The organism is Streptomyces sp. NPDC001002 (genome assembly GCF_053599215.1).
Map to the genome: position 1 here is coordinate 1 of NZ_JBSFLV010000012.1, position 57671 is coordinate 57671.

Consider the following 57671-nt stretch of genomic DNA (forward strand, 5'->3'; position numbering starts at 1 on the left):
GAGGGCGGGGCGTTGCGGCTGCTCGGGCTGCATCCCGATCAGCCGCAACCGCAGTCGGCCTCGCTCGTGCGCGGCCCCGTACCGCCCGCCTGGTGGCACCCCGCAGGCGAGCGGTACGCGGCCGAACGGTTCCCGTCTACCAGATCGCCTCGACCCACTCCGGGTGGTCGATGAACGGGTTCCGGTTGTGCTGGTACGTGTCGTAGATGACCTGGTTGCGCTTCTCCTCGAACGCGCTGGGCGGGTCCGCCTCGTTCCACGCCTTGAGGACGGAGAGCTTGCCCATGTACGGGTTGCTGCCGTTGCCCACCTTCTCGTTGGGCTCCAGGTTCGCCCAGCCGTCGTCGCCCTCGTAGCGGACGGTCATGTAGAGGATCATGCGGGCCACGTCGCCCCGGTCCGCCGCGCGCGGCGCGAAGGAGTCCGAGTCGACGGTGGAGCCGCCGCCGTTGGTGACCGCGCTGCCGCCGTTGTCGAAGTCCAGGTTGCCGCGGATGCTGTTGACCTGGACGTCGGCCGGACGCAGGTGGTGCAGGTCCGTGCCGGGGCCGATCGCCTCACCGAAGTCGCCGTGCGACTTGGCCCACGTGTGCTCGCGGTTCCAGTCGCCGACGTCACCGCCGTTGAGGGACTTGGCGCGCGAGACACCGCTGTACAGCAGGATCACGTTGTTGCTGTTGTTCGGATCCTGGTCGGTGGCCTTCAACGCGTCCCAGACCGCGGAGTACGAGATCTTCGTCTGACTGCTGATGATCGTGTGCAGCGCGGACTTGAGAGAGGTGCCCGTCTTGCCGACCGCGTTCTTGTAGTACGTCGTGTCGTACGCCGTGGTGGTGGCCGCGGCCGGGGTCGCGGTCAGCGCGGGGACGCTGAAACCGACCAGGACGGCTGCCGTCGTCAGGGCCACTGTCTTCCAGCGGCGGATGCGTGTCGCCAGCATAAAGGGGGTCCCATCTACGCGGGTTGAATGGAGGCGGCAGACGGGAGCGTGACATGGGCATGCAGCCCTGTAAATGACTTCGACATGTCGATCAGATGACCGGAACCGGCAATTTGCCCTTTGTCTACGCGAGTTGACGTACCAAAACGGCCCCCGACCGGGAGGTCAGGGGCCGTTGAGAGGCCAATAGGCGGCCTTGGGGCGCGCTTTGCTCAGTCAGTCACTCAGCTGACGTCCGACGGGTCCAGACGGTAGATCGTCGACGTGTTCGTCTGAGTGGAGGAGGCGGAGCCGGACGAGGATGTCGACGACGAGTCCGACGTACCGCTACCGCTCTTGCTGTACTCGCTCTCCTTCACCGCCGTCGCGTTCTTCTCCACCCAGCTGGTGATCTCCTGGTTCAGGCTGCTGTTGCCGCCCATGCCGCCGCCACCGAGCTGGATGTAGTGCAACTCGCCCTTCTTCACCAGTTCCTTGAGCTTGGCGAGGGTCATCGCCTTGTCGGAGCCGGTGAAGCCCCACATGGAGATGACGGGCTTGCCCGTGCTGAGGATCAGCTGGCCCGCGGACTGCGAATTGGACACCGCGAGCAGCCACTTGGCGCCGTCCTGGTGCTTCTCCAGGTACGAGACGAGCTCGGTGGAGGCACCGCCCCCGCCCATACCGCCGCCGCCACCGAAGCCGCCGCGACCACCGGTTGCGCCGCCGGGCGCGTCACCGGTACCGGTCCCACCGGGAGCCGTACCGCCGGTGCCGCCGGTCCCACCAGGAGCCGTGCCGCCGCCACTTGGAGCCCCGCTCGGCGCGCCCCCGCCTTGCGGCAGCTCACCGGTGCCGCCGCCCGGCGTCATCTGGCCCTGGCCGCCCGGGAGTTCCCCGTTCGCCTGGCCGCCGCCCTGCTGCGTGCCGCCCGGCAGCTCGCCGCGCTGCCCGCCGAAGCCGCCCCGGCCGCCGCCGGGACCGCCGCCTCCGCCGGGGCCGCCGTTGCCGGTGGAGGGACCGGCCGTCGGGTTGGTGCCGCCCATGCCGCCGCTCGCCGAGGAGAGGGCGGGCGAGGCCGCGTACGCCGTCGGGCCCGCGAGGGCCGCCACGATCGCCGCCGCGATGGAGAGGGAGAGCAGCCGGGCCTTGTTGCCCGAGCGGAAGACGAACAGGCCGATGATCGCGAGGACCATGACCACGCCGACCGCCGGCCACAGCCAGGTGTTCCAGTCGGTGGCCCGGCGCAGCAGCACGATCGCCCAGATGCCGGTGACCGCGAGCCCGGCCGGCAGCACCCACGACCAGCGGGCGTCACCGCCGCGGAAGGCGCGCCACAGCATGACGCCGCCGCCACCGGTGAGCGCCGCGATGCCCGGGGCGAGCGCGGTCGTGTAGTACGGGTGCATGGTGCCCTCGGCCATCGCGAAGGTCAGGTAGTGCAGCACCAGCCAGCCGCCCCACAGCACCAGCGCGGCGCGGGTGAGGTCGGTGCGCGGGGCGCGCCCGCACAGCACCAGGCCGGCCACCAGCGCGATGGCCGCGAAGGGGATCAGCCAGGAGATCTGCCCGCCGAGGATGTCGTTGAACATCCGGCCCAGGCCCGCGGTGCCGGCGAAGGTGCCGCCTCCGCCGCCCCCACCGGCCCCGCCCCCGCCGCCTCCGCCGTTGCCCTCGCCGCCGAAGACGCGGCCCAGGCCGTTGTAGCCCATGATCAGGTTCCAGGCGCTGCCGTCGGTCGAACCGCCGATGTAGGGGCGGTCGTCGGCGGGTACGAGGGACACGGCCGTGGCCCACCAGAAGCTGGAGACGGCCAACGCGACCGTGGCCAGGGCCAGTTGGACGAGCTTCTTCTTCCAGCCCAGCTTCGACGCGAACAGGTACACGGCGAAGACGGCGGGCAGGGCGATGTAGCCCTGGAGCATCTTGGTGTTGAAGGCGAGTCCGAAGCAGACGGCCGAGCCGATCAGCGGCAGCAGCCGTTCGGTGCGCACCGAGCGCAGGGCGAGGGCCGCGCCGCCGACCATCAGCAGGACGAGCAGGGTGTCGGGGTTGTTGTCCCGGTTGATGGCGACCGTGATCGGCGTCAGCGCGAGCACGAGCGCGGCGATCGCCGCCGCCACGTGCCCGAAGTACCGCTTCACGGACGCGTGCAGGATCCAGATCGTGCCGAGCGCGGCGGCGACCTCCGGCAGCATCATCTGCCAGGTGCCGAAGCCGAAGATCCGGCAGGACAGGCCCATGACCATCAGGGCGAACGGCGGTTTGTCGACCGTGATGAAGTTGCCCGCGTCGAGCGAGCCGAAGAACCAGGCCTCCCAGCTCTTGGTGCCGCTGTAGACGGCCGAGCTGTAGAAGCTGTTGAGGCTGGACCCGGACAGATTCCAGGAGTACAGCGCCGCCGCCAGCACCAGGATGGCGATCAGGGCGGGCAGCGACCAGCGCGGTGCTTTGTCCGAGGGCGCCGCGGGCGGGGTCGGCGGCGGCCAGTCTTCGGACACGGTCTCGGTGTGGGGGTGTGGATCGGTGGCAGATGTCACCCGAGCATCGTGGTGACGGGGAGTGGGCGCGCGCTGTGGCGAACCTGGCCCCCGGCTGTGAATCGACCAAGGGCTCGGCAACGTCTTGTTCAGTCGTTGCCCAACGGGGTCGTCCCAGCGGGGCCGATACAACCCTTGCCCAATTGGAAAGCGGTGCGTACAACCTTTCGGTCGAACCTGTGAGTCATAGAGGGCATGACTAACGGGGAAGCTCGAATATCCGTACGTGCCAGATGGATCGCCGGCGCCACGCTCGCCGCCTGTGTGGCCACCGCCACCGCCGCCACGCCCGCCGCCGCGGCGGCCGCACCGACCGTCGCCTGCACCTCGTCCAAGGCGGCGCTCGCGACCAAGCTCAAGAAGGACATCACCGCCGCCCTCGCCAACCGCAAGGGCACCATCGCGGTCGGCCTCTACGACCGCACCACCAACACCACGTGCTCGCTCCGCGCCTCCAGCGCCTTCGACTCGGCGAGCGTCGTCAAGGTGACCGTTCTGGCCACGCTCCTGTGGGACGCGAAGAAGCACAACCGGTATCTGACCGACACCGAGGCCGCCCGCGCCAAGGCCATGATCACCAAGTCCGACAACGACGCGACCAGCAAGCTCTGGAAGCAGTTGGGCCTGACGAAGATCAAGGGCTTCCTGGCCGCCGCCAAGATGACGCAGACCAAGCCCGGCGCGAACGGCTACTGGGGGCTCACCCAGATCACGGTCACCGACGAGCAGAAACTGCTCAAACTGGTCACCGCGAAGAACAGCGTCCTGAGCGACAACGCCCGTGCCTACATCCAGAAGCTGATGGGCCAGGTCATCTCGTCCCAGCGCTGGGGCACCCCGTACGGCACCCCCTCCGGCGTCTCCGTGCACGTCAAGAACGGCTGGCTGCAACGCGCCACGCACGGCTGGCGCGTGCACAGCGTCGGCACGTTCAAGGGCGGCGGCCACGACTACATGATCACGGTGCTGACGCACGGCAACAGCACCATGAACTACGGGATCACCACCATCCAGGGCGTCGCCAAGGTCATCCACAAGGACCTGGCCGCGAGCTGATTTTTCACGAAACGGTCTCCCGGTCGTCACTGTCCCCGCCCTACGGTGACGCCCATGCGCCTGAGAACCGTACTCACGACCGTCACTGCGGCCCTGGCGGCGGCCACCTGTCTGACCGCCGCCGGGCCGGCTTCGGCCGGCACCGCTGTGACCGCCAACTCCTACGGGAGCAACGCGTGTTCGCCCGCCGTCTCCCTCGACCGCTTCTCCGACGCCCTGGACAAGACGACCTACCAGGGCACGTTCGTCGGCAACTTCTCCGCGCTGGCGGTCGACCGTGACGGCTCCCTGGCCGCCCTCTCCGACCGCTCCTCGCTGTTCGACCTGAACGCGAGGACGCTGGCCCCGGAGAAGGCCGTCCCGCTCGCCGACGAGAACGGCGCCGCGCTCGACTCCGAGGGTCTGGTCATCGACCGGGACGGCACCCGCCTGATCACCTCGGAGACCGAGCCGTCGATCCGCCGCTACTCCCGCGACGGCAAGATCCTCGACCGCCTCCCGGTCCCGTCCTCCCTGCTCGTCGCCCCCGCAGGGCGCGCCACCTCGAACCAGACCTTCGAGGGCCTGACCCTGCTGCCCGGCGGCCACACCCTGCTCGCGTCGATGGAGTACGCCATCGCCGGCGACTCCACCGGCATCGTCCGCTTCCAGACCTGGAACCGGACCAAGGGCAACCACTTCAAGCTCGGCGCGCAGTACGCGTACCGCACCGACGAGGCCATTCTCGGCGTCCCCGAGGTCCAGGCGACCCCCGACGGCCGCCTCCTCGTCCTGGAGCGCGGCTTCACCGCGGGCGTCGGCAACACCGTCCGCCTCTACCTGGCCGACCCCCGCCGCGCCACCGACACGAGCGGCATCGAGAACCTCACGGGCCAGTCGGGCGTACGCCTGATCAAGAAGACCCTCCTCACCGACATCGCCACCTGCCCCACCCTGGGCGCCACGGCGAAGCAGCCCCAGCCCAACCCCCTCCTCGACAACATCGAGGGCATGACGATCACGGGCAAGGAGAAGGGCCGCCTCAAGGTCCTCCTGGTGAGCGACGACAACCAGAACGCGGTCCAGACGACCCGGTTCTACTACCTGCGGGTACGGGTCTGATCCCAGGTGTCCTGTTCTCCCCTCTCTTTGTTGCGGAGGGATGAAATCCGCTTCGATTGACGTTGGTGCCCTTCGGTGGATCAGTACGTGGATCCGCACCAGAAACAACGGAGGGCACCGGCGTGGCACAAGAGCAGGGCTGGGTAAAACGACTCGCCGGATACGCCTGGCGCCACCCGACGGACGTCGTCCTCGCCCTCGGCTCCTCCCTCGGCGGCATGGCCGTGATGGCCGTCGTTCCGCTGGTCACCAAGGTGATCATCGACGACGTGATCGGCGACCACAGCCGGGACATGGCCCCCTGGGCCGGCGCCCTGATCGCCGCCGCCGTGGTCGTCTACGTCCTCACCTACATCCGCCGCTACTACGGCGGCCGCCTCGCCCTCGACGTCCAGCACGACCTGCGGACGGAGATGTTCGAGACGATCACCCGGCTCGACGGGCGCCGGCAGGACGAGCTGTCCACCGGCCAGGTCGTCGGGCGCGCGACCAGCGACCTCCAGCTGATCCAGGGCCTGCTCTTCATGCTCCCGATGACCATCGGGAACCTCCTGCTCTTCGTGATCTCGCTCGGCATCATGGCCTGGCTGTCCCCGCCGCTCACGCTGGTCGCCCTCGCGGTGGCCCCGGCCCTGTGGTGGATCGCGCGCCGCAGCCGTTCGAAGCTGCACCCCGCCACCTGGTACGCGCAGGCCCAGGCCGCCGCCGTGGCGGGCGTGGTCGACGGAGCCGTCAGCGGCGTACGCGTGGTGAAGGGGTTCGGGCAGGAGGAGCAGGAGACCGGGAAGCTGCGGGAGGTCGGGCGGCGGCTGTTCGCGGGGCGGCTGCGGACCATCCGGCTCAACAGCCGGTACACCCCGGCGCTGCAGGCCGTCCCCGCCCTCGGCCAGGTCGCGATGCTGGCGCTCGGCGGCTGGCTGGCGGTGCGCGGGCACATCACGCTCGGCACGTTCGTCGCCTTCTCCACCTACCTCGCCCAGCTCGTCGGCCCGGTCCGGATGCTCGCCGTGGTCCTCACCGTCGGCCAGCAGGCCCGCGCCGGCACCGAGCGCGTCCTGGAACTGATCGACACCGAGCCGACCATGAAGGACGGCACGAAGGAACTGCCCGCCGACGCGCCCGCGACCGTCGAGTTCGACGACGTGTCCTTCGGCTACGACCATGAGCGCCCCGTCCTCGACGGGCTCTCCTTCGAGATCCGCGCCGGCGAGACCCTCGCGGTCGTCGGCTCCTCCGGCTCCGGCAAGTCCACCGTCTCCCTGCTCCTGCCGCGCTTCTACGACGTCACGCACGGTGCCGTCCTCGTCGGCGGCCACGACGTCCGCGAGCTGACCCACGACTCGCTGCGCGCCGCGATCGGCCTGGTCCCCGAGGACTCCTTCCTCTTCTCCGACACGGTCCGCAACAACATCGCCTACGGCCGCCCCGACGCGACCGACGAACAGGTCGAGGCCGCCGCGCGCGCCGCCCAGGCGGACCGCTTCATCGCCGAGCTCCCCGAGGGCTACGCCACCACGGTCGGCGAGCACGGCCTCACCCTCTCCGGCGGCCAGCGTCAGCGCGTCGCCCTCGCCCGCGCGATCCTCGCCGACCCGCGGCTCCTGGTCCTCGACGACGCGACCTCGGCCGTGGACGCGCGCGTGGAGCACGAGATCCACGAGGCGCTCAAGGAGGTCATGCGGGGCCGCACCACCCTCCTCATCGCCCACCGCCGCTCCACCCTGGGCCTGGCCGACCGCATCGCCGTCCTCGACGCAGGCCGCCTCGCGGATGTCGGCACCCACGAGGAGCTCCAGCAGCGGTCGGCCCTCTACCGCCGCCTGCTGACCGACCCCGACGAGCTGGGCGGCGTCTCGCCCGGCCACGCCCTGCCCGCCGCCCCGGCCGAAGACACCTCCGTACGCGACGAGTTGGACGCCGAGTTCGACGCGGAGCGCGGAGTGACCCCGCGGCTGTGGACCGGCGATCGCGCGCCCAAGGACACCGCGCTGGCCGGGATGCCCGCCACGCCCGAACTCCTCGACCAGGTCGACGCGTTGCCGCCGGCGACCGACGTGCCCGGCATCGACGAGGCACGGGCGGTGCGGGCGGAGGAGTCGTACGGTCTTGGACGTCTGCTGCACGGGTTCCGGAAGCCGCTGCTGATCAGCCTCGGGCTGGTCGCCGTCGACGCGGGCATGAGCCTGCTGCTGCCCGTGCTGATCCGGCACGGCATCGACCAGGGCGTCTCCGCGCTGGCGATCGGCGCGGTCTGGGCGGCCGCGCTGCTCGGACTGGTCGCCGTCGCCGTGCAGTGGGCGGCGCAGACCGGTGAGACCCGGATGACCGGACGTACCGGCGAACGGGTGCTGTACGCACTCCGGTTGAAGATCTTCGCCCAGCTCCAGCGGCTCGGACTCGACTACTACGAGCGGGAGTTGACCGGCCGGATCATGACGAGGATGACGACCGACGTCGACGCCCTCTCGACCTTCCTGCAGACCGGTCTGGTCACGGCGTTCGTCTCGGTCGTCACCTTCTTCGGCATCATGGGCGCGCTGTTGGTGATCGACGTGCAGCTCGCACTCGTCGTGTTCGCCACCCTCCCGCCGCTGATCATCGCCACCTTCTTCTTCCGCCGGGCGAGCGTGAAGGCGTACGAACTCGCCCGTGAGCGCGTGTCGGTGGTCAACGCCGACCTCCAGGAGTCGGTGTCGGGGCTCAGGATCGTGCAGGCCTTCCGGCGCGAGCGGGACGGCGGGGCGCGGTTCGCGGAGCGCAGCGCGAGCTACCGGGCGGCGCGGACGCGGGGCCAGTGGCTGATCTCGATCTACTTCCCCTTCGTCCAGCTGCTGTCGTCTGTGGCGGCCGCCGCGGTACTGATCTCGGGCGCGGGCCGTATCGACGACGCCACGCTCACCACCGGTGCGCTGGTCGCGTACCTCCTCTACATCGACCTGTTTTTCGCCCCCGTCCAGCAGCTCTCCCAGGTCTTCGACGGCTACCAGCAGGCCTCGGTCTCGCTGGGCCGCATCCAGGAGTTGCTGCGCGAGCCGACCTCCACGAAGGCCGCGGCCGAACCGCTGGACGTCCTCTCCCTCCGCGGCGAGATCGCCTTCGAGGACGTGCACTTCGCGTACGGGGAGGGTGAAGAGGCGCTCGGCGGCGTGGAGTTGAGCATCCCGGCCGGGCAGACGGTCGCGTTCGTCGGCGAGACCGGCGCCGGCAAGTCGACCCTGGTGAAGCTGGTGGCCCGCTTCTACGACCCCACGGGCGGCCGGGTGACCGTCGACGGCGCCGATCTGCGCACCCTCGACCTCACCTCGTACCGCCACCGCCTGGGCGTGGTCCCGCAGGAGGCGTACCTCTTCCAGGGCACCGTCCGCGACGCCATCGCCTACGGCCGCCCGGACGCCACCGACGCCCAGGTCGAGGCGGCGGCCCGCGCGGTGGGCGCGCACGAGATGATCGCCACGTTGGACGGCGGCTACCTCCACGAGGTCGCCGAGCGCGGCCGCAATCTCTCCGCGGGCCAGCGTCAGCTGATCGCCCTGGCCCGCGCCGAGCTGGTCGACCCGGACGTCCTCCTCCTCGACGAGGCGACGGCCGCTCTGGACCTGGCCACGGAGGCCCAGGTCAACCACGCCACCGACCGCCTCACCGGCCGCCGCACCACCCTGGTAGTGGCCCACCGCCTGACCACGGCGGCCCGCGCGGACCGGGTGGTGGTGATGGACCACGGCATGGTGGTCGAGGACGGCACGCACGACGAGCTTCTGGCCCTGGACGGCCGGTACGCCCGGCTGTGGCGGACGTTCGTCGGGCAGTCCGAGCCGGAGGAGCCGGTCGGGGCGGTTCGCTGACGGTCGCGCAACCATCCGACATACGTCGTGCGTCCGTACACCCGTACGCTCATCGACGGGTCGGCCGGCGGCGGTACGGGAGGGACGACAGTGGACACAGGTGCGATACGGAGGTGGTTCGCCCTCGGTATGGCCGTGCTGACCGCGTCCGGAGTGCTCGCGCTCGCCACACCCGCCAGTGCCCAGGGTGCCGCGTACTGCGGCGGGCGCAAGGTGCGGGACCTGCCCTTCTCCACCGGCGTCGTCCACGTCTACAAGCGCAGTGGATACGTCTGTGCCGTCACCTTCCCCAAGACGGCGAGCGGCGCCAAGCGGGCCATGTCGGTCAGCGTGCAGGCGCGCGGCAACCGGCCCGTGGTGGACAAGGGGAGGTACACCCACCACGCGGGCCCGGTCACCGTGCACGCCGGGCACCGCTGTGTGTGGATCAAGGGCTCGGTGGGCCGGGGCGCGGTCAGTTCGGGCTGGATTCTTTGCTGATTCGCGGCTTTCCTACAAGCTTTTCTTGAACTCCCCTGGTGCGGACGCCGGTTGCTCGACTAGCTTCCGGCGGACAGCTGTACTCACAGGGGAGTGTGCATGCGCAAGGCGCTCAGATGGCTGCTGGCGCTCACCGTGCTGATAGGCACGTTGAGCACGGCCGGGGCGGCCACCGCCGCCCAGCCGACCGGCGGCACGACCGACATCAAGGATCGGCTGCTCTCCATACCGGGGATGAGCCTGATCGAGGAGAAGCCGTACACCGGCTACCGCTTCTTCGTCCTGAACTACACCCAGCCGGTCGACCACCGGCACCCGTCCAAGGGCACCTTCCAGCAGCGGATCACCGTGCTGCACAAGGACGTCAGCCGCCCGACGGTCTTCTACACCGGCGGCTACAACGTCTCCACGACACCCAGCCGCCGCGAGCCGACCCAGATCGTGGACGGCAACCAGGTCTCCATGGAGTACCGCTACTTCACCCCCTCCCGGCCGGCCCCGGCCGACTGGAGCAAGCTGGACATCTGGCAGGCGGCCAGCGACCAGCACCGCATCTTCAAGGCGCTGAAGAAGATCTACGCCAAGAACTGGGTCTCCACGGGCGGCTCCAAGGGCGGCATGACCGCCACGTACTACGAGCGCTTCTACCCCAAGGACATGGACGGCGTCGTCGCGTACGTCGCCCCCAACGACGTGGTGAACGACGAGGACTCGGCCTACGACCGCTTCTTCGCGAGCGTCGGCACCAAGGAGTGCCGCGACCGCCTGAACGCCGTGCAGCGCGAGGCCCTCGTGCGCCGCGAGCCGCTGGAGCAGAAGTACGCCGCCTACGCGGCCGAGAACGGCTACACCTTCACCACCGTCGGCAGCCTGGACAAGGCCTACGAGGCCGTCGTGCTCGACTACGTCTGGGGCTTCTGGCAGTACAGCCTGCTCGCGGACTGCGCCGACATCCCGGCCGACGCCAAGAACGCCACCGACGACGCGATCTGGACCTCGGTCGACACGATCTCCGGCTTCTCCTTCTACACGGACCAGGGCCTGGAGCCGTACACGCCGTACTACTACCAGGCGGGCACCCAACTGGGCGCGCCCACCATCCACTTCCCGCACATCGAGAAGAAGTACATCCGCTACGGCTACCAGCCGCCGCGGAACTTCGTGCCGCGCTCGATCCCGATGAAGTTCCAGCCGTCCGCCATGCGTGACGTCGACTCGTGGGTGAAGCACAACGCCCGCCACATGCTCTTCGTCTACGGACAGAACGACCCGTGGGGCGGGGAGCGCTTCGCCGTCGGCAAGGGCGCGAAGGACTCCTACGTCTTCACCGCGCCGGGCCTCAACCACGGCGCCAACGTGGCCGGTCTGGTCGCCGACCAGAAGGCGCTCGCCACCGCGCGGATCCTCGCCTGGGCCGGCGTCCCCGCGGCCACCACGGCGCAGGCCAAGCCGCTGGCGAAGTTCGACAAGAAGCTGGACGTACGGGACGTGGAGCGCGAGCCGGCGCTGCGCCCGTAGCACCGCACCGGTTTGACCCGTAACTCCCGGGCTGCGTCCGGCCGTTGATCACCCGTGATCACACCGGCCGGGCGCAGCCCACCCGTTTGTCGCCCTCCAGTTGCACGTACAGGGCCGTCGTCGCCGGGCACTGGGTGCGTTTCGCGACCGCCTTCACCACCTTGTACTGCGGCTTCTTCTTGCCGCTGCCGTCGCACGCCGTCTCACGGACCTGTCCGTTGCCGGAGCCGTAGACGCAGTCGCCGACGATGGTGCGCGGACCGCCCCCGCCGCCCGGGTCGCCGGGATGCGGCGACTCCAGGTTGCGCATGCAGGCGTACCCCTGCGGCACCGAGCCGTCGCCGTCCTCGTCGGAGGACGGGCTCTGCTCGCTGATGTGCAGCACGAAGTCCGTGGTCGCCGGGCACAGCGGACCCTGGCCCACCGTGCCGTCGAACCGCGCCACCACCCGCGCCGCCGCCCGCTCACTGGTGCACGGCACCTCGGTGAAGCTGGTCTTCCCGAACGAGCTGCACTCGTCCACGCCCAGGAACACCGCCCCGTAGCCGGACGGCCGGCTCGCGGTCGCGGTGACCGTCCCGGTGGGCGCGGCGCTCGCGTCACCGCCCTCCGAACCGGACGCCGACAGGACGTCGCAGCCCGACACCAGGGCAGCGAGCAGTGCCACCAGTGCGCAGACCACCCCCACAGAACTTCTCTCACGCATCGTGAACCCCCCGGTACCCCCGCCCAGCGTGACCCGCAACAGCGGGCACACGCCAGACATACGGGGTGCTTCGGGCCGATTGGTGGGTGTACGCCGGTTGTGTGGCGTACCGCCCCTACGCCCGCCGTCCAGGGCTCAGTACGACAGTCCGTGTCCGACGGGGTACAGCACCTCCGTCGGATCGTCCGCCTTCTGCACCGGCACCGGCAGCTTCCCGCGGGGCGCCACCCGGCCGGCGATCACCCGCGCGGCGGCCCGCAGTTCGACGTCGGTCCAGGAGTAGGCGGCCAGGAAGGCCCGGACGGACGGCAGTTGTGCCACGTCGTACGGATTCCTGACCGCGACCGCGACCACCGGCTTCCCGGTCGCCACCAACTGCTCGACCAGCGTCTTCTGGGAGTTGCCCGCCGTGACGTTGTACGTGCCCACGACCACCGCGTCCGCGTCCTTCGCCGCCGCGACCGCCTTGGCGATCGTGGCCGCTGAGGGAGCGGTGCCCGTGGACAGCGCGGTGGCGGTGAAGCCGAGCCCGGTGAGCGCGGCGGCGAGCACGCCGGTCGGCGGCCCGGTGGTGCCGGAGGGGGAGGCGGGATCCGCGCCCACGACGAGCACCTTCTTGTGGGTCCTGCGGGACAGCGGCAGCAGCCCGCCCTCGTTCACCAGCAGGGTCGTCGTCCGCTCCGCGATCCGGTCGGCCGTCGCCAGGTGCGACCGGGTGCCGACCACCCGGTCCACGTCGCCCTGCCGGACGTACGGCTCCTCGAACAGCCGCAGCCGTGCCTTCAGCCGCAGCACCCGCAGGATCGACTCGTCGAGCCGCGCCTCCGTCAACTCCCCGTCCCGCACGGCGTTCAGCACCGCGTTCCAGGCGATGTCGAGGGAGGGCGGATTGAGCAGCTGGTCGACTCCCGCCTTGAGGGCGAGCACGGGCACGCGGTCGTCCCCGTACTTCTGCCGTACGCCCTCCATGCCCAGCGAGTCGGTGATGACCACCCCGTCGTAGCCGAGCTCCCCGCGCAGGATGCCGGTGAGGATCGGGTGGGAGAGGGTGGCCGGGTCGCCGGAGTCGTCGAGCGCCGGGACCATGATGTGGGCGGTCATGATCGAGTCGATCCGGGCGTCGATCGCGGCCCGGAAGGGCACCGCGTCCAGCGTCGACCACAGTTCGCGGCTGTGCGTGATGATCGGAAAGCCGAAGTGGCTGTCGACGGCGGTGTCCCCGTGCCCGGGGAAGTGCTTGGCGGTCGCGGCCACCCGGCTGCTCCGGTACCCCTTCACCTCGGCGGCGACCAGTCCGGCCACGGCGTTCGGGTCGGCGCCGAAGGAGCGGACGCCGATGACCGGGTTGGCCGGATTGACGTTCACGTCGGCGTCGGGGGAGTAGTCCTGGTTGATGCCCATCGCGCGCAGCTCGGCGCCGGAGATCCGGCCGAGCGTGCGGGCGTCGGCGCGGGAGCCGCCGGCGCCGATCGCCATCGCGCCCGGGAAGAGGGTGGCGGGTGCGCCGACGCGGCACACGATGCCGTGCTCCTGGTCGGTGGCGACGAGCACGGGCAGCCCGCGCGGCTGCTTGAGGGAGGCCTTCTGGATGCCGTTGGAGAGGCCGGCGATCTGGTGCGGGTCCCGGGTGTTGTGCGCCCAGGTGAAGTAGATGATGCCGCCGACCCGGTACTTGGCGATCAGCTCGGCGGCCGTGCGCACGCCGATCTCGCTCAGGTTGGCGTCGATGTCGGCCTGGTCGGGGGCGGTGGCGGAGTGGCCGTAGACCCGCATGACGAAGAGCTGGCCGACCTTCTCGGGCAGCGTCATACGGGAGATCAGGGAGCGGAGTTTCTTGTCGTCGGCGTGGGCGGTGCCGCCGATCGCGAGGGATGCGGTGACGCCCATGGTCGCGGTGAGAACGGTGCGTCTGGAGGGCACGTGCGCTCCTTCCGGAGGTGATCCTTTGAAGGAAACTTCCGAGGAGTCAGCAATATCCGGGAAGTTTCTGCCAGTCAAGGGAGTGCGCACGGTACGTGAAGAGGGGCCGCCATCGGCGCTGTTGGAGGGGGGCGCGCCGATGGCGGCTTCTGCCGGCCGTGGTACGGCGGAGAGGGTAGGTCAGCGATCGCAGCCAGCAGCGAGGGCCGACACCGCACCACGGGACTCATCCGGCAGCTCGGGGGTTGGACGAACCGTAGTCGGCGGGGGTTCCCGCCGTGCCGACGATTCCCGGAAGTTGGTGACGCAGGGTCCAACGTGACGGGTGGGTCGTGACCTTGGACCACGGCTCCCGCAGAGTGCGTACGCCCTCTGCGTCCCCGACGACACGGGTCGGGCGTGGTCCAGTGACTCCGGGTACCCGGAATCTCGGTCGACGACCCGGGGCGCGTACGGAAGACTCTCCCGCGTTTCCGAGAGGCGTTCGCGCAGGCGCGGGCGCGGTGAAGAGGGGGAGTCGCGGGTGACCTTCGAGTTGCGGGGGCCGGTCCTGGCGGGCGAGTTCGTGCGCCTGGAGCCGCTGGAGCATCGGCACGCGGCCGATCTCGCGGTGGCGGCCGAGGAGGACCGGGACACGTACGCGTTCACCTGGGTGCCGAGGGCGGACGAGGTGGCGGCGTACATCGACGCGCAGCTCGCCCGCGCGGCGACCGGACGGCTCGCGCCGTACGCGCAGGTGTCCCTCGCCACCGGGCGGGCGGTGGGCGCGACCTCGTACTGGGAGCCGCGGTCCTGGCTGTCGGAGGACCGACTCGACGCGGTGGAGGTCGGGTTCACCTGGCTGGCGCGCTCCGCGCAGGGCACGGGCGTCAACTCCGAGGCCAAGCTGCTTCTCTTCCGGCACGCCTTCGAGGAGTGGGGCGTGGCCCGCGTGGACCTCAAGACGGACGCCCGCAACAGCCGTTCCCGCGCGGCCATCGAGAGCGTCGGCGCCCGCTTCGAGGGCGTGCTGAGGAACTGGTCGCGGTCCTGGGCGCCGGGGGAGGACGGGCGGTTGCGGGACTCCGCGATCTACTCGGTGACGGCGGAGGAGTGGCCGGAGTGCCGGGAGAGGCTTGAGGCGCGGGTGGCGCGGGTGGCGCGGCGGCGGGTGAGCGGGGTGCGGGGGTAGGGGCCGGTGGAAGTCCGGTGCGGTGCAGTCTCCTCAGGGGGCGGGTCGGGGCGGCTTTCAAGGGGTTGCGGGCAGGGGTGGCTTCTCCCGCAGTTCCGGTGTCGTCGCGGCCACCGCTCCCACCGCCGCCAGGCACATCAGGCCGCCGGTGATGAGGGAGACCGTGCCGGAGGTCCAGCCGGCGAGGAGGCCGCCGCGGACGTTGCCGAGGTTCGGGCCCGCCTGGCCGACGATCATCTCCGCCGCGGTCACCCGGCCGAGCAGCGCGTCCGGGGTGTGGAGCCGCACGATCGTGGAGCGGGCGAGCACGGAGGCGGAGTCGCCGGCGCCGGCCACGACGAGCAGGCCGAGGCCGAGCCAGGGGCTGGTGGAGAGGCCGAACGCGACGAGCGCGCCGCCCCAGACGCCCGCCCCGATCAGCATCACGAGCCCGGGGCGGGCGAACCGGGTGACCGGCCCCGACAGCGCCGTCGCGGTCACGCCACCCACCGCCAGCGCCGACAGGAACAGACCCAGCGTGCGCGGGTCGTCGCCGAACCGCTCGGCGTTGACCAGGGGGAAGAGGCTGACCGGGAAGGACAGCACGGTCGCGGCGAAGTCGGTCAGCAGCGCGCCGCGCACCGCCCGGTGGGCGATCAGGAAGCGCAGTCCGTCCAGTACGCCGTGCACCCCCGGCCGTGACTTCTCGCCGTCGGGCGGGAGCGCGGGCAGGCCGAAGGCGCCGTAGAAGGACGCACCGAAGCTGACGGTGTCCAGCAGGTAGCAGACACCGATGCCCCACCAGCCGAGCACCACTCCCGCCGCGGCCGGGCCGACCAGCATCATCGCGAGGCCCGTGACCTGCTGGAGGGCGAGACCCGCGGCCACCTGGTCCTTGGGCAGCAGCCGCGGCACGAACACGCCCGCCGCGGGGGCGCCGAGCGCGGAGAACGACGTCTGCACCGCGACGAGCACGAGGACGACGACCACGTGCACATGCCCGGTGAAGGCCTGCACGGTGAGCAGCGCGGAGCACACCGCCGAGCCGACGGTCCCCGTGAGGTACATCCGGCGCCGGTCGGTCCGGTCGGCCCAGGCCCCCGCGAACAGGCTGACCCCGACCATCGGCACCGCCTGGGCCACGCCCACCGCCCCGGTCCACATGGAGCTGTGGGTCATGTCCCACACCTGGTACATGACGGTGACCATGGTCATGAAGCTGCCGAGCGTGGACACCGTCCGCCCGAACAGCAGCCGCCGGAAGACGGGCGAGGTCCGCAGCGGCCGGACGTCGATGAACGCCCGGCCGAGGCGCGTGGGGCCGGTGGGGCTCATGAGGGCATGGCGGGGTACGGAGCGGGGTGCGGGGTCACCCGGGGACCCTAGTCAGCGGCCCGTCGGGAGGGCCAGCGATTTACGCCGGACCGTTCCCGGTGGCGATCCGAGCCGGGCCGTTCCCGGTGTCCTGCCTACGCCGAGTCGTTGAGGAGCCGGCACAGGTGGTCGTGTCCGGCCGCCAGCAGCCCGTCGAGCGGCGCGGCCTCCTCGTACCACCGCTTCTCGTACTCCCAGCACAGCCACCCGTCCCAGCCGTGCCGGGAGAGCACCTCGACGCACTCCGCGAGCGGCAGCACGCCGGCGCCGAGGGGGAGGGGGGTGGTGTCGTCGGCGGAGGCGATGTCCTTGACCTGGACATAGCCGAGGAAGGGGGCGAGGGCGGCGTAGGACTCGGAGGGCTGTTCGCCGCCGAGCCAGGTGTGCATGACGTCCCAGAGCGCGCCGGCGTTGCGGTGGCCGACCCGGCCCAGGACGCGGATCGCGTCGGCGCCCGTGCGGTGCGAGTCGTGCGTCTCCAGCAGGATGCGTACGCCGAGGTCCGCGCCGTACTCCGCGGCCGTGCCGAGCCTGCGGGCCGCCGTCGCGTCGGCGCGCTCGCGGGTCTGCTCGTGGCCGCCGCCGGGGAAGACCCGGACGTAGGGGGCGCCGAGGTCGCGGGCGAGGTCGACCAGGCGGCGGACCTCCTCGATCACCGGCCCGTCGTCGCCGGGCGCCGCCACGCGCGCGTACCCGGCGATGCCGAGGACGTCGATGCCGCCGGCCTTGAACTCGGCGGCCACGTCCGCCCGTTCGTCGAGGTCGAGGCCGGGGTGCACCGGTTCCTCCGGGTGGGCGCGCAGCTCCACACCGTGGTAGCCGTGGGTGGCCGCGAGCCGGACTACGTCCGTGACGGGCAGGCCGGGGACGCCGAGGGTGGAGAACGCCAGTCTCATGCCTCTACTCTCACTCGCCCGTCCCGTGCAGGTCCAGGCGCCAGTCCTGTCCGATCAGGTCCTTTCCGAAGGACCGGTGCGGTTTCTCGGCGATGAGCACGAAGCCGCGGCGCTGGTAGACGTGCCGGGCCGCGGTGAGTACGTCGTTGGTCCACAGGACGAGATCGCGGTAGCCGACCCCGCGCGCGAAGTCGACGACGGCACCGACCAGGCGGTCGCCGATGCCGAGTCCGCGGGCGTCGGGCTCGACGAGCAGCAGCCGCAGCCGCGCGGTGCCCGGGGCGTCGTCCCGTACGCACATCACGCATCCCACCGGGCGCCCGTCCAGCTCGGCGACCCACACCCGCTCCAGATGCGGATCGTGGTCCTCGGCGAAGTCGGCGACGATCCGGGCCACGAGCCCCTCGTAGTCGGCGTTGAACCCGTACTCGGCCGCGTACAGCGCGGCATTGCGCTGCACGATCCAGCCCAGATCACCGGGCCCCGGCTCGCGCAGCAGGACGTCCTCGCGGCGGGGCCGCCGCCCCTCGGAGAGGATCTCCCGCACGGTACGCATCGCCTCCGACAGCCGGGGCCGGTCGGCGGCCGGCACGCTCGACAGCAGCGCCCCGACGGATTCGTCGGCACGCTCGGCGAGCAGCGCGGCGGTCTCGCGCCCGCGCGCGGTGAGCGTGATGTGCCGCCGCCGGGTGTCCTCCCTGGACGGCACGCGTTCGATCAGCCCGTCCTGCTCGAACTTGTTCAGGATCCGGCTCAAGTACCCGGCGTCCAGAGCCAGTTCCCCGCGCAGGTCGGCGGCGTCGGTGCGCGGGGAGTGGGCGAGTTCGTACAGGACGCGGGACTCGGTGAGGGTGTAGGGCGCGTAGAGGTGGCGGCTGTAGTCGAGGGCGCCGATGACGTTGGTGTAGAAGCGGTTGAAGGCGCGGATGTCCTGGACGGTCATGGTGGTCGCCCCCTGGGTGATAGTTGACTCAGTCAGAGATCCCGTCGGACCGAGCCTACGACCCCCGCGCCTCCGGCGGCTACCCCTCGGCGGCCGGCCGAAAGACGCACACCTGGACGCCGGTCTTCCCCGCGACGGTGGAGACGAGCTCGAACCCCCGCTTGACCTTGTCGTCCGGCCAGATCGACTTGCCGCCGCCGAGCAGCACGGGCATCACGATGAGCTGCAGTTCGTCGACGAGCCCCGCGCTGAGCAGCGCCCGTACGAGCGTCGGACTCCCCATCATCGCCAGGTCGCCGCCCTCGCTCTCCCGCAGCTCGCTGATCCGCGCGAGGGCGTCGGCGCCGGGGATCCGCTCGGTGTTGTTCCAGGCCAGTTCGCCGTCGCCGAGGCTGTCGCTCACGACGTACTTCTTCAGCGAGTTGAGCCGGTCCGCGAACGGATCCCCGGCCCGCTCGGGCCACGCCCCCGCCATCGTCAGATACGTCCGGCGCCCGTACAGCAGGGCCTCGGCCCGCTCCAGGCCCGCGGCGAAGGCCCCGCCGACCACCTCCGGATCGAAGTACGGATGCGACCAGCCGCCGTGCGCGAAGCCGCCGTCGGTGTCCTCCTCGGGACCGCCGGGGGCCTGTACGACTCCGTCGAGACTGATGAACTCACTGACCACGATGCGCATGGGACTCATTCCTGTCGTAGGCGGGCTGCTGCCTGTGGGTTGTCGCTTGCGGGGGTGAAGACCGCGGGAGGGAGCGGAACTCATCGCCGGCCGCGATAGACGGCCGCAGCGACCCGCACGAACGACTCGACCAGCGGACTGCCATCCTCCCCGCCCCTCCACGCCACCACCACCGGACTGGGCGGCATGTCGACGAGCGGCACGACGGCGAGCCCGGCCCCCGGTGGGTGCCCGACGAGCGTCATCCCGACGGTTCCGTTCCACAGCACGGCCTGCCGGCACTCCTCGACGGCCCGCACCACGGGTCCCTCCCGAACCTCGCCACCGTTCCAGTACCCCTGCCAGCGGGAATCGGTCCCCTCCGGAAACCGGAACCACCGCCGATCCACGAGATCGGCCAGCTTCAGACTCCCGCGCCCGGCCAGCGGATCGTCGTCCCGCAGCAACGCCCCCACCGGATCGGCCCGCAACTCCCGTACGACGAGCCCGGTCTCGTCGAACGGCCCCCGGGTCAGGGCGACATCGACCACCCCGGCGTGCAACCCACAGGTGGGGTCGGCCAGTTCGGTCTCGCGAACGCGCACCTCGACGTCCGGATGCCGCAGCCGATAGGCGTCGGCGAGCCGCGCGACCCGGGGATCGGTGGAGTCGCCGAGCAGCCCGACGGTGAGGACGGCGACCCCGGAGGCGACGGCCACCCGCACACGCGCCCGCTCCCCCTGATCGAGCAGCCCCCGCGCCTCGTCGAGCAGCACGGCCCCGGCGGGCGTGAGCGCGACCCCGGCGGACGACCGCTCGAAGAGCACGGCACCGAGGTCGTTCTCCAGCCGCTGGATAGCCCGACTCAGCGGCGGCTGACTGATGTGCAACCGAGCTGCGGCCCGCCCGAAGTGGAGCTCCTCGGCAACGGCCACGAAGTAGCGCAGCGTACGCAGTTCCATCCCGGCCACCCCCTCCTCCCTGCGACGATACCCGCACGGTATGAAGCCGGCGGAACAGGTCTTGGACGCCACCCGGGCCCAGCCGCTGCAATCGAGGCATGACTGCCCCTGGACGCACCTCATGACCCTCGCCTACTGGATCACCGCCGCCGTACTGGCCCTCTTCTACGTCTACGCCGGCACCCTGAAGCTCCTCCGCAGCCGCGAGCAGCTCCGCCCGATGATGGCGTGGGTGGACGAGACGCCGATGCGGGCGGTGAGGACGATCGGGGTGGTGGAACTACTGGGCGCGCTGGGCCTGATCCTCCCGCCGGCGACCGACATCGCACCTTGGCTGGCAGTGGTGGCGGCTGTCGGGTTCGTGGTGCTGCAAGTGGGCGCGCTCAGGGTCCATTTGAGGCGGGGGGACCGCCAAGTCGGGCTCAATGCGGGGCTGGTTGTGGTGGCGGGGGTGGCTGCGGGGCTGGGGAGCGTCTGGTTGTGAGGGCGGGGCCTACCACCAGGAGGGCCCCTTGCCGCGGTGCGGTACCTGGAGGGTGACGCGGGCTCCCTCGCCGGGAGTGGAGTGGACGGTGAGGTCTCCGTTCAGCAGGTGGGCGCGCTCGCGCATGGCCGGCAGCCCGGTGCCCGTGGAGAGCGCCGTGAGTGGTGAGGTCCGGACGGCCGGTTCGGAAGGTCGTCGGGCGGCCATCCCGAGGCCGTCGTCCCGGACCGTCACGCTGATCGCGTGGTCGTCGCTGTCGAGTTGCACCAGGAGGTGGCTCGCCTGGGCGTGCTTGACCGCGTTGTTCACCGCTTCCTGCACGATGCGGTAGACGTGCGCCTGGGCCTCCGGCGACAACTCGTCGCCGGGCCCGCTCCACGCGGCTCCGACGCGCAGTTCCGTCTCCAGCCCGAAGGTCTCCTCGGTGCGCCGGCACAGTGTTTCGAGCGCGGCCACCAGTCCGAACTGGTCGAGGGCGAACGGCCGCATCTCCACGATCAGGTGCCGCAAGGACGTGATCTGGTTCGCGATCAGGCCCCGCGCCTGGTTGATGGCCTCGTTCGTCGCGGCGGACTGGCCGGCGCCGACGGCGGTGGACAGCACGATCTGGACGGCGCCCAGTTCCTGAAGGGTCTCGTCGTGCAACTCGCGGGCCCAGCGCCGACGTTCGCGCTCCTCGCCGTCGCTGCGGGCCTGAGCCAGGTCCCGTGCGAGGGCACGGCGACGCGACACCGCACTGCGGCCCAGCATCGCGGCGCAGCCGATCAGCAGGAGCGGCACGATGTTCAGGCCGTTGAACAGCGGCTCCTTGGTCATACGGACCAGTTGCTGCACGGCGAGAATCAGCGCGAGCCCGCTCAGCGCCGCAAGCCAGGCCCGCCGGACGGCGTTGCTCAGCGCCGCCGCGACGATGAGGACGACGGCCGCGCCGAGGGAGAACCTCATCACCCAACGCGGCTGCTGCTGAAGGACCTCGACCGCGAAGGCGACGACGAGCAGCGCAGCGCCCGCGCCCTCCGTGATCGGACCGGCCTTGGACCGCGGCCCGCCGTGCGTCACAGCAGCCCGCGTTCACGGGCCGCGGCGATGAGTTCCGCCCGTGTCTCGGTCCCGAGCTTGTCCCGAACCCTGGCGCGATGGGTCTCCACGGTCCGCACGGAGACATGCAGCCGTCCGGCGATCTCCTGATTGGTATGGCCCAGGGCGAGCAGCGAAAGAACCTGAAGTTCGCGCGCGCTCAGAGAGCCGTCCCCCTCGACGCCGGGACCTCCGGTGTCGGAGACGGCCAGCCGGGCACCCATGACCGGCTGGAGATACGTAGCTCCCTTCGCGACCTGCCGAGCCGCGCCGACCAGCTCTTCCGCCGCCGCCTCCTTGAGCAGATATCCGGCGGCCCCGATCCGCAGCGACGCGCGCGCGAACGCCGGGTCCTCCTGCATCGTGAGGACCAGGATGCGGGTGCCGGGCGACGCCGTGAGCAGATCGGGGATCGAGGGCAGGCTGGACTGCCCGGCCATGGTGAGGTCCAGGACCAGCACGGACGGCTGATGCTCCGTCACGCACCGCACGGTCTCCGCGACCGTGGAACTCTCGGCGACGACCTCGAAGGACGCGTCCTGGGACAACAGCACCCGCATGCCCGCCCGGACCACCGGATGATCATCGGCAATCACCACACTGAGACGCGACACAGCCTCCACCCCCTGCCCGGCGCGGCCGAAATTCATGGAAGCAAAGGTACTGGGCGACCCGGCCGACGCAGCCTGAGGGACTGGCGGCGCGGCTTGAGGGATGGGTGGCCCGGCCTCAGGGACTGGCTGCGCGGCGCAGGGGATCGGCGGTCCGGCCTCAGGACCTGGCTGCGTGGTGCGGGGGATCGGCGGACCGGCCGCAGGGACTGGCCGGTCCGGCCTAAGGGAGTGGTGGCGCGGTCCGACGGATCGGTGGTCCGGCTTCAGAGATTGGCGGTCCGGCCTCAGGAGACTGGCGGTGCGGTCTGAGGGACCGGTGGCCGCCCTCAGGGACAGGCGGTCGAGGGATCGGCGGCGCGGTCCGAGGGACCGGCGGCCCAGCCCCAGGAACAGACAGCGCGGCCCCAGGGACAGGCAGCCCGGCCCCAAGGACCAGCGGCGCGGTCACGCGAGGCCCGACGTCGCCGAACCCGCGGACGCGACTGCGGGAAACCCGCAGCATGTCTGCGGCCCGGCGCCGATGTCCGGAAGGCGTCGGGGCACCACCATGGCTGGTCAGAGACCTCGGCCGGGCGTGCGGTGCCCGGTCGGCCGACACGGACGGAACGGTTCACAGATGATCGACAGGCGCACCTTCGGCAAGGTCACCGGCGCGGGCGCGGCGGGCGCGGCCGCGGTATCACTGGCCGGCCTGAGTCACCCCTCGGCCGCAGCCGCCCTGCCCTCGGGATCCGGCGCCGAGAAGGCGACAGCGCCCCGGACACCGGGCACGGGCGACGGCTCCTTCCCGGTGCTGAAGCAGGTCAGGGCAGGAGAACTCACCATCGGCTACGCCGAAACCGGCCCAGCCCGCGGACCGGTCGTCATCCTCCTGCACGGCTGGCCGTACGACATCCACAGCTACGTGGATGTCGCGCCCCTTCTCGCGGCCCGCGGCTACCGCGTGATCGTCCCCTACCTGCGCGGACACGGCACCACGAGCTTCCGCTCGCCCCACACCTTCCGCAACGCGCAGCAGGCGGTGATCGCCCTCGACATCATCGCCCTGATGGACGCCTTGCGGATCGAGAAGGCCGTACTGGGCGGCTTCGACTGGGGATCGCGGACCGCCGACATCATCGCCGCGCTCTGGCCCAAGCGCTGCAAGGCCCTTGTCTCCGTGACCGGTTACCTCATCACCAACCGGGAGATGAACAAGCTGCCGCTGCCCCCGGCGGCCGAACTGGCGTGGTGGTACCAGTACTACTTCGCCACGGACCGAGGGGAGTCGGGCCTGACGGAGTACCGGCACGACTTCACCAAGCTCATCTGGCGCAACGTCTCCCCGACCTGGGACTTCGACGACGCCACCTTCGACCGCACCGCCGCGGCCTTCGACAACCCGGACTACGTCGCCATCGTGATCCACAACTACCGCTGGCGACTGGGCCTCGCGGAAGGCGACCCCCGCTACGACGGCATCGAGACGCGGCTCGCCGCCGGACCGGACATCGCGGTACCCACCATCACGGTCGACGGCGAGCGGGACCCCTTCACCCCGGCCGGCGACGGCTCGGCGTACCGGGCCAAGTTCACCGGCCCCTACGACCACCGCACACTGCGGGGCATCGGCCACAACGTCCCGCAGGAAGCACCCGAGGCGTTCGCCCAGGCCGTCCTCGACGTCGACCGATTCTGACCAAGAGCACGGCAAGGCAACTCCGCTGCCGCACAACAAAGGAGGACGAGATGACCCCTGAAAAGACCGAACTCCCGGACGTAACCGAGACCGCACGGCGCACACGGTTCGGCAGCTTGCCGGAGCGCATCCGCCCGGAGGACATGACCGAGGAGACACCGGCCACGGCACCGGACCCGGCGAGGGACACGTACAGCTCCGACGAATGGCTGACTCGTACGTGCCTGTGAGGCAGTTCAGCGGACCCCCGCTCGACCCACCTCCCCGACGACTCACCCCCGCGGCACCCCCGTAGACCCCCGAACCATCAACTCCCCCCCAACCGTCGCGATCCCCCCGGGCGGCGGCTCCTCCCGCCCCATCGCGATCCGTCCCGCCCGACCCCCCGCCTCCGCCAACGGCAACCGCACCGTCGTCAGCGACGGCACCGCATCCACACTGAACGGCAGATCGTCGAACCCGGCGACGGAGACGTCGTCCGGGATCCGCAGACCCGACTCCCGCAGCGCGGCCGCCGCCCCCAGCGCGACGGAGTCGTTCGCCGCGACGACGGCCGTCAACGACGGGTCCCGGCGGAGGAGTTCGAGGGTCGCCTCGTATCCCGCCTGGCGGTCGTAGCGGCCGTGCACCGTCCAGCGCGGGTCCTCGGAGATCCCCGCCGCGGTCAGCGCCGCGCGGTGTCCCTCCAGGCGGTGCCGCGTCGTCGTCCGTTCCTCCGGTCCCGCGATGTAGCCGAGCCGGCGGTGGCCGAGGCCGATCAGGTGTTCCGTCAGCCGCTGCCCGCCCCCGCGGTTGTCGAAGGTGAGCGCGACCGCCCCGGTGTCCGGCGCCGGCGGCCGCCCGCACAGCACCACCCGCGTCCCCGCCTCGTTCAGCCGCCGCAGCTTCGCCGCCACGGCCGCCGCGTGCGGCAGGTTCTCGACCGCGCCGCCGGTCAGCACCACCGCCGCGGCCCGCTGCCGTTGCAGCAACGTCAGATACGTCAGCTCACGCTCCGGCGAACCCCCCGTGTTGCACACCACCGCGAGCCGCTCCCCGCCCGCACGCCCCCCGGGCCCCCCGATCTCCGCCTGGATCGCGCTCGCCATGATCCCGAAGAAGGGGTCGGCGATGTCGTTCACCAGGATCCCGACCAGGTCGGAGGTGGCCGCGGCCAGCGCGCTCGCGGGGCCGTTCAGTACGTAGTCCAGCTCGTCGACCGCCTTCAGCACCCGCTCCCGGGTGGAGGCCGCGACGGGATAGTTCCCGTTCAGCACGCGCGACACCGTCGCGGGGGAGACCTGGGCGCGGGCCGCCACGTCCGCCAGGGTCACCGTCATGTCGTTCGTCCTCCGGTCGCGCATCATCGGTCGCGCATCTAGTCGTACGCCGTCGTACACCCTCGTACGCCGTCGTACTCGGGCTGCTCGAAGGGAGTCCCCGCCCGAGCAGACGGCAGGGAGACGCCCCCGTCCGAGCAGACGATAAGGCCACCGACCCCGGTTGTTCGCCCCCTCGAACAACTCGACCCCATCACGGTCTTGTACAGACCAGTGCGCAAAGGCTAACTTCTGCATATGTAGAAAGCGCTTGCTGCGTTCTTGAAACGTACGTGGAAACGTACGAGGGCGAAGGGAAACACGTGACACGCAAGACGGTGCGTATCGCCATGAACGGCGTGACCGGACGCATGGGCTACCGCCAGCACCTCGTCCGCTCGATCCTCGCCCTGCGCGAGCAGGGCGGACTCGACCTCGGCGACGGCACGGTGCTGTGGCCCGAACCGATCCTCGTCGGCCGCCGCGAGTACGCGCTGAAAGCGCTCGCCGACCAGCACGGCCTCGACCCGCAGAACATCTCCACGGACGTCGACGAGGTCCTCGCCGACCCGACCGTCGACATCTACTTCGACGCCCAGGTCACCTCGGCCCGCGAGGAGGCGCTCAAGAAGGCCATTGCGGCCGGGAAGCACCTCTACACCGAGAAGCCGACGGCCACCGACTTCGAGGGCGCGCTGGAGCTCGCCCGGCTCGCCGACGCCGCCGGCATCAAGCACGGCGTCGTCCAGGACAAGCTCTTCCTGCCGGGCCTGCTCAAGCTCAAGCGCCTCATCGACGGCGGCTTCTTCGGACGGATCCTCTCCATCCGGGGCGAGTTCGGCTATTGGGTCTTCGAGGGCGACTGGCAGGCCGCCCAGCGCCCCTCGTGGAACTACCGCTCGGAGGACGGCGGCGGCATCGTCGTCGACATGTTCCCGCACTGGGAGTACGTCCTGCACGAACTGTTCGGCCGGGTGAAGTCCGTCCAGGCCATCGCCACCACCCACATCCCGCAGCGCTGGGACGAGAACGGCAAGCCCTACGACGCCACCGCCGACGACGCCGCCTACGGCATCTTCGAACTCGACAGCGGCGCCATCGCCCAGATCAACTCCTCCTGGGCCGTGCGTGTCAACCGCGACGAACTCGTCGAGTTCCAGGTGGACGGCACGGAAGGGTCGGCCGTGGCCGGGCTGCGCAACTGCCGCGCCCAGCACCGCAGTTCCACCCCCAAGCCGGTCTGGAACCCGGACCTTCCCGCCACCGAGGTCTTCCGCGACCAGTGGCAGGAGGTCCCCGACAACACCGACTTCGACAACGGCTTCAAGGCCCAGTGGGAGCTCTTCCTGCGCCACGTCTACGCCGACGCCCCCTACCACTGGGACCTCCTCGCCGGCGCCCGCGGTGTCCAACTCGCCGAGCTGGGGCTGAAGTCGTCGGCCGAGGGCCGCCGCTTCGACGTACCGGAGATCACGCTGTGACGATCCGACTCCCGGACTTCAAGGGCGGGTTGCGGGACTACGACCCCCGCCCCGAACCCCTCGCTCTCAACCCCGGCGCCCCCTTCACCTCTCGTACGGTCTTCTCGGCGGCGCATGTCGTCGCCGACCCGTACGCGGACGTGTCGCCCGACTCGGCCGCCGCCGTCGACTGGGACGCCACCCTCGCCTTCCGCCGCCACCTGTGGTCGCACGGGCTCGGGGTCGCCGAGGCGATGGACACCGCCCAGCGCGGGATGGGCCTGGACTGGGCGGGCGCGGCCGAGTTGATCCGCCGAAGTTCCGCAGAGGCCAAGGCGGTCGGCGGCCGCATCGCCTGCGGTGTCGGCACCGACCAGATCACCGGCGGCACCCTGGCGGACGTACAGGCCGCCTACGAGGAGCAGTTGGCCCTCGTCGAGGAGTCGGGCGCGCAGGCCATCCTGATGGCGTCCAGGGCGCTGGCGGCCGTCGCCAAGGGGCCCGAGGACTACCTTGAGGTCTACGGCCATCTGCTGCGCCAGGCCACCGAGCCCGTCGTCCTGCACTGGCTCGGCCCGATGTTCGACCCGGCGCTGGAGGGCTACTGGGGCTCGTCCGACCTGGACGCGGCCACCGACACGTTCCTCGACGTCATCGCCGCGCACCCCGACAAGGTGGACGGGATCAAGGTGTCGCTCCTGGAGGCTCAGCGGGAGATCGACATCCGGCGCCGGCTGCCGCAGGGCGTGCGCTGCTACACCGGCGACGACTTCAACTACCCCGAGCTGATCGCGGGCGACGAGCAGGGCTTCAGCCACGCGCTGCTCGGCATCTTCGACCCGCTCGGGCCGCTGGCGGCGGAGGCGGTCCGCGTCCTCGACACGGGGAACGTCGACGGCTTCCGTCAACTCCTCGACCCGACCGTCGAGTTGTCCCGCCATCTCTTCCAGACCCCGACCCGCTTCTACAAGACGGGCGTCGTCTTCCTCGCCTGGCTGGCCGGCCACCAGTCCCACTTCACGATGGTCGGCGGCCTGCAATCGGCCCGCTCCCTCCCGCACTTCGCCCGCGCCTACGAACTCGCCGACGGCCTGGGCCTGTTCCCGGACCCGAAGCTGGCGGAGGACCGGATGCGGAACCTGCTGTCCCTGTACGGAGTTGCCCAGTGAGCGATCTCGCCCGCTTCAGCATCAACCAGATGACGGTCAAGCAGCTGTCGCTGCCGGAACTGGCCGACGCCTGCGCCGAGTTCGGCGTCACCAACGTCGGCCTGTGGCGCGAGCCCGTCCAGGCGTACGGCCTCGACGCCACCGCCAAGCTGGTGCGCGACGCGGGTCTGACCGTCACCACCCTGTGCCGGGGCGGTTTCCTCACGGCGATCGAACCGGCCGAGCGTGCGAAGGCCCTGGACGACAACCGGCGCGCGGTCGACGAGGCCGCCACGCTCGGCACCGACACCCTGGTCCTGGTCTCCGGCGGACTGCCGGCCGGCTCCAAGGACCTGCGCGGCGCCCGGGAGCGGATCGCCGACGCGCTGGGGGAGCTGGGCCCGTACGCCGAGTCCCGTGGCGTGAAGCTGGCCATCGAGCCGCTGCACCCGATGTACGCGTCCGACCGCTGCGTGGTCTCGACGCTCACCCAGGCGCTTGACCTCGCGGAACGCTTCCCGGCCCACCAGGTCGGCGTCACGGTCGACACCTACCACATCTGGTGGGACGACCGGGCGCCCGAGCAGATCGCCCGGGCCGGCGCCGGCGGACGTATCCACACCTTCCAGCTCGCCGACTGGACCACCCCGCTGCCCGAGGGCGTCCTCAACGGGCGCGGGCAGATCGGGGACGGCTCGATCGACATGCGGGAGTGGAAGGGCTACGTCGAGGCCGCCGGGTACGCCGGTGCCATCGAGGTCGAGCTGTTCAACGACGGGCTCTGGGCGCGGGACGGCCGGGAGGTGCTCGCGGAGACGGCTCGGCGCTTCCTGGAGAACGTAATGTGAGGAATTCTTCACACAGGCTCTCCTTAGAAATGCAGATCAGGGTGCATGCATTGCGCATGCACCCTGTGCTTTTGCTGTAAATCCGGCTTTTCGCAAGTCGCCGGGAACCGCATCTTGCCTGGTCGTGTCTATACGATCGACCCCGCCGCAGGGTCGAGCAAACCGCTCGAATTGCGGTTGGAAAAGGCCCGTAAAAACAAGGAGTTCCCTGTGAACATGCGAATCGCCACCGTTTCCGTGATATCCGCCGCGCTTGTCGCTACCGGCGCCACCGCCGCCGTGGCCGCGCCCGCCGAGGCCCCGGCGCCGAAGGCGACGATCACCCTCAAGGCGAGCGCCACCAAGATCAAGCTCGGCGACGTCGTCACCTTCACCGGCAGGACCGCCCACCTGAAGGAGGGCAGCAAGGTGACACTCCAGATCAAGGACGGCGCCAAGTGGGTCTCCCTGCCCGCGTCCTCCAAGGTCAACCGCAGCGCCTACAAGCTGACCGACAAGTTCCAGAAGAAGGGCGTCGACGTCCTGCGCGTCAAGGACGGCAGTGCCGTCTCCAAGCCGGTCTCGGTGACCGTCCGCTAGTGACGCGGGAGCGGTGACACGACAGCTGCCCCACCCCGTCCGATCCGGGGTGGGGCAGCTGTCTGTGATTCTCCTACGAGCCCATGAAAAAAATCTGAGAACGCCGTGCAACCCTCCCGCCACCTCGCGGGTCGTACTTGGCATCAGGACCTTTGGAGGGGGATCTGGGGGGATCGCGGGGGTTCTGATAAGTGGAGGGGAAAGCCGAGGGGCCCGGTCGACGGACGGGGCCCCTCGAAGCTTTCCCGGGTCAGCGGGAGCGCCTTGGCGGACGGCGGCTCAGAAGAAGACCCCGCACCTCAGCAGCACATTCGCGTACGGCCGTGCCTCGCCCGTGCGGACCACCAGCCGCGCCCCCGCCGACAGCTCCTTCAGCCGCTCGTGCGGGACCAGTTCCAGGTCGGGGAACTCGCGGGCCAGGAGCGAGGCCGTCGCCGGATTGGCCTTGCGGATCTCCTTCGCCGCCGTCGCGCCCTCGACCACCAGCTCGACCAGCAGCCCGTCCAGGACCTCCGCGAAGGACGGAGTGCCGGCCCGGAAGGCGAGGTCGACCACGCGCGGTCCGGCCGGGATCGGCATGCCCGCGTCGCACACCAACACCTCGTCGCCGTGGCCCAGTTCGGCCAGCGCGCCGGAGAGATGACGGTTGAGGATGCCCGCCTTCTTCACAGCGCCTCGACCTCCTCGGCCGTCGGGAAGGACACCTGGGCGCCCTCCTTGGTGACGGCCGCCGCCCCGACCCGGGCCGCGTAGGCCGCCGCCTCGGCGAGCTCGGCGCCCGCCGCGAGCCGGAAGGCCAGCGCACCCGTGAACGCGTCACCCGCGCCCGTGGTGTCCACGGCGTCCACCTTCACGGACGCGATCCGCTCCACGCCCGCCGAGGACGCCACCAACGCGCCCTCGGCGCCCAGCGTCACCACCACCGAGCGCGGCCCCTTGGCGAGCAGCAGCTTGGCCCAGTCCTCAGGCCGGTCGCTCACGCACGCCTCGCCCAGGACCACCCGCGCCTCGTGCTCGTTGACGATCAGCGGGTCGCAGGCCGCCAGCACCTTGGGCGAAAGCGGCTGCGGCGGCGAGGGGTTGAGGACGAAACGGCTGTCCGGCGCCAGGTTCCGGACCACCTCCTCGACCGTCTCCAGCGGGATCTCCAACTGGACCGAGACCACCCGGGAGGCCTGGAAGAGGCACTCGGCGGCCCGGACGTCCGCCGGCTTCAACCGGCCGTTCGCACCCGGCGACACGACGATGCTGTTGTCCCCGGAGGGGTCCACGGTGATCAGCGCGACCCCCGTCGGCGCCTCGCCGACCAGCACGCCCACCGTGTCGACCCCGGCCGTCCGCTGCGAGTCGAGCAGCAGTCTGCCGTACGCGTCGTCGCCGACCCGGGCCAACAACGCGGTACGGGCCCCCAGCCGGGCGGCCGCGACCGCCTGGTTGGCGCCCTTGCCGCCCGGGTGCACGGCGAGGTCGCCGCCGAGCACCGTCTCGCCCGCGTCCGGGCGCCGTTCGACGGCGATCACCAGGTCGGCGTTGGCCGAGCCCACGACCAGAAGGTCGTAGTCGTACATGAAGGACTCCCCTGAGAGATGACGAGAGACGCACCCGCTGCCGGCCGGTGGTGAACCGGCCGCGTTCTCCTTGTCAGCCGGTGAAGCCGGCCACGTTCTCCTTCGTGACCACCTTCACCGGGACCTTGATCGTCTGCTGGACCTTCTTGCCCTGGATCGCCTTGAGCGCGTTCTCCACGGCGATCTTGCCCAGCTGGGTGGGCTGCTGGGCCACGGACGCGTACAGCGAACCGCCCTTGACCGCGGTCAGTCCGTCCGGGGTGCCGTCGAAGCCGACCACCGAGACCGACTTCCCGGCCTTGGAACCCAGCGCCTTGATCGCGCCGAGCGCCATCTCGTCGTTGGCGGCGATGACGCCCTGGACGTCGGGGTGGGCCTGGAGCAGGTTCGACATCACGTCGAGGCCCTTGGTGCGGTCGAAGTCGGCGGGCTGCTGTGCCACGACCTGAATGCCAGGGTAGGCCTTGAGACCGTCGGAGAAGCCCTGAGCGCGCTCTCGGGCGGCCGAAGTGCCCGCCTGGCCCTGGAGGATGACGATCTTGCCGGAGCCGCCGAGCTTCTCGGCGATCGTCTTGGCGGCCAGTTCACCGCCCGCGATGTTGTCGGAGGCCACCAGGGCGTCCACGGACGCCTTGTTGACGCCCCGGTCGACGGCGATGACCGGGATCTTCGCCTTGTCGGCGGCCTGCACGGAGTTGCTCGCCGCGTCCGAGTCCACCGGGTTGACGATGATCGCGCCGAGGCTCGAACTGGTGAAGTTCTGCAGCTGGTTGGCCTGCTGGGAGGCGTCGTTCTGCGCGTCCGTGACGGTCAGGTCGACGCCCAGCTTCTTCGCCTCGGCCTGGGCGCCGGCCCGGATCTGCACGAAGAAGGGGTTGTTGAGGGTGGACAGCGACAGACCCATCTTCGGCTTCGACGAGGACGAGTCGTCGTGCAGGAAGGAGGTGGCGCCCACGATCGCCACGGTGACGACCGCCGCGAGCGCGTACGTCCCCGCCTGCTTGCCCCTGTTGCCTCCGGTGCCGGCCGCCACCGGGGTCGCCCCGGCCTTGCGGCGCAGCGTGTCGAGCAGGACCGCGAGCGCGATCACGACGCCGATGACGACCTGCTGCCAGAAGGCGGACACGTTCAGGAGGTTGAGGCCGTTGCGCAGCACCGCCAGGATCAGCGCGCCGATCAGCGTGCCGGACGCCTTGCCGGTGCCGCCCGCGAGGGAGGCGCCGCCGATGACGACCGCGGCGATCGCGTCCAGCTCGTAGCCGTCGGCGGCCTGCGGCTGCGCCGAGGACAGCCGGGACGCGAGCACGATGCCCGCGACGGCGGCGAAGACACCGGACAGCGCGTAGATGGCGAGCTTCTGCTTCTTCACGCGCAGGCCGGACAGCCGCGCGGCTTCCTCGTTGCCGCCGATCGCGTACATCGAGCGGCCGATGTACGTCCGCCCCAGCACGAACGCGGCGATCAGCCCCATCACGATCATGACCAGGACGGGCACCGGCAGCCAGCCGCCGAGCGTGTCGCCGAGGTGGGAGACCGAGTCCGGGAAGGGGATCGGCGAGCCGTCGGAGACGACCAGCGCGAGACCTCGGGCCACCGAGAGCATGGCGAGCGTCGCGATGAACGGCGGCAGCTTCCCGTACGCGATCAGGAAGCCGTTGACCAGGCCCGCCGCGATGCCGGTCGCGACGGCGAGGATCACCGCGATGACGACCGGTACGCCGTGCTGGGTGGCGCTCCAGGCGAGCACGGTCGCGGAGAGGGCGGCGACCGAGCCGACCGAGAGGTCGATGCCGGCCGAGACGATGACGAAGGTGACGCCGAACGCGAGGACGGCGGTCACGGCCGCCTGGACGCCGACGTTGAGGAGGTTGTCGGTGGTCAGGAAGTCCCCGGACAGCGCCGACAGGGCGATGACGAGGACGATCAGCGCGGTGAGCGCGCCGTTGTCGAGCAGGAGGCGGCGCAGCCCGCTCGTGGCGCCACCGGCGCCGGTCGTGCTCTTGAGCGTGTCAGTGGCCACGGTCGGCCTCCGCTTCGGTAGTGACGTTGGAGACATTGCTGACGGCGAGGGACATCACCGCGTCCTGCGTGGCCTCGTCGGCGGTCAGTTCGCCCGCGATCCGGCCCTGGGCCATCACCAGCACCCGGTCGCTCATGCCGAGCACCTCGGGCAGATCGCTGGAGATCATGAGTACGGCCGCGCCCTGAGCGGTGAGTTCGTTGATCAGCTGGTAGATCTCGACCTTCGCGCCCACGTCGATCCCGCGGGTCGGCTCGTCGAGGATCAGCACCTTGGTGTCGGCGAGCAGCCACTTGCCGATGACGACCTTCTGCTGGTTGCCGCCGGACAGGGTGCGCACCTGCTGGCCCAACCCGGCCATCCGCACGCCCAGTTGCCCGGCGATCCGCGCGGCGGCCGTGCGCTGGCCCTTGAGGTCGACGAGCCCCGCGTGCGTGGCGGCCCGCATGGTGACGAGCCCGAGGTTCTCCTCGACGGTCTGGTCGAGCACGAGCCCCTGCCCCTTGCGGTCCTCGGGAACGAGCCCGATGCCCGCGGTCATCGCCGCGTTGACGTCGTGCCGCCGGACCGAGGAGCCGGAGACCTTCACGGCCCCCTTGTCGTACGGATCCGCCCCGAACACGGCCCGCACCACTTCCGTACGCCCCGCACCGACCAGTCCGGCGATGCCGACGACCTCGCCGGCCCGCACCTCGAAGCTGATGTCCTGGAAGACACCGTCCCGGGTCAGCCCCTCGACGGTGAGCAACGCGCCGCCCGCGTCGGGCCGTTCGCGCGGATACTGCTGCTCGATGGAGCGGCCCACCATGAGGCGTACGAGTTCGTCCTGGGCCGTGGTCGCGGGCACCTGGCCGACCGACTTGCCGTCGCGGATGACCGTGACCCGGTCGCCGAGCGCGGCGATCTCCTCCAGGTGATGGGTGATGAAGACGATCCCCACGCCGTCCTCGCGCAGCGAGCGCACGATGGCGAAGAGCTTCTCCACCTCCTCGGAGGTGAGCACGGCGGTCGGCTCGTCCATGATCAGCACGCGCGCGTTCAGGCTGAGCGCCTTGGCGATCTCGACCATCTGGAGGCGCGCGATGCCGAGTTCACGCACACGCGCGCGTGGCGAGACATTCACGCCGACGCGCTTGAGCAGCACCTCGGCGTCGGCCTCCATCCGCTTCCGGTCGATCATCCCGAGGCGGCGCGGCTGCCGGCCCAGGAAGATGTTCTCGGCGACCGTCAGATCGGGGACGAGGTTGAACTCCTGGTAGATGGTGGCGATGCCCAGCCGCTCGGCGTCCTGCGCCCCGCGGATGTGCGTCTCCTCGCCGTCCACCAGGACCCGGCCCCCGTCGGGGTGGTAGGCGCCCGACAGCATCTTGATCAGCGTGCTCTTGCCGGCACCGTTCTCGCCGAGCAGCACGTGCACCTCGCCCCGGCGCAGGTCGAAGTCGACGCCGTCGAGCGCCACCACGCCGGGGAAGGTCTTCCGAATGCCCTCGATGCGCAGCAACTCGTCCTTGATGCGCGGCAACTCGTCCTCGTTGCTCACGACTGGCTCCTGTTCCTTGCGGGGGCCGGCTCCGGTGAAGCCGGTGGCTCGCCGCACGAGCGGCGTACGACGAGACGGGCGGGGAGGGTGACGGACTTCGGGGTCCGCCCCTCGATGGAGTCGACCAGCGCGCGTACGGCGGCCCGCCCCAACTCGCCCGTGGGCTGGGCGATCGCGGTGATCGGCGGATCGGTGTGCACGAACCAGCGGATGTCGTCGAACGCGGCGAGCGCGAGGTCCTCGGGGACCCGCAGACCACGCGCGCGTACGGCGTCCAGCGCGCCGAGCGCCATCAGGTTGTCGGCCGCGAACACGACCTCGGGCGGCTCGGGCAGGTCGAGGAACCCCTCGGTGACCCGCCGCCCGCTCTCGGCCTGGAAGTCGCCCTGGCCGATGTAGGCGTCCGGCAGCGGGATCCCGTACTCGCCGAGTGCCTCCCGGAAGGCCTCGACGCGTTCGCTGCCGGTGGTGGTGGCCGCGGGCCCCGCGATGATCGCGAGCCGCCGGTGGCCCAGCCCGTGCAGATGCGCGACGAGGTCCCGTATCGCGGTCCGCCCGTCCGCTCGGACGACGGGCACCTCGATCCCAGGGATCCACCGGTCGACGAACACCATCGGCGTCCCCGCGCGCGCGGCATCCACGATCGACGGCGATCCGCCGTCGGTGGGGGAGACGAGCAGGCCGTCGATACGACGGTCCAGCAGCGTCCGTACGTGGTGATCCTGCAACTCGGGCCGCTCGTCGGCGTTCCCGATGATCACGCTGTACCCGAGCGCGCGGGCCGCCTCCTCGACGGAGCGGGCCAGTTCGGTGAAGTACGGGTTCATTACGTCGCTGATGACCAGGCCGAGGGTGTGGGTCTGGTCGGTGCGCAGGGAACGGGCGACGGCGTTCGGGCGGTAACCCAGCGCCTCGACGGCGGCCTCCACACGCGTGCGTGCGTCCGCGCTGACCGAAGGATGGCCGTTCAGCGCCCGCGACACCGTGGCGACGGAGACCCCCGCCTCGGCGGCGACGTCCTTGATGCTCGCCATCGCCGTTCCACCTCCTCGTGGAATCGATTACATCGACGTGCACCAAGGATTGGAATCGATTACACGACGGTTAACAAGACCCTGTGACCGGATCGTGATGTTCCGGGTGGAGGTGTGGATGCGTGGCGGTGCGGAGTCCTGGCGGCGGAGAGATTCAGTCGGCCGGACCGACCGCCCCGGCGCCCTCCAGCGGCCGCCGGTACCGCACACCGGGCTTCCCGGCCACCACCTGCTCGCCGACCAGCTGGAACCCGTTCCGTTCGAGAACCGTCCTGGACGCCGTGTTCCCGACCGACGCACTCGCGATCAACTCGCTGAGCCCGTACGCCCCGGCGGCCAGCCGGCACACCTGCGAGACGGCCTCGGTCGCGACCCCGCGGCCCGCCGAACGCTCCCCGATCCGGTACCCCAGATCGGCGCTGCCGTCCTCGACGTCCACGAGATTGACGCGACCGATCAGCTCGCCCCGCCCGTCGACCACCACATGGAAGTGACAGACGCCGGCGTCCTGCTCGGCGAGCCGCTCGCCGAGGATGGCGGCGAACTCCGTGAAGTACGCGTCCCCACGATCCGAGACGAACCGCGCGAAGTAGGCCCGGTTGGCCCGCTCGAAGGCGAGCAGTGCGGACGCGTGATCGGCCCGCAGGCGCTCCAGTCGTACCCCGTCCGTGAACATGAACGGGAGCCTAGGGACGGGGCTCTGGCGCCGCATCCCGATTGTCGGCGGCGGCTCGCGTGGGATGATCCGTCCATGAGCGGCGACCTGGACGTGAGTGCTCTGGCGATCAACGTCACGATTCCGGAGGCGCTGCGCTGGACGGACACGCGACGCGGTGAGGCGTTCACGCTGACCACGCTCAACGTCCGGCTCCTCCCGGACGGCCGCCTCGCCGTGAAGGCCTACGGCCGGCCGGTCGCCGGCGGTCGGGCCGGATACGTCTCGTTCCCGGTCCCCGACTCGGCCGAACTGGCGGCGCTGGTCACCGAAGCCGCCGGACGCGCAGGGGAGTTGTGGGCCGCGCATCGCGGTCTCGGCTGAGCCCGTCCCGACCGGATCCGCACCTCCCCGCCCGCTGTCACACCCTCCCGGTACCGTCGGATCATGCCCAACACCCAGGGAACTCCGGCACAGGCGGGCGAGCGTCGGCTCGCCACCCTCGAAGGTGTCCTGGAGCGGATCACATACGCCAATGAGGACACCGGATACACGGTCGCCCGCGTCGACACCGGCCGAGGAGCGGGCGATCTGCTCACCGTCGTCGGCGCGCTGCTCGGCGCGCAGGTCGGCGAGTCCCTGCGGATGGAGGGGCGTTGGGGCTCCCACCCGCAGTACGGCAAGCAGTTCACCGTCGAGAACTACACGACGCTGCTCCCGGCCACCGTCCAGGGCATCCGGCGCTACCTCGGCTCCGGCCTGGTCAAGGGCATCGGGCCAGTCTTCGCCGACCGCATCACGCAGCACTTCGGCCTCGACACCCTGACGATCATCGAGGAGGAGCCCAAGCGGCTCATCGAGGTGCCAGGCCTCGGCCCCAAGCGCACCAAGAAGATCGCCGACGCCTGGGAGGAGCAGAAGGCGATCAAGGAGGTCATGCTCTTCCTCCAGACCGTCGAGGTCTCCACGTCCATCGCCGTGCGCATCTACAAGAAGTACGGCGACGCCTCGATCTCGATAGTGAAGAACCAGCCCTACCGGCTCGCCTCCGACGTCTGGGGCATCGGCTTCCTCACCGCCGACAAGATCGCCCAGTCCGTCGGCATCCCGCACGACAGCCCGGAGCGCGTCAAGGCGGGCCTGCAGTACGCGCTGTCCCAGGCGACCGACCAGGGCAACTGCTACCTCCCCGAGGAACGCCTGATCGCCGACGCGGTCAAGCTCCTCCAGGTCGACACGGGCCTGGTCATCGAGTGCCTCGCCGAACTCGCCCTCCCGGACGAGGACTCCGGCGAACCCGGTGTCGTACGGGAGAAAGTGCCCGCCCCCGACGGCGGCGCGGACCCCGTCACCGCCGTCTACCTCGTGCCCTTCCACCGCGCCGAACTGTCCCTCTCCGCCCAGCTGTTGCGCCTCCTGCGCACCGACCAGGACCGGATGCCCGCCTTCCGGGACGTGGCCTGGGACAAGGCACTGACCTGGCTCAAGGGGCGTACGGGCACGGATCTCGCGCCCGAGCAGGAGGCCGCCGTCAAGCTGGCGCTGACCGAGAAGGTCGCCGTGCTGACCGGCGGTCCGGGCTGCGGCAAGTCCTTCACCGTGCGCTCGATCGTGGAGCTGGCCCGGGCCAGGCGGGCCAAGGTCGTGCTCGCCGCGCCCACGGGCCGGGCCGCCAAACGGCTGGCCGAGCTGACCGGCGCCGAGGCCTCCACCGTGCACCGCCTCCTTGAGCTGAAGCCCGGCGGGGACGCGGCCTACGACCGGGACCGGCCGCTGGACGCCGACCTGGTGGTGGTCGACGAGGCCTCGATGCTGGACCTGCTGCTCGCCAACAAGCTGGTCAAGGCGGTCCCGCCGGGCGCCCATCTGCTCTTCGTCGGGGACGTCGACCAGCTGCCCAGCGTCGGGGCGGGGGAGGTGCTCCGGGACCTCCTCGCCGACGGCGGCCCGATCCCCGCCGTGCGCCTCACGCGCGTGTTCCGCCAGGCCCAGCAGTCGGGCGTGGTGACGAACGCGCACCGGATCAACGCCGGACAGCACCCGGTCACCGACGGCATGAAGGACTTCTTCCTCTTCGTCGAGGACGACACCGAGGAGGCCGGCCGCCTCACCGTGGACGTGGCGGCCCGTCGCATTCCGGCCAAGTTCGGGCTCGACCCGCGCCGGGACGTCCAGGTGCTCGCGCCGATGCACCGGGGACCGGCGGGCGCGGGCAACCTCAACGGCCTGCTCCAGCAGGCGATCACCCCCGGCCGCCCCGACCTGCCCGAGAAGCGGTTCGGCGGCCGGGTCTTCCGCGTCGGCGACAAGGTCACCCAGATCCGCAACAATTACGAGAAGGGCAAGAACGGTGTCTTCAACGGCACCGTCGGCGTTGTCACCTCGCTCGACCCGGTCGACCAGCGCCTCACGGTGCTGACCGACGAGGACGAGGAGGTTCCGTACGAGTTCGACGAGCTGGACGAACTGGCCCACGCGTACGCGGTGACCATTCACCGCTCGCAGGGCAGCGAGTATCCGGCCGTGGTCATCCCGGTCACCACGGGCGCGTGGATGATGCTCCAGCGGAACCTGCTCTACACGGCGGTCACCCGGGCCAAGAAGCTGGTGGTGCTGGTCGGTTCGCGCAAGGCGATCGGCCAGGCGGTACGCACGGTGTCGGCGGGGCGGCGGTGCACGGCACTCGATTTCCGGCTCATTTCAAAAAATGATCGATCAAATGAGTCATGAAGGTCACAGAGCACTTCCGGTCCGGGGATGAACCGGGCAAGATGAGAAAGTTGGCGGCACTCAGTGCCGCCGATAGGCCCGATGGTCGACCCCGAGTGCACTCTCCTGAGCCAATTGGGGGATGGTAGAGACAGTCAGGGCAACCTCGAAGATGAGGCACTACGTCGGTGAGGGAAGACGTGAGCGACAACTCTGTAGTACTGCGGTACGGCGACGGCGAGTACACCTACCCGGTGATCGACAGCACCGTCGGCGACAAGGGCTTCGACATCGGGAAGCTCCGCGCCCAGACCGGTCTGGTGACTCTGGACAGTGGTTACGGGAACACGGCCGCGTATAAATCCGCCATCACCTACCTCGACGGCGAGGCGGGCATCCTCCGCTACCGCGGCTACCCGATCGAGCAGCTGGCCGAGCGTTCGACCTTCCTGGAGGTCGCCTACCTGCTGATCAACGGCGAGCTGCCGACGGTGGACGAGCTCTCCTCGTTCAAGAACGAGATCACGCAGCACACCCTGCTGCACGAGGACGTCAAGAACTTCTACAAGGGCTTCCCGCGCGACGCCCACCCGATGGCCATGCTGTCGTCGGTCGTCTCCGCGCTGTCCACCTTCTACCAGGACAGCCACAACCCCTTCGACGAGAAGCAGCGGAACCTCTCGACGATCCGCCTGCTCGCCAAGCTTCCGACGATCGCGGCCTACGCGTACAAGAAGTCGATCGGCCACCCGTTCGTCTACCCGCGCAACGACCTCGGCTACGTCGAGAACTTCCTGCGCATGACGTTCTCGGTGCCGGCGCAGGAGTACGACCTCGACCCGGTCGTCGTCGCCGCGCTCGACAAGCTGCTGATCCTGCACGCGGACCACGAGCAGAACTGTTCGACCTCCACGGTCCGTCTCGTCGGCTCCTCGCAGGCCAACATGTTCGCCTCCATCTCGGCCGGTATCAACGCGCTGTGGGGCCCGCTGCACGGCGGCGCCAACCAGTCCGTGCTGGAGATGCTGGAGGGCATCCAGGCCTCCGGCGGCGACGTCGACTCCTTCATCCGCAAGGTGAAGAACAAGGAGGACGGCGTCCGTCTGATGGGCTTCGGCCACCGGGTCTACAAGAACTTCGACCCGCGCGCCAAGATCATCAAGGCCGCCGCGCACGACGTCCTCTCGGCCCTCGGCAAGTCCGACGAGCTGCTGGACATCGCGCTCAAGCTGGAGGAGCACGCGCTCTCCGACGACTACTTCGTCTCGCGCAGCCTCTACCCGAACGTCGACTTCTACACCGGCCTGATCTACCGGGCCATGGGCTTCCCGACCGAGATGTTCACGGTCCTGTTCGCCCTCGGCCGCCTGCCGGGCTGGATCGCCCAGTGGCACGAGATGATCAAGGAGCCGGGCTCCCGCATCGGCCGCCCGCGCCAGATCTACACGGGCGTGGTGGAGCGGGACTTCGTCCCGGTCGAAGAGCGCTGACAGCTACTGGTGGAGGGGGCGTCGTTCATCGGCGCCCCCTCACCTGTGTGCTGACCGGCACGGAAGACAGCAAAAAGCGGAAGGCGCCCTGCCGACGGTCCCCCCACGGGCCGGCGTACAGGGCGCCTTCCCATGTCCCGGTGCGGATTCCCCCCACGGGATCCGGCCGGGCGTCTGTGAAGAACAGCGCCTGAATCGCTGCGGTACTGCTTGAGCAAAACGCGTACTGCTTGAGCAAAACGAGCAGAACTCGTCGTACTACTGGGTGTGCGATCTGCCGGGACAGCGCACGCTCGGGAGGGCCGCTCAAAGCTTCCCGATGTACGTGCCCCGGCAACGCATCTCTGAGGAAGTCCCCCAAGACATCCTCAGATGCCAGTCAACGCCCCCCAAGACGCTGTCTGACATCGTCAACTTAGACCTTCGAACCCCTTCGATGGTTACGTTCACATCACTGTGATCTGCGTCTCTTGCAAATGTCCGTTAGATGCGCAAGAGCCCCGATACCGCGACCGGGGCTCAAGCGTAAGGATGATGCGCGAGCCTTGTGAAGAGCTTATGTGAGGCTGGCCTCCGACTCTAGGGGGACTCTTACTTCGAATCCCCCTAACCGCCGGTAACCTTCTCGCAGTTCAGCGGAACGTTCGCAGTCGAAGGCTGTTGGTCACCACGAATACGGACGAAAAGGCCATAGCGGCCCCCGCGATCATTGGATTCAACAGACCGGCCGCAGCGAGCGGCAGCGCCGCCACGTTGTAGCCGAAGGCCCACACCAGATTGCCCTTGATGGTGGACAGCGTCCTCCTGGACAGCCGGATCGCGTCCGCGGCCACCCGAAGGTCACCCCGCACGAGTGTCAGATCGCTCGCCTCGATCGCCGCGTCCGTGCCCGTGCCCATCGCCAGGCCCAGATCGGCCGTGGCGAGCGCCGCCGCATCGTTGACTCCGTCACCGACCATGGCCACGGTCCGGCCCTCGCCCTGCAGCCGCCGTACCGCGTCGACCTTGTCCTCGGGCAGCACCTCCGCGATCACCTGCTCGATGCCGACCTCCCGCGCCACCGCCTCGGCCACCGCCCGGTTGTCCCCGGTCAGCAGCACCGGCGTGAGCCCCAGCGCGCGCAGCTCGCGCACAGCCTCGGCGCTGGTCTCCTTGACCGCGTCGGCGACGGCGAGGACACCGCGTGCCACCCCGTCCCAGCCGACCACCACGGCCGTACGGCCGCCCCGCTCGGCCGCGTCCTTGGCGCGGGCCAGCTCCGGTGGCAGATCCGCGGCGTACTCGGCGAGCCGGCCCACGGCCACCGCACGGCCCGCCACCCGCCCGCGTACGCCCCGACCGGGCACGTTCGTGAACTCCTCGACCTCCGGGAGCTCTCCGGCCCGCTCCGCGGCGCCCACGGCGATCGCCCGGGCGACCGGGTGCTCGGAGGCGTGCTCGACGGCGCCCGCGAGCCGCAGCAGCTCGCTCTCGTCGGTGCCGTCGGCGACGTACACCTCCTGAAGGGTCATGCGGCCGGTGGTGACCGTTCCGGTCTTGTCGAGGACGACGGTGTCGACGCGGCGGGTGGACTCCAGGACCTCGGGGCCCTTGATGAGGATGCCGAGCTGCGCGCCACGCCCCGTGCCGACCAGCAGCGCGGTCGGCGTGGCCAGGCCCAGCGCGCACGGGCAGGCGATGATCAGGACCGCCACGGCCGCGGTGAAAGCGGCCACCGTGTCGCCGGTGACACCGAGCCACACCCCGAAGGTGCCGAGCGCGATCACGATGACGGCGGGTACGAACACCGCCGAGATGCGGTCGGCCAGGCGCTGCACCTCCGCCTTGCCGTTCTGCGCGTCCTCCACCAGCTTGGCCATCCGGGCCAGTTGGGTGTCGGCGCCGACCCGGGTGGCCTCGACGACCAGCCGCCCGCCCACGTTCACGGTCGCGCCGGTGACGGCCGAGCCGGCCTGCACGTCCACCGGCACCGACTCGCCGGTCAGCATGGCCGCGTCCACGGCGGACGCGCCCTCCACGACGGTGCCGTCGGTGGCGATCTTCTCCCCGGGGCGTACGACGAAGCGGTCGCCGACGGCCAGTTGAGCGACCGGGATCCGGACCTCGCGGCCACCCCGCTGGACGGACACGTCCTTCGCGCCCAGTTCCATCAGCGCCCTGAGCGCAGCGCCCGCGCGCCGCTTGGAGCGGGCCTCCAGATAGCGGCCCAGCAGGATGAACGCGACAACTCCGGCGGCCACTTCGAGGTAGATCGTCGAGGCGCCGTCGGCGCGCGAGACGGTGAGGCGGAACTCGTCGTGCATGCCGGTCATGCCCGCGTCGCCCCAGAACAGCGCCCACACCGACCAGCCGAACGCGGCCAGCGTGCCGACCGAGACGAGGGTGTCCATGGTGGCGGCGCCGTGCCGCGCGTTGGTGAACGCGGCCTTGTGGAACGGCAGTCCGCCCCAGACGACCACGGGCGCGGCGAGGGTGAGCGCGAGCCACTGCCAGTTGTCGAACTGCAGGGCCGGGATCATCGACAGCAGGATCACCGGGACCGCGAGCAGGGCGGAGACGGTGAACCGCTCGCGGTAGGCGGTGAGTTCGGGATCCTCGTCGGCCGTGTCCTCCGGTGTCGAGGTCACCGGCGGGGCCGGTTCCTCGGCGGTGTACCCGGTCCTCACCACGGTCGCGATCAGGTCGGCGACCTGGATTCCCGCCGGGTAGCTGACCTTCGCCTTCTCCGTCGCGTAGTTCACGGTGGCGGTCACGCCGTCCATGCGGTTGAGCTTCTTCTCGACGCGGGCCGCGCAGGAGGCGCAGGTCATCCCGCCGATGAGCAGCTCGACCTCGGCCGCTTCGGGCGGTGCGGCTATGGGTGTCTCTGCGGTGGTACTGGTCATGTCCGGACTCCAGACATCGGACCAGACCGTGCGGAGCCAGTATCAGCTGGTCGGCACGGTCCGGTCGGAGAGCAGAACTGTGGTGCCGAAGCTGTCTTAGATCTGACCGGCGAGCTCGAAGCCGGCCTCGTCGACCGCGGCGCGCACGGCCGCCTCGTCGAGCGGGCTCTCGGAGACGACGGTGACCTCACCGGTCGAGGCGACGGCCTTCACCGAGGTGACACCGGGGAGTTCGGAGATCTCGCCGGAGACGGAGCCCTCGCAGTGTCCGCAGCTCATCCCGGTCACCTTGTAGACGGTGGTGACGGATCCCGGGGTGTCGGTGTGGGCGGTCATGTCGTTCTCCTCATCGAGGCGTGTGGGGTCGAGGAGGCCCACGAGGGGCCCATCGATCCTCACACTATACCCCTAGGGGGTATTTCTCCAAGAGGGATCACGGCGGGCCAGCGACCGCGCCCAGGAGATGGCGAGCAGCGACACCAGCACCATCCCGCCCACCGAGAACAACGTGAAAAGGTGCTCCTGCTGCTCGGTCGGCCGCGGAATGTACCCCTGCGCGAAGAGCTGCCGGTCCACCCCGGTGCCGGCCAGCCGGGCCACCAGCCAGATCGCGATGCCGTGCGTCGAGTCCCACAGGGCGTGCAGCAGAGAGACCCCGAGGTACGCGCCGAACACCGGGGCGATGAACTGGAAGCGCCCGTTCGGGCGACGGTAGGAGAGCAGCACGCCGCCCGCGATCGCTGTCCACAGGCCGTGCCCGAAGGGTGCGAGCACCCCGCGCAGGATCTCGGTCTCCAGCAGGGCGCGCAGATCGATGCCCTGCGTGGAGACGGCCGCGTTGAAGGCGTACCCGGCGCTCTCCAGGGCCGCGAAACCGAAGCCGACGGTCGCGCCGAGCACGAGCCCCGACCGCATCCCGCGGATCCGCACCTGCCGGCGCAGCACGAACATCAGCGCGCCCAGCTTCACCGCCTCCTCGATCAGCCCGACGCCGACGAACATCCAGAAGGAGGGGTGCAGCAGGTAGTACTCCATCACCGAGGCGCCCAGCACACCGAGCGTGCCGCCGGTCAGGAAGCAGCCGAGGATCACGCTGACGCCCAGGTCACGGCCGTGCCGCTCGTACGCCCACAGCACGAAGGTCACCGGCACCAGGAAGCTGCCGAGCAGGATCAGGGTCGGCAGCAGCGTTGTGTTCCTCGTCGCGTACGTGACCAGCGCGGTCAGCACCCACAGCGCGAGCCCGCCGCCCAGACACCGCTTCCACAGTCCCGTACGGATCTGCGGGTACGTCGGCGGCGGCTGCTGCGGTCCGGGGATGCGCGCCCTGGAGGCGTCGGGCGGCGGCGAGTGGGTCACGGCGGGTCCCCTCTGGCGATGGCTCGGGCACGGATCGGCGACGTACGGGCGTTTTGTCCGCACTTTAGGTAGCCGCGCGCTGTGTCGCAGTCCGGGGAGCCGCTCCTGGACACGTCCATCGAGGTGCCGGCGCAGCCGGCGGCGCGCGTGCCGGCCGGGACCGCCGGTCCGGGCGCGCTGGGCCGGGTGGGCTACGGGCGGGTCGTCGTCACCTTGTCCGACGGTCGGCCGAGGCGGTCGCCGACCAGGGGTTCCAGGTAGCGGGTCAGGACGTTCTTGATCTCCTGGACATAGGCGTCCCGCTCGGCGCCCGTGTGCGAGAGGACCAGCTCCAGACCCGCCTTGTACGTGCTGAGGCAGACCTGGGCGGTGCGGGTGACGTCGGCGGCCGACGCCTCGGGCATGAGGCTCGCGATCAGTGCGTCTATCCGGCCCAGCAGGGCGGCGTGCAGCGCTTCGTGGTCGGCGTCGAGCTGGCCGGGGGCGTCCGGGCCGTGCAGCAGCGAGAAGAACACCGGGTGCTCGCAGCTGAAGGTGATGAACCGGTCGACCGCGCCGCTCACGACCTCCTCCAGCGAGTCCGTGGGATCGACCGGGGCGAGCGCCTCGCCGTACATCTCCCGCATCTCGTGCATGAGCCGGCGGCTCAGCTCGATCGCGATCGCTTCCTTGTTCGGGAAGAACTGGTAGAGCGTGCCCGGGGAGACGCCTGCCTCGCGGGCGATGGCGTTGGTGCTGGCGGCCGTGTAGCCCGTGGTGGAGAAGACGGTCGCGGCGGCTTCGAGGAGCTGGGCGATACGGCGCTCACCGCGGGCCTGACGACGGCGCGGCTGGTCGGTCGGTGAGGTGTCGGGCATGCGTTGTCCCCAAGTCTCCGAACGCCATTGACAAACGCGAGTGGTCGCTCGCATTCTGGAGAAACGCGAGCGATCTCTCGTGTTTGCCAGTCTATGGCTTCCACGGGTTTTCCACGGTGAAGGGGACACCGCACGATGACCGAAGTCAACAAGCCGCCGAACGAGCCGCCGAGGCTCGGCGGCTGGACCCGCTTCGTTACCGCCCGGCCACGGCTGTCGCTGCTGGTGGCCCTGGTGATCACCGCGCTCGCCGTGGTGGCGGGCAGCGGGGTCGCCGACCGCCTGGGCAGCGGCGGCTGGGAGGACCCGGACGCCCAGTCCACGTACGCGACCAAGGCCCTGGAGCGCGAGTTCCCGGACTCCCAGCCCAACTTCCTGCTCCTGCTCGACTCGGGCAGCGCCTCCGTCGACGACTCCGCGGTCGCGGCCGAGGCCAAGAACCTCACCGCCCGCCTGGCCGCCGAGCCGGGCGTCACGGGCGTCGGCTCCTACTGGCAGGCCGACCCCGCGACCGCACCCTCCCTGCGCGCGAAGGACGGCCACGAGGCGCTGATCGCCGCCCGCATCACCGGCGACGAGGGCACGATGAGCGACACCCTCGACCGCATAGCGCCCCACTTCAGGGGGACGCACGGCCCGGTGGAGGTGAAGATCGGCGGGATCGTCGCGGTCCGCCACGACATGCAGACGATCATCAAGGAGGACCTGGCCCGCGCCGAGCTGATCGCCCTGCCGGTGACGCTCGTCCTGCTGGTGATGGTCTTCGGCAGCGCCGTCGCCGCCCTGCTCCCGCTCGGCATCGGCATCGTCGCGATCCTCGGGACGAACGCGGTGCTGCGCGGACTCACCGAACTCACCGACGTGTCCGTCTTCGCGATCAACCTCACCACGGCCCTGGGCCTGGGCCTCGCCGTCGACTACGCGCTCTTCATCGTCCGCCGCTTCAGAGAGGAACTGTCCGGCGGCGCCGAGCCGTTGCAGGCCGTCGGCACCACCCTGCGCACGGCCGGCCGGACCGTCCTCTTCTCGGCCCTCACGGTCGCGGTCTCCCTGGCGGCGATGCTGGTCTTCCCGCAGTACTTCCTGCGCTCATTCGCCTACGCCGGCATCGCGGTGGTCCTGCTGGCCGCGGCGGCCGCCCTGATCCTGCTCCCGGCGGCCCTGATCCTGCTGGGCCACCGGGTCGACGCCCTGGATATGCGCCGCCTGTTCCGCCGGCGCCGGTCCGGGCCTGCTGCCACTGAGGCCGCCTCAGCATCAGCCTCAGCCTCCGCTTCCGCTTCCGCTTCCGTCGACTCCGGCGAGAAGGGCAGGGCCTGGGCGCGTCTGGCGACCCTCGTCATGCGCCGGGCCCCCTTCTTCGCCCTGGCCACGACCGCCGTGCTCGTCCTGCTCGGACTGCCGTTCCTGGGCGTCAAGTTCGGCACGGCGGACGACCGCCAGCTGCCCTCGACCTCCGAGTCGCACGTGGTGCAGCAGCACATTCGGGACGGCTTCCCGGGCAGCCCCGGCGGCGGCCTCGAAGTCCTCGCCGAGGGGAAGGCGACCCCGGCGCAGTACTCCGCGTACAAGGACCGGGTGGCCGCGCTGCCCGAGGTGGTGCGGGTCGACGGCCCGCTGGTGAAGGGCGACTCGGCGTACTTCACGGTGACGCCGAAGGGCGAGGCCGTCGGCGACGACGCGCAGCGCCTGGTCGGCGACCTGCGCGCCACGGACGCCCCCTTCGACACCAAGGTGACCGGCACCGCGGCCGTCCTGGTCGACTCCAAGCACGCGATAGGGGAGCGGCTGCCCTGGGCGGCCGGCTTCATCGCGGTCGTCACCCTGTTCCTGGTCTTCCTGCTCACCGGCAGCGTGCTGATACCGATCCAGGCGGTGGTGCTCAACGCGCTCAGTCTGTCGGCCATGTTCGGCGCGGTGGTCTGGGTCTTCCAGGACGGTCACCTCTCCGGCCTGCTCGGCTTCACCAGCCCCGGTTCCATCGAGACGACCCTGCCGGTCCTGATGTTCTGCGTGGCCTTCGGCCTCTCCATGGACTACGGCGTCTTCCTGCTCTCCCGCATCAAGGAGGAGTACGACAGAACGGGCGACCACAACGAGGCGGTACGGCACGGCCTCCAGCGCACGGGCGGCCTGATCACCGCGGCGGCGGTCATCCTGGCGGTCGTCATGGTCGCCATCGGCACCTCCCGAGTGACCAACACCAAGATGCTGGGCCTGGGCATCGCCCTCGCCGTCCTGATGGACGCGATGATCGTAAGAAGCCTGCTGGTCCCGGCGGTGATGAGACTGACGGGGAAGGCGACCTGGTGGGCACCGGGCCCGTTGCGGCGCTTCCATCAGCGGTTCGGCTTGAGCGAGGGTAGTGGTGAGCGCCCCTTCAGGGGCGCGGGGAACGGCGCGACCAGCCACGACGAACCCGCAGACCGCGACGGCGACAGGAGCCCAGATGAGAGCGGTGGTATTCGAGCACTACGGTGAACCCGCCGAAGTACGCGACGTACCAGCCCCCCACCCCGCAGACCACGGAGTGGTCGTCCGGGTAGAAGCCACAGGCCTCTGCCGAAGCGACTGGCACGGCTGGCAGGGCCACGACCCGGACATCACCCTCCCCCACGTGCCGGGACACGAACTCGCCGGTGTGATCGAGGAGACCGGCGCCGGGGTGCGGCACTGGCACCCCGGCGACCGAGTCACCGTCCCCTTCGTGTGCGCCTGCGGAACCTGCGCGGCGTGCACGGCCGGCGACCAGCAGGTCTGCGAGCGGCAGACGCAACCCGGCTTCACGCACTGGGGTTCGTTCGCCGAGTACGTCGCACTGGACCACGCCGACGTGAACCTGGTCGCCGTACCCGATGAGCTGTCGTTCGCCACCGCGGCAGCGCTCGGCTGCCGGTTCGCCACCGCGTTCCGGGCGGTCGTGCAGCAGGGCAGGGTCGCGGCGGGGGAGTGGGTCGCCGTGCACGGGTGCGGGGGCGTGGGCCTGTCCGCGGTGATGATCGCGGCGGCCGCGGGGGCTCGGGTCGTGGCCGTCGATGTGTCGCCGGGGGCGTTGGACCTGGCGCGGAAGTTCGGCGCGGCGGAGTGCGTGGACGCAGGGCGCACCGCCGATCCGGCCGCCGTGATCCGTGAACTGACGGGCGGGGGAGCCCAGTTGTCCCTCGACGCGCTGGGTTCGCCGGTCACTTGTGCCGCCTCGGTGAACGGTCTGCGGCGCCGCGGCCGGCACATCCAGGTGGGCCTGCTCCCGTCGGCGGACGGCATGACCCCCGTCCCCATGGCCCGCGCGATCGCCCTGGAGCTCGAACTCCTCGGCAGCCACGGCATGGCCGCGCACACCTACCCGCCGATGCTGGAGCTGGTCCGCGCCGGGGCCTTGCGCCCCGACCTCCTGGTGACGTCCACGATCACGCTGGACGCCACTCCGGACGCGTTGGCCGCGATGGGGACGGCGCCGGGGGCGGGCGTGACGGTCATCGAGCCGTGGAGCCGCGGGCGTTGAGGCCGTTGAGGCCGTTGAGGCCGCTGTCGGGGTTGTCGTCGAGGCCATCGGTGGAGCCGCTCTCGACGCGATTGCGCGCGGCCCACTCCCGGTCGAGGAGCCCCATGAGGATCGCGTCGACCCACTCGCCGTCCCGCAGCGAGGCCTCCCGGCGCACACCCTCGACGACGAAGCCGACCTTCTCGTAGACGCGTATGGCCCGGTGATTGGTGCCGTACACCTCCAATTCGACGCGATGCAGACCGAGTTGCTCGAAGCCGTGGCCGACGATGAGGCGGGTGGCCTCGGTGCCGATGCCCCGGCCGCGTCCCCGGGGTCCGATGAGCGTGCGGAACGTGCAGCTGCGCGCCGCCGGATCCCACTCGTACAGGACGACCTCGCCGAGGAGTTCGCCGGTGGTGGGGTCGGTGACGGCGAGATCGAGCCGGTCGGGGGCGTCGGCCCGGGAGCCGTACCAGGAGCGCAGGCGCTCGGGAGTGAGCTCGGTGGAGGGCTCGAAGGTGAAGCGGACGACCTCGGGGTCCTGGACGATCTCCCAGATGCCGTCGGCGTCGGCCGCGGTGAAGGGCCGCAGCACGGTCCGTTCGCCGGTCAGCACGGGTTTGACGGAGAAGTCGCTCATGGGGGAGCCGTTGGTGGAGGAGTCGCTCACGGGGACGACTGTGCCCCACCTGCCAGGTGGGGCACAGCTCATTTTCCCGGCCGCTTCCTCCTCGGCTCAGTCCTCCCTGCGGCCGCGGTTGCCGGGCCGGGAGGCGACCCAGGTGCGGACCGTGTCGGCGTACCAGTAGGGCTTGCCGCCCTCGACGTGGTCGGGCGGGGGCAGCAGACCGTGCTTGCGGTAGGACCGCACGGTGTCCGGCTGCACCTTGATGTGTGCGGCGATCTCCTTGTACGACCACAGCCGTCGGTCGGTCATGAAACGCACCTCCCTGCGCGCACCGCGGGGGCGGCCGGGAACGGCCGTCGGGGGAGCCGGGCGCTGCGCTGGCGATCACAAAGCCTGTGCCCGCTCAACGACGCAGAGTGATGGCTGGGCAGTGCCTGTGCGCGGGGTGTGACGCAGAACCCGCGTACACGCGACATGTGTGACACAGAGGGGGCGTTTGTGACACGAGTGCAGCAAAGGCGCACGCGGGCTCACGGGCGCGGCGCATTGACACGGCCGCCCACCCCGCTGCCCGCACCTCCATTTCCGGCCGAATGGCAAGCGCCGTCCATGACTCGTCCGAATGTCCGGACAAAACATTGACAGGGCTCCGACTCCGGGGCTACAAACCGGAGGAGAGCCGTGACGAAGGGAAGCCGATGGCGTACGACCTGATCACCATGGGACGGATCGGTGTCGATCTGTATCCGCTGCAGACCGGCGTTCCCCTCCCGCAGGTGACCACCTTCGGCAAGTTCCTCGGCGGTTCGGCGACGAACGTCGCGGTCGCCGCTGCCCGGCTCGGCCGGCACACCGCGGTGATCACCCGCACCGGCGACGACCCCTTCGGCGTCTACCTGCACGAGGCCCTCCAGGGCTTCGGCGTCGACGACCGCTGGGTGACCCCGATCCCCGGCCTGCCCACCCCGGTCACCTTCTGCGAGGTCTTCCCGCCGGACGACTTCCCGCTGTACTTCTACCGGCAGCCCAAGGCCCCGGACCTGGAGATCGACGCCCACGAGCTCGACCTCGACGCGATCCGCGACGCCCGGATCTTCTGGGTCACCGGCACCGGCCTGAGCGAGGAGCCGAGCCGTACGGCGACGCTGGCGGCGCTCGCCCACCGGGCCAAGGCGGGTACGACGGTCTTCGACCTCGACTGGCGCCCCATGTTTTGGAAGGACCCGGACTCCGCCCGGCCCTTCTACGAGGAGGCCCTGCGCCACACCACCGTCGCGGTCGGCAACCTCGACGAGGTGGAGATCGCCACCGGAGTGCGCGAACCGCGGGCGGCCGCGCAGGCGTTGCTCGACGCGGGTGTCGAACTGGCGGTCGTCAAGCAGGGACCCAAGGGCGTCCTCGCCGTCAACAGCAAGGGCGAGTCGGCCGAGGTGCCACCCCTCCCGGTGACCGTCCTCAACGGCCTGGGCGCCGGTGACGCGTTCGGCGGCACCCTCTGCCACGGCCTGCTGGAGGGCTGGGACCTGGAGACGATCATGCGGCACGCCAACGCGGCCGGCGCGATCGTCGCCTCCCGCCTGGAATGCTCCTCGGCGATGCCGACCACCGACGAGATCGACGCCGCCCTCAAGGCCGGAGCGGTGCTGTGAGGGCGGGCCGCGTCCGCGGAGGCGACGACGGATTCGACGACGAGACCGCGGGCACGGGGTGCCTCGGCATGACCGCGGGACCGGCGCGCGCCGCCACACCCCCGCATGTCGACGTCGCCGAACTCGTCCGGCTGCGCGCCCACCGCCCCGAGGCCGTCGCGGAGGCCGCCGCCCGGCGCGTCCGCCGACCGCTGCTCGGCGACTCCGGCCGCCTGATGATCGTCGCCGCCGACCACCCGGCCCGCGGCGCGCTCGGCGTCGGCGACCGCAAGCTCGCCATGGCCAACCGCGCCGACCTGCTGGAACGCCTCTGCCTGGCGCTCTCCCGCCCCGGCGTCGACGGCGTCCTCGCCACCGCCGACATCCTGGACGACCTCCTGCTCCTCGGCGCCCTCGACGACAAGGTCGTCATGGGCTCGATGAACCGCGGCGGCCTCCAGGGCGCCAGCTTCGAACTCGACGACCGCTTCACCGGCCACCGCGCCGAGGACATCGAGCGGCTCGGCTTCGACGCCGGAAAGCTGCTCCTGCGCATCGACTACGACGACCCGGGCTCGCTCACCACCCTGGAGTCCACCGCCCGTGCGATCGACGACATGGCCGCGCGCCGACTCCCGCTGTTCGTCGAGCCGTTCATCAGCCGCCGCACGGACGACGGCAAGCTGAAGAACGATCTCTCCGCCGAGGCCGTCATCAAGTCCATCGCCATCTCCTCGGGCCTGGGCGGCACTTCGGCCTACACCTGGCTCAAGCTCCCGGTCACCGAGAACCCCGACGACATGGCCGAGGTCATGGAAACCTCGACACTGCCCGCCGTGCTGCTGGGCGGCGAGGTCGGCGACGATCAGGACGGGGCGTACGAGAAGTGGCGCGGGGCGCTCCAACTCCCCACCGTGCGGGGCCTGGTGGTGGGCCGTTCGCTGCTGTATCCGGCGGACGGAGACGTGGCCGCCGCCGTGGACACCGCCGTAGGACTGCTGTGAGGGCCGTATGACCGGCAACAAGCTGTACATTCCGCGCGGTTCCACCGCCGACGCCAACTATGTGTTCGACGTCGACCCCAAGCGGGCCGGCTGGGAGTACAGCGGGCTGCGGATCGTCGAGTTGGGTGCGGGCGGCACGCACACCTTCACCACCGGCGACAGTGAGTGGATCGTGCTTCCGCTGCAAGGCGGATGTACGGTGCAAATGGGTACCGATGTGTTTCAACTCCTGGGCAGGGAAAGCGTGTTCGCGTCCGTCTCGGACTTCGCGTACGCACCCCGGGACGCCCAGGTCCAGATCGCCTCCGGCGCGGGAGGCCGCTTCGCCCTGGCAGGAGCGAAGTGCGAGCGACGACTCCCCGCCCGCTACGGCCCCGCGCCGGAGGTCCCTGTCGAAGAGCGCGGCGAGGGCAGGTACACGCGGCTGGTCCGCAACTTCGCCTCCGCCGACGCCTTCGAGTGCGACAAGCTGATCGCCGTCGAGGTGATCACCCCGGGCGGCAACTGGTCGTCCTTCCCGCCGCACAAGCACGACGAGCACCGGCCCGGTGTGGAAGCCGAGTTGGAGGAGATCTACTGGTTCGAGATCGACGGCCCGAACGGTTTCGGCTATCAGCGCGTATCTCCCTCCCGTGAGGGCGGATCCGACGTCCTCGCGGAGGTCCGCTCCGGCGATGCCGTCCTCGTCCCCGACGGATGGCACGGCCCGTCCGTCGCTCAGCCCGGCCACGACATGTACTACCTGAATGTCATGGCCGGACCTGGGGAGACGCGGGAGTGGCGGATCTGCTTCCACCCCGAGCACACGGAGGGTTACCGATGACCTCGACGACGAGGCTCACGGTCGCGCAGGCACTGGTGCGGTTCCTGGCCGCCCAGTTCACCGAGCGGGACGGCACCCGGCAGCGGCTGATCGGCGCGACCTGGGGCATCTTCGGCCACGGCAACGTGGCAGGGATCGGCCAGGCACTCATCGAGTACGCCGACGAGATGCCGTACCACCAGGGCCGCAACGAACAGGCCATGGTGCACGCGGCAGTCGGCTACGCGCGTCAGTCGGGCCGCCTCTCCACCCACGCCGTGACGACCTCCATCGGCCCCGGCGCCACCAACCTGGTCACCGGCGCCGCCCTCGCCACGATCAACCACCTCCCGGTCCTGCTGCTGCCCGGCGACGTCTTCGCCGCCCGCCCCGCCGACCCGGTCCTCCAGCAGCTCGAAGTCCCGTACGCGGGCGATGTGTCGGTCAACGACAGCCTGCGCCCGGTGTCCAGGTACTTCGACCGGATCAACCGTCCCGAGCAGCTGATCCCGGCGGCCCTCCAGGCGATGCGCGTGCTGACCGACCCCGTGGACACGGGCGCGGTAACTCTCGCTCTCCCGCAGGACGTTCAGGCCGAGGCCCACGACTGGCCGGACGAGTTCTTCGCCGAACGGACCTGGGCGGTACGCCGTCCGGCCGCCGACCCGGCCGAACTCGCCGAAGCCGTACGGCTGATCAGGTCCGCCCGCCGCCCGCTCGTCGTCGCCGGCGGGGGAGTGCACCACAGCCGCGCCGAGGAAACGCTCGCGGAGTTCGCGCAAACCACGCGCATCCCGGTCGCCTCCACCCAGGCCGGCAAGGGCTCCCTGCGCTGGGACCACCCGCAGGACGTCGGCGGCATCGGTCACACCGGCACGGCGACCGCCGACGAACTCGCCCGCACCGCCGACCTGGTGATCGGCGTCGGCACCCGCTACACCGACTTCACCACCGGCTCCGGCACCCTCTTCGCCGGCGACGGCGTCCGCTTCCTCAACCTCAACATCGCGCCCTACGACGGCCACAAGCTCGCCGGCACCCCCCTCATCGCGGACGCCCGCTCCGGCCTGACCGAACTCACCCAGGCCCTCGCCCTGCACGAGCACCGCGTCACCGACTCCTACGCCGCCGAGTACACCGAGGACAAGGAGCGCTGGGAACAGCGGATCGACGCCTGCTACGAGGCCGAGGAGCCGGACATCCGGCCCACCCAGCCGCAGGTCATCGGTGCCCTGGACGCCCTCGTCGACGAGACGGACGTGATCATCAACGCGGCCGGTTCGCTCCCCGGCGACCTGCACAAGATGTGGCGCACCCGCGCACGGGACCAGTACCACCTGGAGTACGGCTACTCCTGCATGGGCTACGAGATCCCGGCCGCGATCGGCGTCAAGCTCGCCGCTCCCGACCGCAACGTCTGGGCGCTGGTCGGCGACGGCACGTACCTGATGATGCCGACGGAGATCGTGACCGCCGTACAGGAGGGCGTGGCGATCAAGCTGCTCCTCATACAGAACCACGGCTACGCGTCCATCGGCGGCCTGTCGGAATCGGTGGGCGCCGAGCGCTTCGGCACCGCCTACCGCTACCCGTCCGACGACGGCACCTTCACCGGCGCCCCGCTGCCCGTCGACCTCGCCGCCAACGTGGCCAGCCTGGGCATGCGCGTCCTGCGCGCAAAGACCGTGGCGGACCTGCGCACGGCACTCGCCGAGGCCCGGGCCGCCGACACTCCCACATGTGTCTACGTCGAGACGCAAACCGCAGACACAGTGTCGGGCGCGCCTCCCGCGCAGGCCTGGTGGGATGTTCCTGTGGCCGAGACCGCGACCCGCGCGTCCGCGGTCAAGGCACGTGAGCTGTACGAACGGCACGTCTCCACCCGACGCCGCCATCTGTGAAGGAGTATCTGGGCATGACGAAGATCGTCAACCACTGGATCGGCGGCAAGACCGTCGAAGGCGCGTCGGGCAATTACGGGCCGGTCACCGACCCGGCGACCGGCGCGGTCACCACGAACGTCGCGTTCGCGTCGGTCGAGGAGGTGGACGCGGCGGTGGCCGCGGCCAAGGACGCGTACGCGACCTGGGGCACCTCCTCGCTCGCCAAGCGCACCACGATCCTCTTCAAGTTCCGGGCGCTTCTTGAGGCCAACCGGGACGCGATCGCCGAGCTGATCACCGCCGAGCACGGCAAGGTCCACTCCGACGCGCTGGGCGAGGTCGCCCGCGGCCTGGAGATCGTCGACCTGGCGTGCGGGATCACCGTGCAGCTGAAGGGCGAGCTGTCGACGGAGGTCGCCTCCCGCGTGGACGTCTCCTCGATCCGCCAGCCCCTGGGCGTGGTCGCCGGCATCACGCCGTTCAACTTCCCCGCGATGGTGCCGATGTGGATGTTCCCGATCGCCATCGCGACGGGCAACACCTTCGTCCTCAAGCCGAGCGAGAAGGACCCCTCAGCCTCCATCAAGATCGCCGAACTCCTCGCCGAGGCGGGCCTGCCGGACGGCGTCTTCAACGTCGTACACGGAGACAAGGTGGCCGTGGACCGCCTCCTGGAGCACCCGGACGTCAGGGCGGTCTCCTTCGTCGGCTCGACGCCGATCGCCCGCTACATCCACACCACCGCGTCCGCGAACCACAAGCGCGTCCAGGCCCTGGGCGGCGCCAAGAACCACATGCTGGTCCTCCCGGACGCCGACCTGGACGCGGCGGCGGACGCGGCCGTGAGCGCGGCTTACGGCTCGGCGGGCGAGCGCTGCATGGCCATCTCGGCCGTGGTGGCGGTCGGTGCGATCGGCGACGAGCTGGTGGAGAAGATCCGCGAACGCGCCGAGAAGATCAAGATCGGCCCCGGCAACGACCCCACCAGCGAGATGGGCCCGCTCATCACGAAGGTCCACCGCGACAAGGTGGCCTCCTACGTGACGGGCGCGGCGGCCGAGGGCGCCGAGGTCGTCCTGGACGGCACCGGCTACACGGTCGAGGGCTTCGAGGACGGCCACTGGATCGGCATCTCCCTCCTCGACAAGGTGCCGACCACGGCGAAGGCGTACCAGGACGAGATCTTCGGCCCGGTCCTGTGCGTCCTGCGGGTGGAGACGTACGACGAGGGCGTGGCCCTGATCAACAGCTCGCCGTTCGGCAACGGCACCGCGATCTTCACCCGGGACGGCGGCGCGGCCCGCCGCTTCCAGCTGGAGATCGAGGCCGGCATGGTCGGCGTCAACGTCCCCATCCCGGTCCCCGTGGGCTACCACAGCTTCGGCGGCTGGAAGGACTCCCTCTTCGGCGACCACCACATCTACGGCAACGACGGCACGCACTTCTACACGCGAGGCAAGGTCGTCACCACCCGCTGGCCCGACCCCGCCGACGCCCCCACCGGCGTCGACCTGGGCTTCCCGCGCAACCACTGACGGATTTATTTCCGCCCGCGCCCTGCGATTCCAGTAGGGCGCGGAAGCGCAGCGGCAACAGCCAGTTTCTGACGCATACGACACGCCAATGGCCCTTCGCCTACGAAATCCGTAGGAGGAGGGCCATTGACGTGTTGGTTTTCGTCGGGGTTCCATGCAGCACACCCCAGCTGCCGGAGGCATCCGCCCGAGCCGATCGGAACCGCCGAATGACCGACACGCTTCACCCGCCCCTGGCCGAGTCCACCACGGTCGCCCCGCAAGGACTACGGCGCTCCATAGGCATCGTCGGCGGCACCCTCCTCACCCTCTCCTGCGTCACCCCCGCCTCCACGCTCTTCGTGGTGGTCCCCGACCTGTTCGGCACCCTGGGCACGGCCACCGCCCTGACGATCGCGATCGGCTCGGTCCTTTGTATCGCCGTGGCGTTCTGCTACTCGGAGCTGGGCACCCTCATCCCCAGCGCGGGCGGCGAGTACGCGATGGTCTCGACTCTGGCGGGACGACTGGCGGGCTGGCTGGTCTTCGTACTGTCCCTGCTGGTGGTCATGATCGTGCCGCCGGTGATAGCGATGGGCACGGCGGACTACTTGGCCCCGGTGGTGCACCTGAACCCGTCGATCGCCGGCGCGGGAGTGATGCTGCTCGCCACCCTCGCGGGCCTGCTCGACCTGCGCGCCAACGCCTGGATCACCGGCGTCTTCCTGGTCCTTGAGGTCATCGCGGCGGCGGTCGTGGCGGTCCTGGGCTTCGCGCACAGCGAGCGGGGCGCGGGCAGCCTGGTGTCGATGCAGGTGGCGGGCGCGGGCGGCCACGCCGACACCGTGACGGCGATGCTGGTGGTCTCCGGCCTGGCGATCGCCCTGTTCGTCACGCAGGGTTTCTCGACGGCGGTCTACCTCTCCGAGGAGATGGAGAACCCGCGCCGCAATGTGGCCCGTACGGTCCTGGCCACCCTCGCGATCTCGTCGGTGATCATCCTGGTCCCGGTGATCGCGATCACGATGGGCGCGTCCGACCTCTCGACCCTCACCGGCGGCGACATCGGCGCGATGGTGACGGCCTGGTCCAACTCTGCCGTCGGCACGTTCGTCAGCCTCTGTGTGGCCCTCGCGATCATCAACGCGGGCATCGTCATGGTCATCCAGAACTCCCGAGTCCTGTACGCCTCGGCCCGCGACAAGGCCTGGCCGGCTCCGATCAACGCGGTCTTCTCCAAACTCGGCCGCTTCGGCTCCCCCTGGATAGCCACCCTGGCCGTAGGCATCCCGGGAGCCCTGCTCTGCTTCGTCAACCTGGACACGCTGTACGGCGTAACAGGCGTCTCGGTAACAGGCATGTA

General features: G+C 70.5%; 48 protein-coding genes (1 of these 48 running past the window's edge). 24 read left to right on the forward strand and 24 right to left on the reverse strand.

All coding sequences use genetic code 11. The annotated features are described in order from the left end of the window. Positions 1-136: 136 nt before the first annotated feature. Together ACWDR3_RS08525 and ACWDR3_RS08530 are read right to left on the reverse strand one after the other, a co-directional pair. A complete protein-coding gene (locus ACWDR3_RS08525) occupies positions 137-940 on the reverse strand; it encodes an endonuclease I family protein (RefSeq protein WP_450351698.1) in 804 nt (267 codons plus the stop codon). 224 nt (positions 941-1164) lie between these two features. Then, positions 1165-3459 (reverse strand): glycosyltransferase family 39 protein, encoded by a 2295-nt coding sequence (locus tag ACWDR3_RS08530; protein WP_450351699.1) that lies wholly within the window; start codon positions 3457-3459, stop codon positions 1165-1167. 195 nt (positions 3460-3654) lie between these two features. Here ACWDR3_RS08530 and ACWDR3_RS08535 point away from each other — a divergent pair, with 195 nt between their 5' ends. The 5 genes from ACWDR3_RS08535 to ACWDR3_RS08555 all read left to right on the forward strand — a co-directional run bounded on the left by ACWDR3_RS08535 (position 3655) and on the right by ACWDR3_RS08555 (position 11456). Continuing rightward, on the forward strand, positions 3655-4515 hold the full coding sequence (locus ACWDR3_RS08535; protein WP_450351700.1) for a serine hydrolase: 861 nt from the start codon (positions 3655-3657) through the stop codon (positions 4513-4515). A gap of 54 nt (positions 4516-4569) precedes the next feature. After that, a complete protein-coding gene (locus tag ACWDR3_RS08540) occupies positions 4570-5616 on the forward strand; it encodes an esterase-like activity of phytase family protein (protein WP_450351701.1) in 1047 nt (348 codons plus the stop codon). Positions 5617-5738: 122 nt separating this feature from the next. Further along, the gene (locus tag ACWDR3_RS08545) at positions 5739-9458 is read left to right on the forward strand and encodes an ABC transporter ATP-binding protein (RefSeq protein WP_450351702.1); all 3720 of its coding nucleotides are present in this window, start codon (positions 5739-5741) and stop codon (positions 9456-9458) included. A 90-nt stretch (positions 9459-9548) separates the two neighbouring features. Continuing rightward, a complete protein-coding gene (locus tag ACWDR3_RS08550; RefSeq protein ID WP_450351703.1) occupies positions 9549-9938 on the forward strand; it encodes a hypothetical protein in 390 nt (129 codons plus the stop codon). A 99-nt stretch (positions 9939-10037) separates the two neighbouring features. Beyond that, entirely contained in the window at positions 10038-11456 is a 1419-nt protein-coding gene (locus ACWDR3_RS08555; RefSeq protein ID WP_450351704.1) for a S28 family serine protease, read from the forward strand. Positions 11457-11514: 58 nt separating this feature from the next. On the opposite strand, the gene ACWDR3_RS08560 is transcribed toward ACWDR3_RS08555, so the two are convergent. After that, entirely contained in the window at positions 11515-12162 is a 648-nt protein-coding gene (locus ACWDR3_RS08560; RefSeq protein WP_450351705.1) for a hypothetical protein, read from the reverse strand. Between the two features lie 135 nt (positions 12163-12297). Beyond that, positions 12298-14082 (reverse strand): glycoside hydrolase family 3 protein, encoded by a 1785-nt coding sequence (locus tag ACWDR3_RS08565; RefSeq protein WP_450351706.1) that lies wholly within the window; start codon positions 14080-14082, stop codon positions 12298-12300. 523 nt (positions 14083-14605) lie between these two features. On the opposite strand from ACWDR3_RS08565, the gene ACWDR3_RS08570 reads away from it, so the two are divergent. After that, the gene (locus tag ACWDR3_RS08570) at positions 14606-15253 is read left to right on the forward strand and encodes a GNAT family N-acetyltransferase (RefSeq protein ID WP_450351707.1); all 648 of its coding nucleotides are present in this window, start codon (positions 14606-14608) and stop codon (positions 15251-15253) included. A 57-nt stretch (positions 15254-15310) separates the two neighbouring features. Here ACWDR3_RS08570 and ACWDR3_RS08575 read toward each other — a convergent pair whose 3' ends face one another. The 5 genes from ACWDR3_RS08575 to ACWDR3_RS08595 form a co-directional block, all read right to left on the reverse strand. Continuing rightward, positions 15311-16567, reverse strand: coding sequence for an MFS transporter (locus tag ACWDR3_RS08575; protein ID WP_450351708.1), 1257 nt, complete (start codon positions 16565-16567; stop codon positions 15311-15313). A 134-nt stretch (positions 16568-16701) separates the two neighbouring features. Continuing rightward, on the reverse strand, positions 16702-17502 hold the full coding sequence (locus ACWDR3_RS08580) for a sugar phosphate isomerase/epimerase family protein (RefSeq protein ID WP_450351709.1): 801 nt from the start codon (positions 17500-17502) through the stop codon (positions 16702-16704). A 10-nt stretch (positions 17503-17512) separates the two neighbouring features. Further along, entirely contained in the window at positions 17513-18445 is a 933-nt protein-coding gene (locus tag ACWDR3_RS08585) for a bifunctional helix-turn-helix transcriptional regulator/GNAT family N-acetyltransferase (protein ID WP_450351710.1), read from the reverse strand. A 79-nt stretch (positions 18446-18524) separates the two neighbouring features. Continuing rightward, complete coding sequence (locus ACWDR3_RS08590) at positions 18525-19121, reverse strand: dihydrofolate reductase family protein (RefSeq protein WP_450351711.1); 597 nt, start codon at positions 19119-19121, stop codon at positions 18525-18527. 80 nt (positions 19122-19201) lie between these two features. Then, a complete protein-coding gene (locus ACWDR3_RS08595) occupies positions 19202-20062 on the reverse strand; it encodes a LysR family transcriptional regulator (RefSeq protein WP_450351712.1) in 861 nt (286 codons plus the stop codon). Between the two features lie 121 nt (positions 20063-20183). On the opposite strand from ACWDR3_RS08595, the gene ACWDR3_RS08600 reads away from it, so the two are divergent. Beyond that, positions 20184-20546 (forward strand): DoxX family protein, encoded by a 363-nt coding sequence (locus ACWDR3_RS08600; protein ID WP_450351713.1) that lies wholly within the window; start codon positions 20184-20186, stop codon positions 20544-20546. A gap of 9 nt (positions 20547-20555) precedes the next feature. Here the strand turns inward: ACWDR3_RS08600 and ACWDR3_RS08605 are convergent, their stop codons facing one another. Further along, positions 20556-21605 carry a sensor histidine kinase gene (locus ACWDR3_RS08605; protein ID WP_450351714.1) on the reverse strand — a complete coding sequence of 350 codons (1050 nt, stop codon included), beginning with the start codon at positions 21603-21605 and terminating at the stop codon, positions 20556-20558. Continuing rightward, entirely contained in the window at positions 21602-22273 is a 672-nt protein-coding gene (locus ACWDR3_RS08610) for a response regulator transcription factor (protein ID WP_450351715.1), read from the reverse strand. Before ACWDR3_RS08610 ends, ACWDR3_RS08605 begins: the two co-directional genes overlap by 4 nt. Positions 22274-22853: 580 nt before the next feature. Between ACWDR3_RS08610 and ACWDR3_RS08615 the strand changes: the two genes are divergently transcribed. Together ACWDR3_RS08615 and ACWDR3_RS08620 are read left to right on the forward strand one after the other, a co-directional pair. Beyond that, the gene (locus ACWDR3_RS08615) at positions 22854-23915 is read left to right on the forward strand and encodes an alpha/beta fold hydrolase (protein WP_450351716.1); all 1062 of its coding nucleotides are present in this window, start codon (positions 22854-22856) and stop codon (positions 23913-23915) included. Between the two features lie 50 nt (positions 23916-23965). Then, entirely contained in the window at positions 23966-24145 is a 180-nt protein-coding gene (locus ACWDR3_RS08620) for a hypothetical protein (RefSeq protein WP_450351717.1), read from the forward strand. 42 nt (positions 24146-24187) lie between these two features. On the opposite strand, the gene ACWDR3_RS08625 is transcribed toward ACWDR3_RS08620, so the two are convergent. Further along, a complete protein-coding gene (locus ACWDR3_RS08625; RefSeq protein ID WP_450351718.1) occupies positions 24188-25234 on the reverse strand; it encodes a LacI family DNA-binding transcriptional regulator in 1047 nt (348 codons plus the stop codon). Positions 25235-25536: 302 nt separating this feature from the next. Between ACWDR3_RS08625 and ACWDR3_RS08630 the strand changes: the two genes are divergently transcribed. The 4 genes from ACWDR3_RS08630 (at position 25537) to ACWDR3_RS08645 (ending at position 29248) form a co-directional block, all read left to right on the forward strand. Further along, on the forward strand, positions 25537-26694 hold the full coding sequence (locus ACWDR3_RS08630; RefSeq protein ID WP_450351719.1) for a Gfo/Idh/MocA family protein: 1158 nt from the start codon (positions 25537-25539) through the stop codon (positions 26692-26694). Continuing rightward, entirely contained in the window at positions 26691-27842 is a 1152-nt protein-coding gene (locus ACWDR3_RS08635) for a dihydrodipicolinate synthase family protein (protein WP_450351720.1), read from the forward strand. The genes ACWDR3_RS08630 and ACWDR3_RS08635 overlap by 4 nt, the downstream gene beginning before the upstream one ends. Then, positions 27839-28669 carry a sugar phosphate isomerase/epimerase family protein gene (locus ACWDR3_RS08640; protein WP_450351721.1) on the forward strand — a complete coding sequence of 277 codons (831 nt, stop codon included), beginning with the start codon at positions 27839-27841 and terminating at the stop codon, positions 28667-28669. The genes ACWDR3_RS08635 and ACWDR3_RS08640 overlap by 4 nt, the downstream gene beginning before the upstream one ends. A 216-nt stretch (positions 28670-28885) precedes the next feature. After that, a complete protein-coding gene (locus ACWDR3_RS08645) occupies positions 28886-29248 on the forward strand; it encodes a hypothetical protein (RefSeq protein ID WP_450351785.1) in 363 nt (120 codons plus the stop codon). A gap of 279 nt (positions 29249-29527) precedes the next feature. Here the strand turns inward: ACWDR3_RS08645 and rbsD are convergent, their stop codons facing one another. The 6 genes from rbsD to ACWDR3_RS08675 all read right to left on the reverse strand — a co-directional run bounded on the left by rbsD (position 29528) and on the right by ACWDR3_RS08675 (position 36086). Beyond that, positions 29528-29917, reverse strand: coding sequence for a D-ribose pyranase (gene rbsD / locus ACWDR3_RS08650; protein WP_450351722.1), 390 nt, complete (start codon positions 29915-29917; stop codon positions 29528-29530). Further along, a complete protein-coding gene (locus ACWDR3_RS08655) occupies positions 29914-30816 on the reverse strand; it encodes a ribokinase (RefSeq protein ID WP_450351723.1) in 903 nt (300 codons plus the stop codon). The genes rbsD and ACWDR3_RS08655 overlap by 4 nt, the downstream gene beginning before the upstream one ends. Before the next feature lie 73 nt (positions 30817-30889). Further along, positions 30890-32836, reverse strand: coding sequence for an ABC transporter permease/substrate-binding protein (locus ACWDR3_RS08660; RefSeq protein WP_450351724.1), 1947 nt, complete (start codon positions 32834-32836; stop codon positions 30890-30892). Further along, positions 32826-34376, reverse strand: coding sequence for a sugar ABC transporter ATP-binding protein (locus tag ACWDR3_RS08665; protein WP_450351725.1), 1551 nt, complete (start codon positions 34374-34376; stop codon positions 32826-32828). The genes ACWDR3_RS08660 and ACWDR3_RS08665 overlap by 11 nt, the downstream gene beginning before the upstream one ends. After that, positions 34373-35410, reverse strand: coding sequence for a LacI family DNA-binding transcriptional regulator (locus ACWDR3_RS08670; RefSeq protein WP_450351726.1), 1038 nt, complete (start codon positions 35408-35410; stop codon positions 34373-34375). The genes ACWDR3_RS08665 and ACWDR3_RS08670 overlap by 4 nt, the downstream gene beginning before the upstream one ends. A gap of 154 nt (positions 35411-35564) precedes the next feature. Continuing rightward, on the reverse strand, positions 35565-36086 hold the full coding sequence (locus ACWDR3_RS08675; RefSeq protein ID WP_450351727.1) for a GNAT family N-acetyltransferase: 522 nt from the start codon (positions 36084-36086) through the stop codon (positions 35565-35567). Between the two features lie 75 nt (positions 36087-36161). Between ACWDR3_RS08675 and ACWDR3_RS08680 the strand changes: the two genes are divergently transcribed. From ACWDR3_RS08680 to ACWDR3_RS08690, 3 genes are all read left to right on the forward strand, one after another. Next, positions 36162-36449 carry a hypothetical protein gene (locus tag ACWDR3_RS08680; protein WP_450351728.1) on the forward strand — a complete coding sequence of 96 codons (288 nt, stop codon included), beginning with the start codon at positions 36162-36164 and terminating at the stop codon, positions 36447-36449. Between the two features lie 63 nt (positions 36450-36512). Then, on the forward strand, positions 36513-38795 hold the full coding sequence (gene recD2, locus ACWDR3_RS08685; RefSeq protein ID WP_450351729.1) for an SF1B family DNA helicase RecD2: 2283 nt from the start codon (positions 36513-36515) through the stop codon (positions 38793-38795). 179 nt (positions 38796-38974) lie between these two features. Then, on the forward strand, positions 38975-40264 hold the full coding sequence (locus tag ACWDR3_RS08690) for a citrate synthase (RefSeq protein ID WP_450351730.1): 1290 nt from the start codon (positions 38975-38977) through the stop codon (positions 40262-40264). 632 nt (positions 40265-40896) lie between these two features. On the opposite strand, the gene ACWDR3_RS08695 is transcribed toward ACWDR3_RS08690, so the two are convergent. From ACWDR3_RS08695 to ACWDR3_RS08710, 4 genes are all read right to left on the reverse strand, one after another. Beyond that, entirely contained in the window at positions 40897-43149 is a 2253-nt protein-coding gene (locus tag ACWDR3_RS08695) for a heavy metal translocating P-type ATPase (RefSeq protein WP_450351731.1), read from the reverse strand. Positions 43150-43245: 96 nt separating this feature from the next. Continuing rightward, complete coding sequence (locus ACWDR3_RS08700; RefSeq protein ID WP_450351732.1) at positions 43246-43485, reverse strand: heavy-metal-associated domain-containing protein; 240 nt, start codon at positions 43483-43485, stop codon at positions 43246-43248. A 72-nt stretch (positions 43486-43557) separates the two neighbouring features. Next, on the reverse strand, positions 43558-44508 hold the full coding sequence (locus ACWDR3_RS08705) for a PrsW family intramembrane metalloprotease (RefSeq protein WP_450351733.1): 951 nt from the start codon (positions 44506-44508) through the stop codon (positions 43558-43560). A 191-nt stretch (positions 44509-44699) separates the two neighbouring features. Beyond that, on the reverse strand, positions 44700-45365 hold the full coding sequence (locus tag ACWDR3_RS08710) for a TetR/AcrR family transcriptional regulator (protein WP_450351734.1): 666 nt from the start codon (positions 45363-45365) through the stop codon (positions 44700-44702). Between the two features lie 135 nt (positions 45366-45500). On the opposite strand from ACWDR3_RS08710, the gene ACWDR3_RS08715 reads away from it, so the two are divergent. After that, positions 45501-47846, forward strand: a complete 2346-nt coding sequence (locus ACWDR3_RS08715; RefSeq protein WP_450351735.1) for an MMPL family transporter — start codon at positions 45501-45503, stop codon at positions 47844-47846. Then, a complete protein-coding gene (locus ACWDR3_RS08720; RefSeq protein ID WP_450351736.1) occupies positions 47815-48867 on the forward strand; it encodes a zinc-dependent alcohol dehydrogenase family protein in 1053 nt (350 codons plus the stop codon). Before ACWDR3_RS08715 ends, ACWDR3_RS08720 begins: the two co-directional genes overlap by 32 nt. On the opposite strand, the gene ACWDR3_RS08725 is transcribed toward ACWDR3_RS08720, so the two are convergent. Beyond that, the gene (locus tag ACWDR3_RS08725) at positions 48839-49489 is read right to left on the reverse strand and encodes a GNAT family N-acetyltransferase (RefSeq protein WP_450351786.1); all 651 of its coding nucleotides are present in this window, start codon (positions 49487-49489) and stop codon (positions 48839-48841) included. The genes ACWDR3_RS08720 and ACWDR3_RS08725 overlap by 29 nt on opposite strands. A 96-nt stretch (positions 49490-49585) precedes the next feature. Further along, on the reverse strand, positions 49586-49786 hold the full coding sequence (locus tag ACWDR3_RS08730) for a helix-turn-helix transcriptional regulator (protein ID WP_124000110.1): 201 nt from the start codon (positions 49784-49786) through the stop codon (positions 49586-49588). Between the two features lie 389 nt (positions 49787-50175). Between ACWDR3_RS08730 and iolC the strand changes: the two genes are divergently transcribed. From iolC to ACWDR3_RS08760, 6 genes are all read left to right on the forward strand, one after another. Further along, positions 50176-51126: a 5-dehydro-2-deoxygluconokinase gene (iolC, locus tag ACWDR3_RS08735; RefSeq protein WP_450351737.1), complete on the forward strand. Its 951-nt coding sequence runs from the start codon at positions 50176-50178 to the stop codon at positions 51124-51126. Positions 51127-51194: 68 nt separating this feature from the next. Next, on the forward strand, positions 51195-52109 hold the full coding sequence (locus ACWDR3_RS08740; RefSeq protein ID WP_450351738.1) for a Cgl0159 family (beta/alpha)8-fold protein: 915 nt from the start codon (positions 51195-51197) through the stop codon (positions 52107-52109). 7 nt (positions 52110-52116) lie between these two features. Beyond that, the gene (iolB, locus tag ACWDR3_RS08745) at positions 52117-52932 is read left to right on the forward strand and encodes a 5-deoxy-glucuronate isomerase (RefSeq protein ID WP_450351739.1); all 816 of its coding nucleotides are present in this window, start codon (positions 52117-52119) and stop codon (positions 52930-52932) included. Continuing rightward, positions 52929-54812 carry a 3D-(3,5/4)-trihydroxycyclohexane-1,2-dione acylhydrolase (decyclizing) gene (gene iolD, locus ACWDR3_RS08750; protein ID WP_450351740.1) on the forward strand — a complete coding sequence of 628 codons (1884 nt, stop codon included), beginning with the start codon at positions 52929-52931 and terminating at the stop codon, positions 54810-54812. The genes iolB and iolD overlap by 4 nt, the downstream gene beginning before the upstream one ends. 14 nt (positions 54813-54826) lie before the next feature. Continuing rightward, complete coding sequence (gene mmsA, locus ACWDR3_RS08755; protein WP_450351741.1) at positions 54827-56329, forward strand: CoA-acylating methylmalonate-semialdehyde dehydrogenase; 1503 nt, start codon at positions 54827-54829, stop codon at positions 56327-56329. 209 nt (positions 56330-56538) lie between these two features. Further along, a protein-coding gene (locus ACWDR3_RS08760) for an APC family permease (protein ID WP_450351742.1) crosses the window boundary here: on the forward strand, positions 56539-57671 show its 5' portion. The gene runs 259 nt beyond the window's last position; 1133 of the gene's 1392 nt are visible here — the first part of the coding sequence; its start codon is at positions 56539-56541; the stop codon falls past the right edge of the window.

Excerpts from the sequence above, each read along its gene's own strand:
- ACWDR3_RS08525 (WP_450351698.1), bottom strand. The coding sequence starts at position 940 with ATGCTGGCGACACGCATCCGCCGCTGGAAGACAGTGGCCCTGACGACG.
- ACWDR3_RS08535 (WP_450351700.1), top strand. The coding sequence starts at position 3,655 with ATGACTAACGGGGAAGCTCGAATATCCGTACGTGCCAGATGGATCGCC.
- ACWDR3_RS08540 (WP_450351701.1), top strand. The coding sequence starts at position 4,570 with ATGCGCCTGAGAACCGTACTCACGACCGTCACTGCGGCCCTGGCGGCG.
- ACWDR3_RS08555 (WP_450351704.1), top strand. The coding sequence starts at position 10,038 with ATGCGCAAGGCGCTCAGATGGCTGCTGGCGCTCACCGTGCTGATAGGC.
- ACWDR3_RS08560 (WP_450351705.1), bottom strand. The coding sequence starts at position 12,162 with ATGCGTGAGAGAAGTTCTGTGGGGGTGGTCTGCGCACTGGTGGCACTG.
- ACWDR3_RS08575 (WP_450351708.1), bottom strand. The coding sequence starts at position 16,567 with ATGAGCCCCACCGGCCCCACGCGCCTCGGCCGGGCGTTCATCGACGTC.
- ACWDR3_RS08580 (WP_450351709.1), bottom strand. The coding sequence starts at position 17,502 with ATGAGACTGGCGTTCTCCACCCTCGGCGTCCCCGGCCTGCCCGTCACG.
- ACWDR3_RS08585 (WP_450351710.1), bottom strand. The coding sequence starts at position 18,445 with ATGACCGTCCAGGACATCCGCGCCTTCAACCGCTTCTACACCAACGTC.
- ACWDR3_RS08590 (WP_450351711.1), bottom strand. The coding sequence starts at position 19,121 with ATGCGCATCGTGGTCAGTGAGTTCATCAGTCTCGACGGAGTCGTACAG.
- ACWDR3_RS08595 (WP_450351712.1), bottom strand. The coding sequence starts at position 20,062 with ATGGAACTGCGTACGCTGCGCTACTTCGTGGCCGTTGCCGAGGAGCTC.
- ACWDR3_RS08600 (WP_450351713.1), top strand. The coding sequence starts at position 20,184 with ATGACCCTCGCCTACTGGATCACCGCCGCCGTACTGGCCCTCTTCTAC.
- ACWDR3_RS08610 (WP_450351715.1), bottom strand. The coding sequence starts at position 22,273 with ATGAATTTCGGCCGCGCCGGGCAGGGGGTGGAGGCTGTGTCGCGTCTC.
- ACWDR3_RS08615 (WP_450351716.1), top strand. The coding sequence starts at position 22,854 with ATGATCGACAGGCGCACCTTCGGCAAGGTCACCGGCGCGGGCGCGGCG.
- ACWDR3_RS08620 (WP_450351717.1), top strand. The coding sequence starts at position 23,966 with ATGACCCCTGAAAAGACCGAACTCCCGGACGTAACCGAGACCGCACGG.
- ACWDR3_RS08625 (WP_450351718.1), bottom strand. The coding sequence starts at position 25,234 with ATGACGGTGACCCTGGCGGACGTGGCGGCCCGCGCCCAGGTCTCCCCC.
- ACWDR3_RS08645 (WP_450351785.1), top strand. The coding sequence starts at position 28,886 with ATGCGAATCGCCACCGTTTCCGTGATATCCGCCGCGCTTGTCGCTACC.
- ACWDR3_RS08655 (WP_450351723.1), bottom strand. The coding sequence starts at position 30,816 with ATGTACGACTACGACCTTCTGGTCGTGGGCTCGGCCAACGCCGACCTG.
- ACWDR3_RS08670 (WP_450351726.1), bottom strand. The coding sequence starts at position 35,410 with ATGGCGAGCATCAAGGACGTCGCCGCCGAGGCGGGGGTCTCCGTCGCC.
- ACWDR3_RS08675 (WP_450351727.1), bottom strand. The coding sequence starts at position 36,086 with ATGTTCACGGACGGGGTACGACTGGAGCGCCTGCGGGCCGATCACGCG.
- ACWDR3_RS08680 (WP_450351728.1), top strand. The coding sequence starts at position 36,162 with ATGAGCGGCGACCTGGACGTGAGTGCTCTGGCGATCAACGTCACGATT.
- recD2 (WP_450351729.1), top strand. The coding sequence starts at position 36,513 with ATGCCCAACACCCAGGGAACTCCGGCACAGGCGGGCGAGCGTCGGCTC.
- ACWDR3_RS08695 (WP_450351731.1), bottom strand. The coding sequence starts at position 43,149 with ATGACCAGTACCACCGCAGAGACACCCATAGCCGCACCGCCCGAAGCG.
- ACWDR3_RS08700 (WP_450351732.1), bottom strand. The coding sequence starts at position 43,485 with ATGACCGCCCACACCGACACCCCGGGATCCGTCACCACCGTCTACAAG.
- ACWDR3_RS08710 (WP_450351734.1), bottom strand. The coding sequence starts at position 45,365 with ATGCCCGACACCTCACCGACCGACCAGCCGCGCCGTCGTCAGGCCCGC.
- ACWDR3_RS08715 (WP_450351735.1), top strand. The coding sequence starts at position 45,501 with ATGACCGAAGTCAACAAGCCGCCGAACGAGCCGCCGAGGCTCGGCGGC.
- ACWDR3_RS08720 (WP_450351736.1), top strand. The coding sequence starts at position 47,815 with ATGAGAGCGGTGGTATTCGAGCACTACGGTGAACCCGCCGAAGTACGC.
- ACWDR3_RS08725 (WP_450351786.1), bottom strand. The coding sequence starts at position 49,489 with ATGAGCGACTTCTCCGTCAAACCCGTGCTGACCGGCGAACGGACCGTG.
- ACWDR3_RS08730 (WP_124000110.1), bottom strand. The coding sequence starts at position 49,786 with ATGACCGACCGACGGCTGTGGTCGTACAAGGAGATCGCCGCACACATC.
- iolC (WP_450351737.1), top strand. The coding sequence starts at position 50,176 with ATGGCGTACGACCTGATCACCATGGGACGGATCGGTGTCGATCTGTAT.
- ACWDR3_RS08740 (WP_450351738.1), top strand. The coding sequence starts at position 51,195 with ATGACCGCGGGACCGGCGCGCGCCGCCACACCCCCGCATGTCGACGTC.
- iolB (WP_450351739.1), top strand. The coding sequence starts at position 52,117 with ATGACCGGCAACAAGCTGTACATTCCGCGCGGTTCCACCGCCGACGCC.
- iolD (WP_450351740.1), top strand. The coding sequence starts at position 52,929 with ATGACCTCGACGACGAGGCTCACGGTCGCGCAGGCACTGGTGCGGTTC.
- mmsA (WP_450351741.1), top strand. The coding sequence starts at position 54,827 with ATGACGAAGATCGTCAACCACTGGATCGGCGGCAAGACCGTCGAAGGC.